At 72.4% G+C, this 55438-nt stretch carries 58 protein-coding genes and 1 tRNA gene (1 of these 59 only partly in view); 38 read left to right on the top strand and 21 right to left on the bottom strand.

Going from position 1 to position 55438, the window contains the following annotated elements:
• The 4 genes from rsfS to ISU07_RS00570 all read left to right on the top strand — a co-directional run.
• Nucleotides 1–140: the 3' portion of a ribosome silencing factor gene (rsfS, locus tag ISU07_RS00585; RefSeq protein ID WP_194704814.1), read on the top strand. It extends 238 nt beyond the left edge of the window; the window shows 140 of its 378 coding nt (coding positions 239–378); the start codon falls outside the window, past its left edge; the stop codon is at nt 138–140.
• Complete coding sequence (locus ISU07_RS00580; RefSeq protein WP_194704813.1) at nt 137–811, top strand: histidine phosphatase family protein; 675 nt, start codon at nt 137–139, stop codon at nt 809–811. Before rsfS ends, ISU07_RS00580 begins: the two co-directional genes overlap by 4 nt.
• Before the next feature lie 30 nt (nt 812–841).
• Nucleotides 842–914: transfer RNA gene (locus ISU07_RS00575), tRNA-Ala, on the top strand.
• 426 nt (nt 915–1340) lie between these two features.
• Nucleotides 1341–2669, top strand: coding sequence for a helix-turn-helix domain-containing protein (locus ISU07_RS00570; RefSeq protein WP_194704812.1), 1329 nt, complete (start codon nt 1341–1343; stop codon nt 2667–2669).
• Between the two features lie 28 nt (nt 2670–2697).
• Here the strand turns inward: ISU07_RS00570 and ISU07_RS00565 are convergent, their stop codons facing one another.
• On the bottom strand, nt 2698–2838 hold the full coding sequence (locus ISU07_RS00565; RefSeq protein ID WP_194704811.1) for a hypothetical protein: 141 nt from the start codon (nt 2836–2838) through the stop codon (nt 2698–2700).
• 153 nt (nt 2839–2991) lie between these two features.
• Between ISU07_RS00565 and ISU07_RS00560 the strand changes: the two genes are divergently transcribed.
• Both ISU07_RS00560 and ISU07_RS00555 read left to right on the top strand, forming a co-directional pair.
• Nucleotides 2992–4077 carry a hypothetical protein gene (locus ISU07_RS00560; RefSeq protein ID WP_194704810.1) on the top strand — a complete coding sequence of 362 codons (1086 nt, stop codon included), beginning with the start codon at nt 2992–2994 and terminating at the stop codon, nt 4075–4077.
• Nucleotides 4078–4255: 178 nt separating this feature from the next.
• Entirely contained in the window at nt 4256–4639 is a 384-nt protein-coding gene (locus tag ISU07_RS00555; RefSeq protein ID WP_194704809.1) for a hypothetical protein, read from the top strand.
• A gap of 359 nt (nt 4640–4998) precedes the next feature.
• Here the strand turns inward: ISU07_RS00555 and ISU07_RS00550 are convergent, their stop codons facing one another.
• Together ISU07_RS00550 and ISU07_RS00545 are read right to left on the bottom strand one after the other, a co-directional pair.
• Nucleotides 4999–5403 (bottom strand): DUF6855 family protein, encoded by a 405-nt coding sequence (locus ISU07_RS00550; RefSeq protein ID WP_194704808.1) that lies wholly within the window; start codon nt 5401–5403, stop codon nt 4999–5001.
• A 119-nt stretch (nt 5404–5522) separates the two neighbouring features.
• Entirely contained in the window at nt 5523–7526 is a 2004-nt protein-coding gene (locus ISU07_RS00545) for an acyltransferase family protein (protein WP_194704807.1), read from the bottom strand.
• A 105-nt stretch (nt 7527–7631) separates the two neighbouring features.
• On the opposite strand from ISU07_RS00545, the gene ISU07_RS00540 reads away from it, so the two are divergent.
• Nucleotides 7632–9110 (top strand): hypothetical protein, encoded by a 1479-nt coding sequence (locus tag ISU07_RS00540; protein ID WP_194704806.1) that lies wholly within the window; start codon nt 7632–7634, stop codon nt 9108–9110.
• On the opposite strand, the gene ISU07_RS00535 is transcribed toward ISU07_RS00540, so the two are convergent.
• Both ISU07_RS00535 and ISU07_RS00530 read right to left on the bottom strand, forming a co-directional pair.
• Complete coding sequence (locus ISU07_RS00535) at nt 9107–9778, bottom strand: NADPH-dependent F420 reductase (protein WP_194704805.1); 672 nt, start codon at nt 9776–9778, stop codon at nt 9107–9109. The genes ISU07_RS00540 and ISU07_RS00535 overlap by 4 nt on opposite strands.
• Nucleotides 9779–9826: 48 nt before the next feature.
• Entirely contained in the window at nt 9827–10588 is a 762-nt protein-coding gene (locus tag ISU07_RS00530; RefSeq protein ID WP_194704804.1) for an SDR family NAD(P)-dependent oxidoreductase, read from the bottom strand.
• A gap of 97 nt (nt 10589–10685) precedes the next feature.
• On the opposite strand from ISU07_RS00530, the gene ISU07_RS00525 reads away from it, so the two are divergent.
• The 6 genes from ISU07_RS00525 to holA all read left to right on the top strand — a co-directional run bounded on the left by ISU07_RS00525 (nt 10686) and on the right by holA (nt 19173).
• The gene (locus tag ISU07_RS00525; RefSeq protein WP_194704803.1) at nt 10686–11312 is read left to right on the top strand and encodes a TetR/AcrR family transcriptional regulator; all 627 of its coding nucleotides are present in this window, start codon (nt 10686–10688) and stop codon (nt 11310–11312) included.
• A gap of 200 nt (nt 11313–11512) precedes the next feature.
• Nucleotides 11513–14029, top strand: coding sequence for a leucine--tRNA ligase (gene leuS / locus ISU07_RS00520; protein WP_194704802.1), 2517 nt, complete (start codon nt 11513–11515; stop codon nt 14027–14029).
• A 9-nt stretch (nt 14030–14038) separates the two neighbouring features.
• Nucleotides 14039–14923: a DegV family protein gene (locus ISU07_RS00515; RefSeq protein ID WP_194704801.1), complete on the top strand. Its 885-nt coding sequence runs from the start codon at nt 14039–14041 to the stop codon at nt 14921–14923.
• A 66-nt stretch (nt 14924–14989) separates the two neighbouring features.
• Nucleotides 14990–15817 carry a ComEA family DNA-binding protein gene (locus tag ISU07_RS00510; protein ID WP_194704800.1) on the top strand — a complete coding sequence of 276 codons (828 nt, stop codon included), beginning with the start codon at nt 14990–14992 and terminating at the stop codon, nt 15815–15817.
• Nucleotides 15814–18060 (top strand): ComEC/Rec2 family competence protein, encoded by a 2247-nt coding sequence (locus tag ISU07_RS00505; protein WP_323742341.1) that lies wholly within the window; start codon nt 15814–15816, stop codon nt 18058–18060. The genes ISU07_RS00510 and ISU07_RS00505 overlap by 4 nt, the downstream gene beginning before the upstream one ends.
• 108 nt (nt 18061–18168) lie before the next feature.
• On the top strand, nt 18169–19173 hold the full coding sequence (gene holA, locus ISU07_RS00500) for a DNA polymerase III subunit delta (protein WP_194704799.1): 1005 nt from the start codon (nt 18169–18171) through the stop codon (nt 19171–19173).
• A 98-nt stretch (nt 19174–19271) separates the two neighbouring features.
• On the opposite strand, the gene rpsT is transcribed toward holA, so the two are convergent.
• The 5 genes from rpsT to ISU07_RS00475 all read right to left on the bottom strand — a co-directional run bounded on the left by rpsT (nt 19272) and on the right by ISU07_RS00475 (nt 22946).
• Nucleotides 19272–19532, bottom strand: a complete 261-nt coding sequence (gene rpsT / locus ISU07_RS00495; protein ID WP_194704798.1) for a 30S ribosomal protein S20 — start codon at nt 19530–19532, stop codon at nt 19272–19274.
• 131 nt (nt 19533–19663) lie between these two features.
• Complete coding sequence (locus ISU07_RS00490) at nt 19664–20650, bottom strand: hypothetical protein (RefSeq protein WP_194704797.1); 987 nt, start codon at nt 20648–20650, stop codon at nt 19664–19666.
• The gene (locus ISU07_RS00485) at nt 20617–21561 is read right to left on the bottom strand and encodes a phosphotransferase (protein ID WP_194704796.1); all 945 of its coding nucleotides are present in this window, start codon (nt 21559–21561) and stop codon (nt 20617–20619) included. The genes ISU07_RS00490 and ISU07_RS00485 overlap by 34 nt, the downstream gene beginning before the upstream one ends.
• Before the next feature lie 91 nt (nt 21562–21652).
• The gene (locus ISU07_RS00480) at nt 21653–22180 is read right to left on the bottom strand and encodes a hypothetical protein (RefSeq protein WP_228521068.1); all 528 of its coding nucleotides are present in this window, start codon (nt 22178–22180) and stop codon (nt 21653–21655) included.
• A gap of 112 nt (nt 22181–22292) precedes the next feature.
• A complete protein-coding gene (locus ISU07_RS00475; RefSeq protein WP_228521143.1) occupies nt 22293–22946 on the bottom strand; it encodes a Crp/Fnr family transcriptional regulator in 654 nt (217 codons plus the stop codon).
• Between the two features lie 97 nt (nt 22947–23043).
• On the opposite strand from ISU07_RS00475, the gene ISU07_RS00470 reads away from it, so the two are divergent.
• The 10 genes from ISU07_RS00470 to ISU07_RS00420 all read left to right on the top strand — a co-directional run bounded on the left by ISU07_RS00470 (nt 23044) and on the right by ISU07_RS00420 (nt 31481).
• Nucleotides 23044–23571, top strand: a complete 528-nt coding sequence (locus ISU07_RS00470) for a GAF domain-containing protein (protein ID WP_194704794.1) — start codon at nt 23044–23046, stop codon at nt 23569–23571.
• On the top strand, nt 23568–24383 hold the full coding sequence (locus tag ISU07_RS00465) for a S8 family serine peptidase (RefSeq protein WP_323742340.1): 816 nt from the start codon (nt 23568–23570) through the stop codon (nt 24381–24383). The genes ISU07_RS00470 and ISU07_RS00465 overlap by 4 nt, the downstream gene beginning before the upstream one ends.
• Before the next feature lie 121 nt (nt 24384–24504).
• Nucleotides 24505–24780 (top strand): hypothetical protein, encoded by a 276-nt coding sequence (locus ISU07_RS00460; RefSeq protein WP_194704792.1) that lies wholly within the window; start codon nt 24505–24507, stop codon nt 24778–24780.
• Between the two features lie 198 nt (nt 24781–24978).
• Complete coding sequence (lepA, locus tag ISU07_RS00455) at nt 24979–26865, top strand: translation elongation factor 4 (protein WP_194704791.1); 1887 nt, start codon at nt 24979–24981, stop codon at nt 26863–26865.
• Nucleotides 26866–26970: 105 nt separating this feature from the next.
• Entirely contained in the window at nt 26971–27492 is a 522-nt protein-coding gene (locus ISU07_RS00450) for a SigE family RNA polymerase sigma factor (RefSeq protein ID WP_194704790.1), read from the top strand.
• The gene (locus ISU07_RS00445; protein WP_194704789.1) at nt 27489–28205 is read left to right on the top strand and encodes a hypothetical protein; all 717 of its coding nucleotides are present in this window, start codon (nt 27489–27491) and stop codon (nt 28203–28205) included. The genes ISU07_RS00450 and ISU07_RS00445 overlap by 4 nt, the downstream gene beginning before the upstream one ends.
• Before the next feature lie 10 nt (nt 28206–28215).
• A complete protein-coding gene (locus tag ISU07_RS24605; RefSeq protein WP_323742339.1) occupies nt 28216–29121 on the top strand; it encodes a GNAT family N-acetyltransferase in 906 nt (301 codons plus the stop codon).
• Nucleotides 29118–30020, top strand: coding sequence for an aminoglycoside phosphotransferase family protein (locus tag ISU07_RS00430; protein WP_323742338.1), 903 nt, complete (start codon nt 29118–29120; stop codon nt 30018–30020). Before ISU07_RS24605 ends, ISU07_RS00430 begins: the two co-directional genes overlap by 4 nt.
• 208 nt (nt 30021–30228) lie before the next feature.
• Nucleotides 30229–30756: a sigma-70 family RNA polymerase sigma factor gene (locus tag ISU07_RS00425; protein ID WP_323742337.1), complete on the top strand. Its 528-nt coding sequence runs from the start codon at nt 30229–30231 to the stop codon at nt 30754–30756.
• Nucleotides 30753–31481, top strand: coding sequence for an anti-sigma factor family protein (locus tag ISU07_RS00420; RefSeq protein ID WP_194704788.1), 729 nt, complete (start codon nt 30753–30755; stop codon nt 31479–31481). Before ISU07_RS00425 ends, ISU07_RS00420 begins: the two co-directional genes overlap by 4 nt.
• 9 nt (nt 31482–31490) lie before the next feature.
• Here ISU07_RS00420 and ISU07_RS00415 read toward each other — a convergent pair whose 3' ends face one another.
• Nucleotides 31491–33629, bottom strand: coding sequence for a CDP-alcohol phosphatidyltransferase family protein (locus ISU07_RS00415; RefSeq protein WP_194704787.1), 2139 nt, complete (start codon nt 33627–33629; stop codon nt 31491–31493).
• Nucleotides 33630–33724: 95 nt separating this feature from the next.
• Between ISU07_RS00415 and ISU07_RS00410 the strand changes: the two genes are divergently transcribed.
• The 8 genes from ISU07_RS00410 (at nt 33725) to ISU07_RS00375 (ending at nt 41262) form a co-directional block, all read left to right on the top strand.
• A complete protein-coding gene (locus tag ISU07_RS00410; protein WP_194704786.1) occupies nt 33725–34708 on the top strand; it encodes a zinc-dependent alcohol dehydrogenase in 984 nt (327 codons plus the stop codon).
• Nucleotides 34708–35118 (top strand): 6-pyruvoyl trahydropterin synthase family protein, encoded by a 411-nt coding sequence (locus ISU07_RS00405; protein ID WP_194704785.1) that lies wholly within the window; start codon nt 34708–34710, stop codon nt 35116–35118. Before ISU07_RS00410 ends, ISU07_RS00405 begins: the two co-directional genes overlap by 1 nt.
• 7 nt (nt 35119–35125) lie before the next feature.
• A complete protein-coding gene (locus tag ISU07_RS00400) occupies nt 35126–36148 on the top strand; it encodes a glycosyltransferase family 4 protein (protein ID WP_194704784.1) in 1023 nt (340 codons plus the stop codon).
• A gap of 43 nt (nt 36149–36191) precedes the next feature.
• Complete coding sequence (locus tag ISU07_RS00395) at nt 36192–37061, top strand: lysylphosphatidylglycerol synthase domain-containing protein (protein ID WP_194704783.1); 870 nt, start codon at nt 36192–36194, stop codon at nt 37059–37061.
• Nucleotides 37054–37743 carry a RibD family protein gene (locus ISU07_RS00390; RefSeq protein ID WP_194704782.1) on the top strand — a complete coding sequence of 230 codons (690 nt, stop codon included), beginning with the start codon at nt 37054–37056 and terminating at the stop codon, nt 37741–37743. The genes ISU07_RS00395 and ISU07_RS00390 overlap by 8 nt, the downstream gene beginning before the upstream one ends.
• A complete protein-coding gene (locus tag ISU07_RS00385) occupies nt 37744–38373 on the top strand; it encodes a GTP cyclohydrolase II (protein WP_194704781.1) in 630 nt (209 codons plus the stop codon). It abuts the gene before it with no gap.
• 111 nt (nt 38374–38484) lie between these two features.
• Nucleotides 38485–40302, top strand: a complete 1818-nt coding sequence (locus ISU07_RS00380; RefSeq protein WP_194704780.1) for an AMP-dependent synthetase/ligase — start codon at nt 38485–38487, stop codon at nt 40300–40302.
• A gap of 90 nt (nt 40303–40392) precedes the next feature.
• Nucleotides 40393–41262 (top strand): intradiol ring-cleavage dioxygenase, encoded by an 870-nt coding sequence (locus ISU07_RS00375; protein WP_194704779.1) that lies wholly within the window; start codon nt 40393–40395, stop codon nt 41260–41262.
• On the opposite strand, the gene ISU07_RS00370 is transcribed toward ISU07_RS00375, so the two are convergent.
• Nucleotides 41259–41978 (bottom strand): nucleotidyltransferase domain-containing protein, encoded by a 720-nt coding sequence (locus tag ISU07_RS00370; RefSeq protein WP_194704778.1) that lies wholly within the window; start codon nt 41976–41978, stop codon nt 41259–41261. The two genes, ISU07_RS00375 and ISU07_RS00370, sit on opposite strands and share 4 nt — an antisense overlap.
• 27 nt (nt 41979–42005) lie before the next feature.
• On the opposite strand from ISU07_RS00370, the gene ISU07_RS00365 reads away from it, so the two are divergent.
• A complete protein-coding gene (locus tag ISU07_RS00365) occupies nt 42006–42386 on the top strand; it encodes a VOC family protein (protein ID WP_194704777.1) in 381 nt (126 codons plus the stop codon).
• A gap of 3 nt (nt 42387–42389) precedes the next feature.
• On the opposite strand, the gene ISU07_RS00360 is transcribed toward ISU07_RS00365, so the two are convergent.
• Complete coding sequence (locus ISU07_RS00360) at nt 42390–43322, bottom strand: S1C family serine protease (protein ID WP_194704776.1); 933 nt, start codon at nt 43320–43322, stop codon at nt 42390–42392.
• Between the two features lie 88 nt (nt 43323–43410).
• Here ISU07_RS00360 and hemW point away from each other — a divergent pair, with 88 nt between their 5' ends.
• The gene (gene hemW / locus ISU07_RS00355; protein WP_194704775.1) at nt 43411–44640 is read left to right on the top strand and encodes a radical SAM family heme chaperone HemW; all 1230 of its coding nucleotides are present in this window, start codon (nt 43411–43413) and stop codon (nt 44638–44640) included.
• A gap of 5 nt (nt 44641–44645) precedes the next feature.
• Here hemW and ISU07_RS00350 read toward each other — a convergent pair whose 3' ends face one another.
• The 4 genes from ISU07_RS00350 to ISU07_RS00335 all read right to left on the bottom strand — a co-directional run bounded on the left by ISU07_RS00350 (nt 44646) and on the right by ISU07_RS00335 (nt 47312).
• On the bottom strand, nt 44646–45041 hold the full coding sequence (locus ISU07_RS00350; protein ID WP_194704774.1) for a DUF4870 domain-containing protein: 396 nt from the start codon (nt 45039–45041) through the stop codon (nt 44646–44648).
• A 137-nt stretch (nt 45042–45178) separates the two neighbouring features.
• Nucleotides 45179–46030, bottom strand: a complete 852-nt coding sequence (locus ISU07_RS00345; RefSeq protein WP_194704773.1) for a DUF3097 domain-containing protein — start codon at nt 46028–46030, stop codon at nt 45179–45181.
• 35 nt (nt 46031–46065) lie between these two features.
• Nucleotides 46066–46323 carry a hypothetical protein gene (locus ISU07_RS00340; protein ID WP_194704772.1) on the bottom strand — a complete coding sequence of 86 codons (258 nt, stop codon included), beginning with the start codon at nt 46321–46323 and terminating at the stop codon, nt 46066–46068.
• 146 nt (nt 46324–46469) lie between these two features.
• Nucleotides 46470–47312 (bottom strand): MBL fold metallo-hydrolase, encoded by an 843-nt coding sequence (locus ISU07_RS00335; protein WP_194704771.1) that lies wholly within the window; start codon nt 47310–47312, stop codon nt 46470–46472.
• 61 nt (nt 47313–47373) lie between these two features.
• Here ISU07_RS00335 and hrcA point away from each other — a divergent pair, with 61 nt between their 5' ends.
• The 3 genes from hrcA to ISU07_RS00320 are packed head-to-tail and all read left to right on the top strand — an operon-like array spanning nt 47374 to nt 50337.
• The gene (gene hrcA / locus ISU07_RS00330) at nt 47374–48378 is read left to right on the top strand and encodes a heat-inducible transcriptional repressor HrcA (RefSeq protein WP_194705661.1); all 1005 of its coding nucleotides are present in this window, start codon (nt 47374–47376) and stop codon (nt 48376–48378) included.
• Nucleotides 48379–48398: 20 nt separating this feature from the next.
• Nucleotides 48399–49586 (top strand): molecular chaperone DnaJ, encoded by a 1188-nt coding sequence (gene dnaJ, locus ISU07_RS00325; protein WP_194704770.1) that lies wholly within the window; start codon nt 48399–48401, stop codon nt 49584–49586.
• A 10-nt stretch (nt 49587–49596) separates the two neighbouring features.
• Nucleotides 49597–50337 (top strand): 16S rRNA (uracil(1498)-N(3))-methyltransferase, encoded by a 741-nt coding sequence (locus ISU07_RS00320; RefSeq protein WP_194704769.1) that lies wholly within the window; start codon nt 49597–49599, stop codon nt 50335–50337.
• Here the strand turns inward: ISU07_RS00320 and ISU07_RS00315 are convergent.
• The 3 genes from ISU07_RS00315 to ISU07_RS00305 form a co-directional block, all read right to left on the bottom strand.
• Nucleotides 50334–51380: a winged helix DNA-binding domain-containing protein gene (locus ISU07_RS00315; RefSeq protein ID WP_194704768.1), complete on the bottom strand. Its 1047-nt coding sequence runs from the start codon at nt 51378–51380 to the stop codon at nt 50334–50336. The genes ISU07_RS00320 and ISU07_RS00315 overlap by 4 nt on opposite strands.
• Nucleotides 51381–51527: 147 nt before the next feature.
• On the bottom strand, nt 51528–52622 hold the full coding sequence (locus ISU07_RS00310; protein ID WP_194704767.1) for a Gmad2 immunoglobulin-like domain-containing protein: 1095 nt from the start codon (nt 52620–52622) through the stop codon (nt 51528–51530).
• Nucleotides 52615–53166 carry a SigE family RNA polymerase sigma factor gene (locus ISU07_RS00305; RefSeq protein WP_323742336.1) on the bottom strand — a complete coding sequence of 184 codons (552 nt, stop codon included), beginning with the start codon at nt 53164–53166 and terminating at the stop codon, nt 52615–52617. Before ISU07_RS00305 ends, ISU07_RS00310 begins: the two co-directional genes overlap by 8 nt.
• Before the next feature lie 82 nt (nt 53167–53248).
• On the opposite strand from ISU07_RS00305, the gene ISU07_RS00300 reads away from it, so the two are divergent.
• A complete protein-coding gene (locus ISU07_RS00300) occupies nt 53249–53599 on the top strand; it encodes a histidine triad nucleotide-binding protein (protein WP_194704765.1) in 351 nt (116 codons plus the stop codon).
• Nucleotides 53584–54813, top strand: coding sequence for a hypothetical protein (locus ISU07_RS00295; protein ID WP_323742335.1), 1230 nt, complete (start codon nt 53584–53586; stop codon nt 54811–54813). The genes ISU07_RS00300 and ISU07_RS00295 overlap by 16 nt, the downstream gene beginning before the upstream one ends.
• A gap of 15 nt (nt 54814–54828) precedes the next feature.
• On the opposite strand, the gene ISU07_RS00290 is transcribed toward ISU07_RS00295, so the two are convergent.
• Nucleotides 54829–55290, bottom strand: coding sequence for a group II truncated hemoglobin (locus tag ISU07_RS00290; RefSeq protein ID WP_194704764.1), 462 nt, complete (start codon nt 55288–55290; stop codon nt 54829–54831).
• Nucleotides 55291–55438: the final 148 nt, after the last annotated feature.

Below are 55438 nucleotides of genomic sequence, written 5' to 3'. Positions count from 1 at the left end.
GCTGGGTGCTCATCGACTACGGCGAGGTCGTGGTGCACATCCAGCACGAGGAGGAGCGGCAGTTCTACGCCCTCGAGCGGCTGTGGCGCGACTGCCCGTCGATCCCGCTGCCGGCCGACGTGGTCTCGCACAGCCGGTGACCCGGAGACTGGTCCTGGTCCGGCACGGCCAGACCGCCTGGAACGCCCTCTGGAAGGCCCAGGGCCACGCCGACATCTCGCTGGACGACACCGGCCGCGCCCAGGCGCGTGCCGCCGCGCCGTACCTCGCCGACATGAAGCCCGCCGTCATCTGGTCCAGCGACCTCTCCCGCGCGCGGGAGACCGCCGAGATCGTCGCCGCGGTCGCGGGTGTGCCGGTCCGGTACGACGCGCGGCTGCGCGAGTACGACGTCGGCGTACGGTCCGGGCTCACCACGGCGGAGTTCGCCGAGAAGTACCCCGCCGAGCACGCGGCCTGGCTCGTCAACGACGAGTCGCTGCTGGTGGAGGGGGAGGAGTCCAGCAGCCAGGTACGTGCGCGCGTGCTGCCCGCGCTCCAGGAGATCCTGGCCGGCCTCGACGCCGAGCAGACCGCCCTCGTGGTGATGCACGGCGCGTGCCTCAAGGTCGGGCTGTCGGCGCTCCTCGGCTGGCCGCGCGAGGTCTCGGCAACCGTGCGGGGCATGGAGAACTGCGCGTGGGCCGTGCTCGGCGAGCACCCCGAGAAGGGCGACCTGCGACTGGTCTCCTACAACGAGACCGCCGCCGTCGGGCTGCACCCCGACCGGGCGTCGGGTGGCGATTTCCCGGCCGGGGAGGCCGTTGGCTAAGATTCCGCGAGTTGCCCGCAAGGCGACCTCGGGGCTGTGGCGCAGCTGGTAGCGCACCTGCATGGCATGCAGGGGGTCAGGGGTTCGAGTCCCCTCAGCTCCACTCGAGCACCTCGTCACTGCGTGACGAGGTGTTGTTCTTGTCGGGCATGGCACCGGCGCCGCTGGTAGCGGCTCTGCTGGATGGGCATGCAGGGGGTCAGGGGTTCGAGTCCCCTCAGCTCCACTCGAGCACCTCGTCACCCGCTGTCACTGCGGTGACGAGGTGTTGTCCATCTCGGGGCCCGATGTCGGCCCGTCCCGCGCCCCGCGCGCGGCCTCTGAGCGGGCGGTCCGTGTCGCCCCGTTGACACGCAGATGTCTAGTCCGGTGCCATGCTCACGCGCTGAAACTACGAAATCTCGACCAATCCGATGGTCAGAAGGCACCGAAACCCCAGTGATCGGACGTTATTCTCCGGTTTCGTGCGTCCAGCGCCACATCGGTTGTGGTGACTGCCACACTCTTCGGGACATCAGGAGGGCGTTCGTTGAGCAACGGAGTCGGAGAGCGCGTCCGCGCCTTGAGGACCGCCCGCGGCATCGGCCAGACCGAGCTGGCCGCGGCCGTCGGGGTGTCCAAGAGCTACCTCTCCCACATCGAGGCCGGACGGCGTCCTGTGAGCGCGTCCCTCCTCCAGCAGATCGCCGGCGCCCTCGAGGTCGAGGTCGAGCAGCTGGAGTCCGGCGTGCCGGCGGACGCGAACGAGGACATGCAGCTGCGGCTGGCCTTCGCCGAGATGTCGTTGCGCAACGGCGAGTGGGACCTCGCCCTGACCGAGTACGCCGCGATCGCCGAGCGGGCCCGCGAGCTGCCGCTCCACCGGTACCTCGACGAGGCCACCTTCGGCCTGGCCCGTGCCCAGGCGGCCACCGGTCAGCTCGAGCAGGCGATCCTCGTCTACGAGCAGCTGCTCGAGCAGCCGCAGCTGAGTCCCGCCATCCCGCGTGAGCTCGTCGCGGGCAAGCTGACCATGGCCTACGCCGAGTGCGGCGACCTCGGTCGCGCGGTCGACGTGGGCGAGGCCGCCGTCGCCGCCATGGAGTCCAGCGACCCACCCGCCGACGTCAGCGACCAGGTCGAGCTGGTCTCGACCCTCGCCGGCTGCTACCTCGAGCGCGGCGACCTCACCCGCGCCCAGATGCTCATCCAGCGCGCGCTCGACCGGGCCACCCGGGACGGAGCGCCGCGGGCTCGCGCCGCAGCGGCGTGGAACGCCGCGGTGATCAGCCAGGCGCGGCACGACTCCGTCGGAGCGCGTCGGCACGCCGACCGCGCGGGTGCCCTGTACGCCGAGATCGACGACCTGCGGCGCCGCGCGGTGCTGCGCACCGTGTCCGCCCACGTGCAGCTGCGCGGTCCGGAGCCCGACCCGGCCGACGCCCTGGCCCAGGTGGAGCGGGCGATCGAGGAGCTGAGCGACGTCGGCACCCGGCTCGACCTCGGCTACGCGCGGACCGAGCAGGCGCGCGCCTACCTCGCGGCCGGCGACGTCGCCGCCGCGGGTGAGGCCGGCCGTCAGGCGCTGCGCGACCTCGCGAACGGCGACCGGCTGCAGACCGGCCGCGTCCTGCTGATGCTCGGGCGCGTCGCGATGGCCGAGCACGACCAGGACCTGGCCGTCGCGCTGTACCGGCAGGCCGCGGACGCGCTCGCAGACCTCGGCGCGACGCGTCAGTCCGGGAACGTGTGGCGCGAGCTCGGCGAGGCCTACATCGACCTCGGTCGGCAGGAGGAGGCGATCGAGGCCCTGCGCCGGGCGAGCGATGCCGCCGGCGCGACCTACAACCCGCTGCGCGCGAACGCCCGGGTCTCGTAGTCAGGTCCACGGTTCTGCCCTGATGGGGTCAGTGGCAGCAGCGGGGCGGCCCGTCGGCCGCCTGAGCGGTGGTGATCCCGGCGGAGAGCGCTCCGCCGGTCGCGATCATGGTGGCGAGCAGGACCGCAGCGCCGACTCGACGGGACAGGGACTTCTTGTTCGATGTCATGCGCAAGGTTTGACCTGCGTGGCATCATGTTGTCAACCCGTTGACGATGAGTTGACGAGGTGTGGACGCACCTAGCGGCTCGGTCGCCTGGGGAGGGAGCTGCGGCGCTGCCCTCGCGGGACCGCACTACTCGATGCACCGATGGAGACGGCGATGATCGACAGGTCCCTCCGGGTCCGCGACGACCTCGTGGCGGACTCGGCGTCGTACAACATGCTGATGACCACCGGCCTGCGCGCCGACCTGGGCCCGGCGGCCTGGGGCAACTGGACGCTGGACCCCACCGTGGAGCCCGGCATGGTCGGCGTCCTCGACCCGGTGACGGGTGCGTTCGAGCTGCACAAGTACGGCGCGATCCCGCTCGACGTCGAGGTCGCGGAGGACGTCCGGCCGCGGACCTGGCGGCACCAGAGTGCCAGCGTGGTGAGCGTCTCGGAGTCCGGGGGCGGGTTCCGCCGGGAGCGGTGGACGTTCCCGGAGTCGCACACGATCGTCTCGGCCGGCACCCAGTACAGCCGCCGGGCCGTCGTCGACCCGGTGTGCGCGGCCGGCCGGCACCTCGACCTGCTGGAGCGGTACGCCGACGCGCGTGGCTACGCGACCCCCGAGGGCATCGTCCAGGGCTTCGGCGTGGTCACCGCGACGTACCAGGCCGTCGGGGTCGTCAACCTGGCCGCGCACAAGCCGCACCAGACGTTCTCCGTGGAAGGCCCGGACGACGGCGTCGCGGCGCTGGTGGGCGACATCGACCCGTACCTCGCCGGTGACGCGAGCTACCGGGCCACCAGCGCGCGCCCCTCGAGCAACGTGGAGGCGTTCCTCTACCCGTCCGAGCCCGACCACGCGGGGCCGGGCACGGTGGCCTACGCCTTCGAGTTCCTGTCCTTCGACGGACGGACCGCCCTGCCCGGGTGGGTCGGTCACGTGCCGACGATCAGCGTCAGCTTCCGCAACAGTGGCTCGTACGTCGTGCAGTGCACGGTCACCTACGACACCGCGACGGAGGCGGACCTGCGCAAGCGCGTCCAGGTGGGGTGCGGGATCCCGGGCTGGGTCTACCTGCCCGTCGACGCGACGAACGTGCGGGTCTCGTGCCGGTTCTGGCACGCGGACGACTGGGGCCCGCGGCACGACCTGGCCACCGTGGCCAGCCCGATGCAGGAGTGGCGTCAGGGCCAGGGCGCGGTGGAGATCCAGGGCTGGTGGCCCGGTGACTACGAGGCGGTCTGGGTGACCTGACCGATCGCACCGGGCCACCGTGGGGGTCGGCTCGCGGCTGGGACGTCGGCGGACGGGGGCCGACGTCCGGGCCGTGGGCCGACCCCCTCGCCGGGGTGGCCGGGCACGACTCGTGGCGACTCGCCACGTCTGGACCGGGTCGTGACGGGAGTCGGCACCCGGGGTTACCGTCCTGCGCATGAGGCGTGCCCCGCACGAGAACGTCGCGACCGTCCTGGTCGAGCCGTGTGCCCTGGCCGACCTCGAGCTCGAGCTGATGGTGCTCGACCTGCGGGTGTGGCCGATCCGCACCGCGCCCAACTGCCTCGACGGCGCACGCACCGAGTTCCAGGTGCGCCGCCGCCTGGTCGAGGCGCAACGCGGCCGCTGGGACTGCGCCGCCGCCTGGACGCCGGTGTGGATCGGCTTCGGCCCCCGCTGGCGCACCCGTGACGAGCCCCTGCCCTGGGAGGCGCACAAGGCCCTGTGGCAGGTGCTCGACGCCTACGCCGACCACGTCCGCTTCCACCGCCGCCTGGGCGGGGTGACCCCGCTGCTGGTCCAGGAGGACCTGGCCCGCTGAGCCGGCTCAGGACTGGTCGACCACGCTGGCGACGCTGATGGCGGTCAGCTGGATGCGACTGTGTGCCTCGGTCTGCTTGCGACGAGGGGCGGAAGGTTGCCGGGCGAGGGACCAAAGGCCCTGGAGGCCGACCATCCCTGACGGATGTACTCCATCCAGGGGGCGAGCCCTCGGAAAGTTCGCCGAAAAAAACTTCGAACCGGGTGAACCAACCCCCCGTCCCAGGCATCAGACCCAGTGCAGGGCGCTCCGTGCGCCCGGCCCCAGGACCCTGGCCGCGATCGACGGCGGCCAGCGCACGAGACCCCCGGCAGACACCGTCTGCCGGGGGCTCGGATCATTTCGAGGGTCGTGCCCTCTCAGACGGCGCGGACCTGGTTGTTGCGCTTGTCGTGGGTCAGCTCGGCCAGGCCGAGCTCTTCGAGCAGTGGCGGCAGGTACATGCCGAACCGGCCCCGGTAGCCCTTGCGCAACCCGTACCACCCGCCGACCGGGTTGCCCTCGTCGCGGCCCCACGCCTCGACCGTGCCGGCGGCCGCGTCCTTCTGCTCGTCGGCCGCACCGAGCGGCACCCAGTCGCCCTGGTCGCGCAGCCAGGCGTGCAGGTCGTCGACCGCGCTGAGGTGGTACTTCAGCGTGGTCGAGCCGACCTGGCAGACCAGCGTGGGCGGGTCGGCCGCCTCGTCGCGGTACATCGTGTAGCTGCTCGAGCCCGGCGCCGTGGTCAGCCGCCAGGGGTCGTCCTTCGTGCCCGATCCGCTCATGGGCCCAGCATCCTCGGCCCGTGGTCGACCGCCAAGGAGCGGTGCGTGAGTGTCGGTCCTCCTCGCAGAACCGACACTCACGCACCGCCGGCCCGCGGGAACCGACCCCTCACTCACGCCTAGGACAGGAAGCCCGTCGCGGTCAGCCGTGCCCAGATCTTCTCGCGCTGGTCGTCCAGGAACGTCCCGGTGACGTGGTCGGGGTCCTTCCAGACGACCGTGTCGTCGATGACCGGCCGGCAGATCGGGAAGTCCGGGCAGAACACCGGGTCGAGGTCGACGGTGGCCGTGCCGTCCGGCGACTGGGCGGCGAGGGTGTCGAAGATGCCGTCGGTGAACGGCTTCTCCAGCGGTGGCACCAGCGCGCAGTCGCCGAGCTGCGACGCCCGGGCCAGGCAGTCGAGCGGGTCCGGGCCCTCCTTGTCGTAGCCGTTGGTGCCGAGCAGCGCCTTGACGATGATGATCTTCGCGCCGGCCTGGTGGACCAGGTCGACGGTCGCGCTCGCGGTGCGCAGGTGCAGCTGGGCCAAGGTCTCGCCGGGGGGCCGGTCGGGCGAGGCGTAGGTGTCCTGCCACATCGGCTCGGCCCGGCTCAGGCTGACCGCCACCACGACGTCGACGTCCAGGGCGGGCAGCACGTCCTGGTAGAACTCGTCCTGCTCGGCGGTGCAGCGCGGCGAGAGCCCGGACTCCCAGCTGCAGCCGCGCAGGACGTTGGTGACGAGCGTGAAGTCGTGCTCGCGGGCCAGCGACTCGAACGCCGTCACGAACATCGCCGACTGGCTGTCGCCGACCAGCAGGACCCGAGGCCCGTCGCCGGTCACCCGCACGCACACGTCGAGGTCGTCGGGCGTGCACGGCGAGCCGGCGTCGGGGACGTCGTCCAGCGCGGCGGACAGGTCGAGGTCCGCGGGGATCGGGTCGTCGACCCAGTCGGCGTCCGCGGCGATCGCGGACAGGTCGCCGGCTGAGGGGTTCGCGATCGCGGGACGCGTCGTCGAGTGCAGCACGGGCGGCAGCACCAGCAGCGCGGCCAGGACGCTCGCCGTGAGGCCGGCCCCGACGACCGGCCAGCGGAACCGGTCGAGCGGCTCGGCCCGCCGGATCGGACGCTCCAGCACCTCGTAGGACAGCGCGGCCAGCCCGGTCGCGACCGGAGCCACGATCGCGGCCACCAGGACCGGCCCGACGTCGAAGACCTGCCGGGTCACCAGGATCACCGGCCAGTGCCACAGGTACGTGCCGTAGGAGATCTGGCCGAGGTACCTCAGCGCGGGCAGCGCCAGCACGCGGGCCACTGGCCCGGACGGGGCGGCGTACAGGCCGCCGATCGCCAGGACCGACACCGCCACCGCGAGCAGTCCGCGCGTGGACGGCGTGACGTGGACCAGGCCCGAGCCGACCACGACCACCCCGGCGACACCGACGAACGCCATCGGGTGGCCCGCCCAGGGGCGGAAGACGAACAGCCGCGAGAGCAGGGCGAGCAGCACGCCGGCAGCCAGCTGGTAGACCCGCGTCTCGGTGGCGTAGTAGGCGTACGTCGGGTCGCTCGACGCGTGCCAGACCTGGAGCGCGACCGAGCCGGCGACCACGCCGGTCAGCAGCAGCAGGACCACGACGGCGTGCCGGCGCAGCCGCAGCAGGACCAGCAGCAGGAGCGGCAGGACGACGTAGAACTGCTCCTCGATCGACAGCGACCAGAAGTGCAGGAACGGGCTGGCGTTCACCGAGTCGGCGGCGAAGTAGTCGCGCGCGTCGGCGATGAACTGCCAGTTCGACAGGTACACCAGCGCCGCCTGGCCGTCGCGCACCATGGCGACCCGCTGCGGCTGCGACGCCACGAGCAGCTGGACGGCGGCCGTCACCACGATCACCACGACGGCGGCCGGCAGCAGGCGGCGGACGCGCCGGGCGTAGAACCACCCGAGCCGGAACGAGCCCTCCTTGTCGACCTGCGCCCAGATCACGTGCGAGACGAGGAACCCCGAGAGCACGAAGAACAGGTCGACCCCGACGAACCCGCCGGTGAACGCCGCCAGCCCGCAGTGGAACAGCAGCACGAGGTACACCGCCACCGACCTGAGCCCGTCCAGCTCGGGGCGGTAGGTCCAGCGGTCCACGCCGGGAAGGCTAGCGACGGGTCCGGCAACGGTTGCACAACGGCTCGGCGTCGGTTCGGGTCGTTCGGGGGACGGATCACCGGGTCACTTGCGACGATCCGCCGCATGAAGACTCTCGGGGGCCTCGTCGCTGCGCTGTTCCTGCTCACCGCGTGCGGTGACAAGTCCGACCAGGTGCCGCTCGACGACCTGGTGCCGGACGCGACCGTCGCGCCTGAGTCGGCCCTGGCGTTCGAGGACGCCGACTGGGACGGATGGGCGCCGGTGTACGGCGAGATGCGACCGGCCGACGAGGCTGCCGTCGCCGAGATCGCTGCGCGGGTGACCGCCCTGAACGCCTCGTCGTGGACGGCTCACGAGTCGACCACGGACGCCGAGATCTCCTACACGCCCGAGCACGTGCGGTTGAGGTCCGACCACCTGGACCTGCACTTCACCCCCGCCGAGGACCTGCGCCTCTCGGAGATGACGGCCTGCCTCGAGGACGGGTGCTCCGAGCTCGACCCGTCCGACGACAACGACACCAAGGCAGAAGGACTCGTGGAGTCCGTCCGAGGGGCGGACTTCGTCTTCCCCGTGCAGCTGGGTCTGCTGGAGGAGATCGAGGAACCGCTCGACGAGGGCATGTCGGCCATCAGCACGGTGGACAGTCCGGCCGGCCCGGTGGACTGCCTGGTGGTCGCCCAGACGCAGCGCGACCTCGACGGGCTGGTGGGCCGCCCCATGGAGCGGCACGCCGACGGCGACACGTTCGTGGGCTGGTGCGTCGACCAGCGCGGCCTGGTGCTGGTCGGCACCAGCACCAGCTGGCCGGTGCCGCTGTACGACGCGTGGCGGCCCGACGTCGACGGGGACGTCACCGAGCTGGTGGCGGCCCCCGAGGTGACCGAGGCCCCCGTCGACCCCACAGGGGACTTCGAGGACGTGCTGTGGGCCGTCTGGGAGGAGGAGTTCCGCGATGCGCACACGGCCACCGACGCCGAGGTGCAGGCGCTCGAGGACCGGGTGAGCGCGTTCAACGAGACATCGTGGACGGGCGTCCTCGGTGGCTACGGCGCCACGATGTCGGTCACGCCCCGCCACGTCCGCGTGGGCATGGGCTTCGGGGAGTGGCACTTCGACACCGTGGGCTCGCCGTTCAAGACGCCGTACGTGCTGTGCCTGCACGACGAGGAGCAGTGCGTCCGGGTCGGCAAGGACGCGGAGGTCCCCGAGGGCTCACCCCACCTGTTCAACAACGACCTCGACTCGATGACGTTCACGTGGCTGATGGCCCTCGGCACGCAGCGAGCCGGCCTCGCCTCCCCGACCGGCGACCCGCCGGTGCTGGCCACGATCGACTCACCGGTGGGTCCGCTGGACTGCCTGGTCGACGGGCTGGACGCCGCGGAGCTGGACGTCGACGCGCTGGCGTCGCTGATGACGTCCACCCAGGAGTCGGTGATCTGCGTCGACCAGCGCGGTCTGGTGCAGCTCAGCACCGGCGGGATGCTGGGGGCGCAGGGGCAGTACACGAGCTGGCACGCGGGCGTGGACGACGGCTTCGACGAGATCCCCTACAAGGTCCGCGCCTACAACGACTAGCGACGGGCGTCCGCGAGCGCCGCCGCCAGCGTCTGCGCAGGGACCGTCGCGCCGGGTTCGGTGAAGCCGTCCGGTGCGTACGGCGTGCCGTACGCCGGCATGCCCGGCTGGTAGCGCCAGCCCTCGGCGAGCGGGCCCGCGTCGTGGGCGTCGTACCCGACCGAGTCGAGGAACGCGGCCACCGCCGCCTTGGCGCCGGCGTCGTCGCCGGCGATGGCCAGCGCCGATCGGTCGGGGTCGCCGGCGGGGCGCCCGAGCTCGGCGAGCTGCCGGAAGTTGACGTTGTTGAAGACCTTGACCACGTGCGCGTCCGGCAGGTGCGCCTGGAGCAGCTCGCTGCTCGTGGTCGAGCCGTCCTCGAGCTCGGCGACGTGGCCGTCGCGCTGCGGGTAGTAGTTGATGGTGTCGAGCACGGTCTTCCCGGCGAGCAGGCGCGCCGGCACGTCGCGGTACGCCTTCTGAGGGATCGTCACGACCACCAGGTCGCCCGCCGTCGCGGCCTCGTCGACGGTGCCGGCGCGGGCGTTCGGGCCCAGCCCGGCCACGAGGTCGGCGAGCGTCTCCGGCCCGCGGCTGTTGCTGAGCACGACGTCGTGGCCGGCGTCCACCGCCAACCGTGCCACCGTCGATCCGATCATGCCGCTGCCGATGAAGCCGATCGTCGTCATGCCGGTCCCAACTTCGAGGACGCCGACTCTCTTCCGCGCCAGCGGTCGTCAGGTGATCGTGAGCCCGCCGTCGACGGCGATGGTCTGGCCGACGACGTACGCGCCGGCGGGGGAGACGAGCCAGATCAGCGTGGCGGCGAGCTCCTGACCCTCGCCCATCCGGCCGGCGGGGACGCGCATCATCGCCAGGTCCAGGTAGCCGTCGGGGTACTCGTCGGTCATCTCGCTGGCGAAGAAGCCCGGGGCGAGGGCGTTGACCCGGATGCCCTTGCGGCCGGTCCACTGCTGGGCCAGGTCGCGGGTCAGGCCGATGAGGCCGGCCTTGGAGGCGGAGTACGCCGCCTGCGGGAGCCCGCCGGTCGTGATGCCGAGGACCGAGGAGATGTTCACGATCGAGGACCCGGGCTCCATCACGCGACCGCAGGCCTGGGCCATCCAGTAGGCGCCGTTCAGGTTCACGTCGATGACCCGGCGAAACTGCTCCGGCGTCTCGCGGGTGGCGGGCACGGCCGTGCCGAGCCCGGCGTTGTTGACGAGGATGTCGACGCGGCCGAGCTCGGCGACGGTGGACTCGACCAGCGCCGTGCAGGACGCCGGGTCCGAGACGTCGGTCGCCACGACGTGCGCCCGCTGTCCGGCCGCCCGCACCAGCCCCGCGGTGTCCTCGAGCCGCTCGGCCCGGCGCGCACCGAGGGCGACGTCCGCGCCCGCTTCGGCCAGGGCCTGGGCGAACGCCACGCCGAGGCCGCTGGAGGCGCCGGTCACCACCGCGACCTTGCCGTCGAGCCGGAACAGGTCGGAGATCGTCATGCCGGGAGGCTATCGAGGGCGGGCCGGGCCGGAATGCCTAGGAAGTATGTCCGAAAGTAGGATCCGGGTGAGGAAGGTCACCCTTACCTTGGGCGACATGACCAGCATCCCCCTGCGGTCACGCACCAGTAGTGAGAAGCGCTTCGAGGAGCGTCGCACCCAGCTCGCCCAGTCCGCACTGGCGACCCTCGGCGAGCTCGGCTATGCCCGCACGTCGCTGCGCGACATCGCGCAGAACTCCGAGTTCACCCACGGGGTGGTGCACTACTACTTCGCCGACAAGGTCGCGCTGATCACCCACTGCGTCCGGCTCTACAAGACCCAGTGCATCAACCGGTTCGACGAGATCGTGCTGATCTCCCGCAACGCCCCCGAGCTGCTCGAGCGGTTCGCCCAACGTCTCGGCGAGTCGATCCTCACCGAGGCGCCGCTGCACCGGCTGTGGTACGACCTGCGCACCCAGAGCATGTTCGAGGACGCCTTCCGTGCCGACGTGCTCGAGATCGACGAGACGATCCAGGGGCTGACCTGGCGGGTCGTGACGCGCTATGCCGCGCTGAGCGGCGGCACGACGCTGCTCGACGAGCGGGCGACGTACGCCTTGTTCGACGGCCTGTTCGAGAAGGCCCTCCTGCACCACCTGGCGGGCCACGAGGACGCGCCCGTCGAGCTGGCCGCGCGCGTGCGCTGGCTGCTGCCGCGGCTGGTCGCGGTCGAGCCGTGACGCAAGTGCTTCGCGGTGCGGCCGGCGATCGCGGTACCCTGGCGCCATGACGAGTCGTTCGCTCCTTCTTGGACAGCCGCGCTGATCGCTCCCTGATCGCGCGGCCACCCCTCTCTGTGAGGGGTTTTTTCATGTCCAGACCCAGGCGAAGGAGCCGACCGATGAACGAGATCACCCAGGACGTTGAGAGAGTGACCCCCATGAGCGAGGCCGCTGACGCGCAGGAGGCCGCGACGTACGACGTCACGGCCGTCGAGGAGAAGTGGCTGCGGGTCTGGAAGGACCTGGACCCGTTCCGCGCGGACGACGACTCCCCGCGCGAGAAGCGCTACGCGCTGACGATGTTCCCCTACCCCAGCGGCGACCTGCACATGGGCCACGCCGAGGTCTTCGCGCTGCACGACGTGGTCGCGCGGTACTGGTGGCTGAAGGGCTACGAGGTGCTGAACCCGATGGGGTTCGACTCCTTCGGCCTGAACGCCGAGAACGCCGCGATCCGCGACAACGAGCACCCGGCGACGTTCACCTACGAGAACATCGCGATCTCGACCGAGTCGTGCAAGAAGTTCGGCACCAGCTTCGACTGGAGCCGCACCCTGAACACCTCCGACCCGGAGTACTACCGCTGGACGCAGTGGCTGTTCCTGCGCTTCTACGAGCGGGGCCTGGCCTACCGCAAGGAGAGCCCGGTCAACTGGTGCCCGGTCGACCAGACCGTGCTGGCCAACGAGCAGGTCATCGACGGGCACTGCGAGCGCTGCGGCGCCGAGGTCACCAAGCGCGAGCTGACCCAGTGGTACTTCAAGATCACCGACTACGCCCAGGAGCTGCTGGACAACCTGGACGAGCTGGAGAAGACCTGGCCGGACCGGGTCATCACCGCGCAGCGCAACTGGATCGGCCGCTCCGAGGGCGCCCACGTCACCTTCGACGTCGTGGGGTCTTCGGTGGTCGAGCCCGGCGAGGAACGAGCCGGTGTCGAGACCATGACGGTCTACACGACGCGCCCCGACACGCTGTTCGGCGCGACGTTCATGGTCGTGGCGGCCGACGCCAAGCTGGCCCGCGACCTGGTCACCGACGACCAGCGGCCGGCGTACGAGGAGTACCTGGAGGAGGTCCGCAAGGCCTCCGACATCGAGCGGCTGTCGACCGAGCGGCCGAAGACCGGTGTGTTCCTGGGGCGGTACGCCGTCAACCCGGTCAACGGTCAGCGGATCCCGATCTGGGCCGCGGACTACGTGCTGGCCGACTACGGCACCGGCGCGATCATGGCCGTGCCCGGGCAGGACCAGCGCGACTGGGACTTCGCGAAGAGGTTCGACCTGCCGATCATCCGCACGGTGCAGGTGCCCGAGGGCTTCCCGGACGACGAGGCGTACGTCGGGCAGGGCGCGGCCATCAACTCCGCCAACGACGAGATCTCGCTGAACGGCCTGGGCATCCCCGAGGCCAAGCGCGCGATCATCGACTGGCTGGAGTCGAAGGGCTACGGCAAGGGCGCGGTGAACTTCCGGCTGCGCGACTGGCTGCTGTCGCGGCAGCGGTACTGGGGCGCGCCGATCCCGATCATCCACTGCCCGGTCGACGGCGAGGTACCGGTCGCCGACGACCAGCTGCCCGTCGTGCTGCCCGAGCTGCGCGGCGCCGACCTGACCCCGCGCGGCGTCTCGCCGCTGGCGGCGGCCGAGGACTGGGTCAACGTCGAGTGCCCGACGTGCGGCGGCCCGGCCAAGCGGGACAGCGACACCATGGACACGTTCGTGGACTCGTCGTGGTACTTCCTGCGCTACTGCTCGCCGCAGGACGACACCCAGGCGTTCGACACCGACCTGGTCAACGCGTGGGGTCCGTGCGACGTGTACATCGGCGGCGTGGAGCACGCGGTGCTGCACCTGCTGTACGCCCGCTTCTTCACCATGGTCCTGAACGACATGGGCCTGGTGGGCTTCCGCGAGCCGTTCTCGGCCCAGCTGAACCAGGGCACGGTCATCAACCAGGGCGCCAAGATGTCGAAGTCCAAGGGCAACGGCGTCAGATTGGGGGAGCAACTATCGGCTTTCGGGGTCGATGCGGTGCGCCTGACGCTGGTCTTCGCCGGCCCGCCCGAGGACGACATCGACTGGGCGGAGATGTCGCCGTCCGGGTCGCTGCGGTTCCTGCAGCGCGCGTGGCGGCTGAGCGGGGACGTGACGTCCGCGCCCGGTGCCGACGCCTCCGCGGGTGACGTCGCGCTGCGGCGCATCACCGCGCGCACGGTCCACGACGCGGAGGGGCTGGTCGACGGCTTCAAGTTCAACGTGCTGGTCGCGCGCGTGATGGAGCTGGTCAACGCCACCCGCAAGGCCATCGACACCGGCGTCGGTGGATCCGACCCGGCGGTGCGCGAGGCCGTGGAGGCCGTGACGATCCTGCTGTCGCTGGTGGCGCCGTACGTCGCCGAGGAGATGTGGGAGCGGCTGGGCCACCAGCCCACGGTGGCCCGCACCTCCTGGCCGACCGTCGAGGAGTCCCTGCTGGTCGAGGACACCGTGACGTGCGTGGTGCAGGTGCGCGGCAAGGTACGGGCGCGGCTGGAGGTTGCCCCCGACATCTCCGAGGCCGACCTGGAGGCCGCGGCGATGACCGACCCCGACGTCGTCCGCGCGATCGACGGTGCCGAGGTGCGCAAGGTCATCGTGCGCGCGCCCAAGCTGGTCAACGTCGTCGTCTCGTAGCATCCGTCCATGCCGGTCGCCGTGGTCACCGACTCGACGGCCAGCCTGCCCGCGGCGGTCGTCGCCGAGCGCGGCATCCTCGTGGTGCCGCTGCAGGTGGTGATCGGCGCGCAGGTGTACGACGAGGTGCTGGCCGACGGCGCCACCGACGGGTCATCTCCTGGGGCAACCCCGGCGATGGTGGCCGAGGCGCTGCGCGAGTTCCGGCCCGTGTCGACCTCCCGGCCGACGCCGAGCGCGCTGCTCGAGGTGTACGAGCGGGCCGCGGCCGACGGTGCGACCGAGGTCGTCTCGATCCACCTGTCCGGCCAGATGAGCGGGACGTTCGAGTCCGCGCAGCTCGCCGCGAAGGACGCGCCGGTGGCCGTGCACGCGGTCGACAGCCGGCAGGTGGGCGTCGCGACCGGGTACGCCGCGCTCTCGGCCGCCGACGTCGTGGCCGCGGGCGGCTCGGCGCTGGAGGCCGTGGAGGCCGCGCACGCTCGCGCGGACTCGGCGACGTCGCTGTTCTACGTCGACACGCTGGAGTACCTGCGGCGTGGGGGGCGCATCGGTGCGGCGGCCGCGCTGTTCGGCGGCGCCCTGTCCGTGAAGCCGTTGCTCAAGATCGAGGACGGCCGCGTGGCCAACCTCGAGAAGGTACGAACCGCCGGCAAGGCCCTGAACCGGCTCGAGGCGCTGGTCCTGGAGGCCGCCGGGGACCGGCAGGTCGACGTCTGCGTCGCGCACCTGGCCAGCCACGACCGTGCCGGGCAGCTGGCCGAGCGCCTGGGTGAGGAGCTGGCCGACAACCTCGGTGGGCGCGAGGTCTGGTGCACCGAGGTCGGCGCGGTCCTCGGCGCCCACGTCGGCCCCGGCATGGTCGCCGTCTGCGTCGCGCCGCTGCTGCCGTAGGCGGTTGTCCACAGGTCCCGACGAGGGCGGTGGCGAGAGGCCCGCGCGCTGCCTAGCGTCGCGGGCATGGGGTCTCGTCCGTCGCGCCGCAGCGCCGCGCACGAGCAGGCCGTCGCGCGCCGGCTGGAGCTCCTGGGAGCGGAGCTGTCCGGCTTCCGGGTGGACGCCGACCCGACGCGGGACCCCGACGAGCCGACGCACACCCGAGTACGTCCGGGCCGCGTGGTGGCCGCACCTGCCCTGGTCCCCGTGGCGCCCCCCGGGCGGCACGCGTCACGGGGACGGCTGGCGCTGGGGCCGGCGCAGCTCACGGTCGTCGCCCTCGTCGCGCTCACGGGGCTCCTCGCTGCGGGGTGGTGGCTGTTGGGCGGTCGGTCCTCGGAGGTGGCCGTGCCCGACGCGTCCACCCCCGCGCACGGCCTGGTCAGCCTCGAGGCCACCTCCTCGGCGTCGCCCGCGGCCGCGGATGGCACCGTCACCGTGGACGTCGCGGGGAAGGTACGGCGGCCGGGGATCGCCGTGCTCGACGCCGGCTCGCGCGTGGTCGACGCACTGAAGGCCGCGGGAGGCGCCCGCGTGGGCGTGGACCTGACGGCACTCAACCTGGCCCGCGTGCTGGTCGACGGCGAGCAGATCGTCGTCGGCGTCGACCCGCCGCCCGGGGTGGCCGCCGGGGCCGCGGGCTCGACGGCACCGTCGGCCTCGATGGTCAACCTCAACACGGCCGACCAGGTGGCTCTCGAGTCGCTGCCCGAGGTCGGGCCCGTGACGGCGCAGGCGATCCTGGCCTACCGCACCGAGCACGGCGCCTTCACCTCCGTCGACCAGCTGCTCGACGTGGACGGCATCGGCGAGAAGACCCTGGCCCAGCTGACCCCTTACCTCACGCTGTGAGACCCACCGACCTGCGCATGCCGCTGCTGGGGCTCGCGGCGTGGGCGGGCTCGCTGCTGGCCGGAGCCCCGTGGGCGGTTGCGGCGACGGTCCTGGCCTCGCTGGTCGTGGTCGCGATCGCGTGGCGGCGGGCGGCGTGGACGGCGATCGGGATGGTGGTCGTCTGCTCGGCCGTGCTGGGCGTGGCCCTGGCCCGGGCGCAGGCAGTCCGGGACGGGCCGGTCGCGGAAGCGGCCCGGGCACGCGCGGTGGCGACCTTGACCGGCACGGTCGCGGGCGACCCGCGCGTCGTGGAGGGGAGGTTCGGGCCGCAGGTCCTGGTCCGGGTAGCGGTGGGGCGGCACCAGCCGGTGCTGGTGTTCGGTGACGCCGACTGGCGCCGGGTCGCCGTGGGCGAGCGGGTCCGGCTCACCGGCCGTCTCGGGACCTCCGACGACGGTGACGTGGCGGCGCTGGTCACGCCGCGCGGACCTCCCGAGGTGCTCGGACGCGCCGGCGTCGGCTGGCGGGCGACCGAGGCGCTGCGGGCGTCGATCCGCGACTCGGTGGCCCAGCGGCCCGAGGCCCAGCGCGCCCTGGTGCCCGCCCTGGTCGACGGGGACGACGCCGGGATGCCGGAGGAGCTGACGGAGGACTTCCGGACGACCGGCCTCACCCACCTGACGGCCGTGTCGGGCACGAACCTCACCCTTGTCGTCGGGTTCCTGCTCGTCGTGGCCCGCTGGTCCGGCGTGCGCGGCCGGTGGCTGGGTCTGGTCGGCGTGGCCGGGATCGTCGGCTTCGTGCTGCTCGCACGCACCGAACCGAGCGTGCTGAGGGCCGCGGCGATGGGCGCGGTCGCCCTGGTCGGGCTCGGTCGCGGTGGCTGGCACCGCGGCGTCCGCGGTCTCGGGGTGGCCGTGGTCGGGCTGCTGCTGCTCGATCCGCCGCTGGGGATGACGGCCGGGTTCGCGTTGTCCGTGCTGGCGACCGCGGGGATCCTGCTGGTCGCTCCGGCATGGCGGGACGCCCTGGCGCGGTGGCTCCCGCGGTGGCTGGCCGAGGCCGTGGCGGTGCCGGCCGCGGCCCAGCTCGCCTGTACACCGCTGGTCGCCGCACTCTCGGGCCAGGTCAGCCTGGTCGCCGTGCTGGCGAACCTGCTGGTGGCCCCGGTGGTCGGGCCGGCGACGGTGCTCGGGCTGCTGGGTGGTCTGGTCGGTCTGCTGGTCCCGCCGCTCGGGCGGCTCGTCGGGACGTCTGCCGCCTGGTGCGTGGCCTGGATCGTCGAGGTGGCCGAGCGCGGCGCCGGGCTTCCGGGTGCGGCGTTGGACTGGGGCACGTCCGCGTGGTCGCTGACGCTGGTGGTGGCGGTGACGGCCGTGGTGCTCTGGGCGGGTCCGTGGGTGCTGCGCCGGCGCACGACCGGGGCCGCGGCCTGCGTGCTGCTGCTCGCCGTGACGGTGCTCGGGCCGCCGACGCCCGGGTGGCCGCCGGACGGCTGGGTGTTCGCTGCCTGCGACGTCGGCCAGGGTGACGCCCTGGCCCTGCGTGCCGGACCGGGTGCGGCCGTGGTCGTGGACTCCGGCCCCGACCCGCGGCTGGTGGACGCCTGTCTGCGGCGGCTCGGGGTCGGGCAGGTGCCGCTGCTCGTGCTCACCCACTTCCACGCCGACCACGTCGACGGCATCGCCGGAGTGTTGTCGCACCGCGACGTCCACGAGGTCGAGGTGACGCGGTTGGCGGACCCTCCGGGCGGCGTCGCGGAGGTGGCGGGGGCGGCCCGGTCGGCCGGGCTGACCCCGGAACCGGCGACGTACGGACGGACCCTGACCGTCGGCGACGTCACGCTGCAGGTGCTGTGGCCGACGCCGGACTCGCCGACCACCGGGCCGGGCGACGGCAGCACGGCCAACGAGGCGAGCGTGGTGCTGCTGGCCGAGGTGGGCGGCGTACGCCTGCTGCTCACCGGGGACGTCGAGCCCGAGGGCCAGCAGGCTCTGGCGCGGCTGCTCCCGGGACTGCGCGTCGACGTGCTGAAGGTGCCGCACCACGGCAGCCGCTACCAGGACCTCGACTGGCTCGACTCGTTGCACGCCCGGCTGGCCGTCGTGTCGGTCGGTGCCGACAACGACTACGGTCACCCGGCCGCCGGGACGCTCGACGACCTGACGGCTCACGGCACGACCGTCCTGCGGACCGACCGCGACGGCGACGTCGTGGTGGCCGTGCGGGACGGGCGCCTGGTCGCCGTGACGACCGACTGAGGACGTCGGTGAGCTGTGGCAGGCTTGCGGCGACATGAACACCCCACGAAGCCGCTCGCTCCCCCGCTTCGCTCCTGCGCTCACGCCTCCGCGGGGACCCCGAGAAGCATGAGCGGGCGAGCGACGCGGGCCCCGAAGGCCGAGGACGTGCTGGGCCGGGTCACGCTGGTGACCGGCAAGGAGGAGTTCCTCAACGAGCGCACCATCGCCGCCGTGCGCGACGCGGTCCGCCGGCACGACGCCGAGGCCGAGGTCTCCGAGACGGACGCGTCGGGGCTGACGCTGGCCGAGCTGGGGGAGATGTCGGCTCCGTCGCTCTTCTCGAGCACGCGGTGCGTGGTGGTGCGCGGGCTGGAGAACCTCCCCGACGAGTCGGTGGACGGCCTCCTGGAGTACGCCGCGGAGCCGGTCGAGGACGTGGCCCTGGTGCTCGCCCACGGCGGCGGCCCGAAGGGCTCCGGCGTGCTCACCAAGCTGCGCAAGCTGTCCGCGGTGACGGAGGTGAAGTCCGAGGAGCTGCGGGGGTCGGACTTCCCCGGGTTCGTGGCCGAGGAGGTGCGGCACCACGGCTCGAGCATCGACAAGGACGCGACCGCGTTCCTCGTCTCCGCGGTCGGGCAGGACCTGCGGTCGCTGGCGGCGGCGGCCGACCAGCTCACCAACGACTTCCCGGGCGAGCCGCTGACGGTGGAGAAGGTCCGCAGGTACTTCGGGGGCCGCGCCGAGGCGAAGTCCTTCGCCGTGGCGGACGCGGCGTTCTGGGGCCGGCGTCGGATGGCCCTGGAGGAGCTGCGGTGGGCCATCGACGGCGGGACGGCCCCGGTGCTGGTCACCTCGGCGTTCGCCGGGTCCGCCCGTGGGGTGGCCCGCTACAAGTCGGCACCGCGCGGCATGCGTGAGGCCGACCTGGCTCGCGAGGTGGGCGTGCCGCCGTGGAAGCTGCGCACCATCCGGGACCAGTCCCGCGGCTGGTCCGACCCCGCGATCGCCCGGGCGATCCGCGCCGTCGCCGAGGCGGACGCCGACATCAAGGGCAAGGCCAGCGACGCGTCGTACACCCTCGAGCGGCTGGTGCTGACCATCACCGGCCTGCGGGAGCCGGCGCCCGAGTAGGACAAGACAAAGCCGCCCGGGGTGACCGGGCGGCTTGGACTGAGGAGCCGAGGGACGAGGCGTCTCGAAGGCTCAGGGAAGTGCTGGAGCGAGCGGCGTCAGAGCGACGCGGAGCGCTTGGCGATGGCCGACTTGCGGTTCGCGGCCTGGTTCTTGTGGATGACGCCCTTGGAGGCGGCCTTGTCGAGCTTCTTCGCAGCGTCCTGGCCGAGGGTGACGGCCTGGTCCTTCTCACCGGCGTCAGCGGCCTCGCGGAACTTGCGCACCGCGGTCTTCAGGCCGGACTTGACGGCCTTGTTGCGCTGGTGACGCTTCTCGTTCTGCTTGATCCGCTTGATCTGGGACTTGATGTTCGCCACTGAATGAGCCTCGTTCGGTCGTGACTGGACAGGATGTGAAGACGATGGGCGGCGCCGCACCGGAGGGCGCACACGCGAAGGGCCACGATACCGGAGGTCCTCCGAGCGGCAAAAATCGGCAAAGCCGCAGGTCAGGAGAGGCCCAGCCGGCGCTCGGCGCCGACCAGCAGGCTACGGGACACGCTGATGCGGAAGTCGTTGAGGGTCGGCAGGTTCACGTCCACGGCCGTCGACGCCCTCCAGGCGAGGAAGGTCGCGAACCCCACCAGCCAGGCGTCGACCGCCAGGTCGCCGGCCGCGGACAGCTCGGGGGAGGACGCCAGGGAGGCGTCGAACCAGGGGTCCTCGATCCGCTCGAGGCGGGCCAGCAGCGGGTCCACCCAGCCCGGCCCGACCGACGTACCTCCCCAGTCGAGGAAGACCAGCTCACCGGTGGGCCGCTCGAGGAGGTTGTCGTTGCGGATGTCGAAGTTGACCAGGCGCACGTCGTGCTCGGCCAGGCCGCGGACCAGGGGCTCCCAGGTCGTGGTGTCGCGGCGGACCCAGTCGGGCAGCAGCTCGGGCGGGACCTCCTCCGCCCGGCCGACGGCGTCGGCCCAGGCGTGGAACTGCCGGCGCAGGTCGGCCAGGCCGCCGTTGTCCGGATCCGGGGCGGGCGGGTCCGGCACCCGCTCGGACAGCACCTGGCCCAGCCGTTCGGTCTCGTGGAGGAGCAGGTCCATGGTCGCGTCGTCGTCGAGGTCGGGGTGCCGGCCCTCCACGTCCTCGAGCAGGATCGCGACCCACGTGCCGTCGTCGTATGACGCGAGCAGGTCGGCCCACAGCTCGTGCGACCCGATGAGCGAGAGGACCGTGGCCTCGCGGCGGAAGAGGATCGGCGTCACCGGGTTCAGCTCGAGGCCCACGGCCTTGACGAACGCCCGGGTGCCGTCCGCGCACACCAGCCGGGTGGCGCAGCCGGGCGACATGCCGCCGAGCTGGTCGCGGGCCTCGACGACCGGCGAGCCGAGTGCGTCGGCCACCCAGGACCGGACCTGGTCGGGCATCGCGACCCAGGGCGCCCGGACGCCGACCGCGTGCGGGCTCACCAGCCGCGCCGCTCGCAGAGCCACTGCCACACCACGTCACCCTGCCAGCGCTGGTGGTCCCGGATGTGCGGCGAGGTCGCCGGCACCGGGTCGTCGCAGACCTTGTAGAAGTACCCCGTCACCAGCGCAAGCACGACGTCGATGTCGTCTCGTGGGACGTCCCGGGTCAGCGGTCGCTCGGACAGGACCTGCTCGACGTCGAGGCCGTCGCCGCGGGGGCCGATCAGGGCGATGAGGGAGTCGATCCACGAAGCGCCGCGGATCGGCCAGTTCCAGTCGCACAGGACGGCGGTGCCGTCCGGACGGACGAGGACGTTGTCGTCGCGGACGTCCATGTGGATGAGCGTGTCGCCCGCCATCACCTCGGCGTAGCGCCCCGCCAGCGCCGCCGCCTCCTCGAGGTGGCCGAGCTCCGGCCGAGTGGTCGCAACGTGCTCCCAGTACGACGGCCAACCGTCGAACTCCTGGGCCGTGGTGTCCAGGTCCAGTGTGGCCGGCACGGGGGTCAGCACCTCGGCCACGACCTCGAGGGCGTCCAGTGCCGCGTCGAGCTCCGAGCGTCGCCAGGGTCGGTGGGGCGTGTGCGCCTCGACGTACTCGAGCCCGAGCACCACCCAGTCGCCGTCCTCGAGCCACAGGAGGCGGGCGGCCGGGATCCCGGACGGGAGGGCCAGCAGCTTGCGTGCCTCCTCGCGGTAGGACTCGGCGAACTGCCGCTGGGCCTTGGCGGACGCGGCCTTCACGAAGTGCCGGGTGCCGTCCTCGCAGGTCAGCACCGACGCGAAGCCGGGCGTGAACCCGGCACCCTGCGACCGGGCGTCCACGACCGGGGAGCCGCACCGCTGCTCGACGAGGTCGCGCACGGCGGGCGGCAGGTGCGGCCAGGTCAGCCGCCGGGCGGTGCGCCCGTGCGGGATCGTCGTGGGGATGGCGGTCGGCACGGGGTCGATCCTCCCTCAAGGGAGGACTTTCACCTCACCGGATGTCGAGACGGCGCCGAGCCTGCTCGATCGTTCGCTTCTTCTCGAGCGCTCAACAGCCGCACGTGTAGTAGGTGATGTCCCAGTGGCTGCCCTCGTTGACGTAGACGTTGCCGGAGGCGGCCTGGTACTGCGGGTACCCGTCGCCACGCAGCCCGATGTAGCTGTAGTGGCCGGTGATCCAGCTGTCGTTGCACGTCGAGCGCGAGATGTCGACCTTGTAGCCGTTGTAGTGGCTGTAGGTGCCGGACGCGTGGCCCACCTCGGTACCGCCGGTGATGTTCACCGCGCAGCCGCTGGCGTTCTTGTAGGTGATGATCCCGCTCACCGTGGACTGGTTGATCTGCTCGTACGACGTGCAGGTGCTGACGTTGCGGTTCGTGCAGCCGCCGCTGGACGTGCGGGTGATGCCCGCGGCCGACAGCTGCGACGCGGCCTGCGCATCGGTGAGCTTGGTGACCGCGCTGGCCGGCGACGCGGGGCCGAGCAGCGTGGCCGCCAGGGCGGCCAGGACGGCGAGCAGCACCGCCCAGGAGAGGCGCGAGTGCGCGCGGGTACGACGGGTGGAGGCGTGGTCCATGGAACCGTTCCTTGCTCCAGCACAGACGGCTGGCTAGCGGAACCCCGAGAAGGGTCGGCCGGAAGGCCGCCGTCCTTCCTAGCAGGACCGGCCGAGAACGCGCCAGCCGTGCCTAGGGCGCCTGTCGCCGCAGCGAGGCGATGTCGTTGACGATGATCCGTCCGCGACCGACCTGGAGCAGGCCCTGGTCGACCAGCCGGCGCAGCACCTGGTTGACCGACGGGCGGGTGCCGCCGACCAGCTCCGCGAGCTCGTCCTGGGTGAGCGGGATGGTCACGTGGCCGTTGCGGGTGGGGTACGTCTCGGCGAGGCGCACCACGCGGCGTACGACGCGGACCTCGAGCGAGTCGTACATCGCCTCGACCAGCAGGCCGGACAGCTCGTCCACGCGCTGGACCAGGATCTGGGTGACCAGGCGCTCCATCCGCGGGTTGCGGTCGCGCAGCTCGTGGAAGACGTCGGCCGGGATGCTGAGGGTCCGCACCGCCTCGAGCGCCACGACGGTCGCGGTGCGCTCGCCGGCGTTGACGTTCAGCAGCGACACCTCGCCGAAGTGCGAGTCCGGACCGAGGATGTTGACGATCGCGGTCTCGCCCGAGGGCTTGGTCAGCCGGACCGCGACGTGGCCGTCGAGCACGATGTGGAAGCTGTCGGACGGGTCACCCTCGTTGACCAGCGTCTCGCGGCGCTTGTAGGTGTTGACCCGGCTGGCCTTGAGCAGCCGCTTCGCGTCGGCGTCAGGCAAGGAGCGCAGCAGGGCGGGCATCTCCACGCTCGCAGTCAAACACCCCGCTGGGCGCTGCGGGAAACACGACACGGCGGGTAGCGTGTCGGCGACATCGACGCGTGGGGGAAGCAGGGGCGTGGCGGGACTCGAGGATGTGCTCGGACGGTCCGTGCAGGCGACGCGCGCACTGTTCGCCGCGGCGGCCTGCTCGGTGGCCCTGGTCGACGACGAGGGCGAGACGCTGACCTACGTCGTCGCCGACGGGGCCGGTGCGGCGGAGATCGTCGGCGTGACCATCCCGGTCGGCCGCGGCATCGGAGGCTGGGCCGCGATGTCCGGGCAGCCCATCGCCGTCCGCGACGTGCAGAGCGACGCCCGCTTCGCCCGCGACGTGGCCGAGGCTACCAACTACGTGCCGTCGGCGATCCTCGCGGCCCCGCTGGTGACGCCCGAGGGCGAGGTCATCGGCGTGACGTCGGTGCTCGACCCCTCCGTCGACGAGGCCAGCGACTGGACGCTGCACGTGCTCGGCACCCTCGCCAGCCACATGGCCCTCCTCGTCGTCGGTGCGAGGGTCGCCGACCCCGGCGCCGACGGGTACGCCGACCTCGGCCACGACGTGCTCCGCGTCGTCCGCGAGTGGCTGGCGGCTCGTCCGACGTGACCACCACTCCTGCCTGGTCCGGCGCCTTCGACCGCGGGAGCCTGCAGTCCGTCCTCACCCTCCCGCTCGAGCAGGTCCGCAGCTGGGCCTTCGAGGGCAGCACGGGCGCCGGGGTGAAGGTCGCGGTCGTGGACAGCGGGGTCGACGGCGACCACCCGCGGGTGGGCGGGGTCGCGGGCGGAGTGGCGTTCGTGCTCGACGACCAGGCCGAGCACGGCTATGTCGAGGTGCCCGGCCCCCACGAGGACCTGGTCGGCCACGGCACGGCCTGCGCGGCGATCATCCGGTCCATCGCGCCGGACGTCGAGATCTACAGCGCGCGGGTGCTGGGCGCGAACCTGAAGGGCCGTGGCGCCCTGCTGCACGCGGGCATCGAGTGGAGCGTCGAGCAGGGCATGCACGTCACCAACCTGTCGCTCTCCAGCAAGGCGGAGGCGATGTTCGCGCCGTTGCACGCGGTCGCCGACCAGGCGTACTTCTCCGGCACCGTGCTGGTGTGCGCGGCCAACAACCTGCCCGGCCCGACGTACCCCTCCCAGTACTCCTCCGTGGTCTCCGTGGCCGCCCGTCCCGGTGCGGACCAGCTCGCCCTGGCCTACAACGCGCACCCGCCGGTCGAGTTCGGGGCCCGGGGGATCGACGTCGACGTCGCCTGGACCGGTCGGGGGTCGATCACGGCGACCGGAAACAGCTTCGCAGCGCCGCACGTCAGTGGGATGGTGGCGCTGATGCGCAGCAAGCACCCGTGGCTGACGCCGTTCCAGGTCAAGGCGGTGCTGCACGCCGCCAGCGACAACAGTGTGCGGGGGTGATCGATTCGTCGTTGTGTCAGGTAGATGACAGACCGAGCGCGGCAGCAGGAGCAGTGTCCACACCAACAACCGGAGTAACCGGAACAGCCGGACCACCGGACCAGAGCGAAGGAGCAGGTCGATGAACGAGCAGCAGGCCGACAACCAGGCCATCGAGACCGACGACGTCGAGGCTCACCGTCTCTCGGTCCACCTCGACGACGAGAAGATGATGCTCCGGCAGATCGAGGACGTCGAAGCCCCCAAGAAGTCCGACAAGGCCGGCCTCCTCGAGGACGACGTCGAGGGCCACGTCCGGTACCAGATCCAGCCTCCGCGTGACGCCGACGGCGAGGGCCAGCACGGGATGTCGGTCCAGCCGCCTCGCGACGCCGACAACAGCGGCACCCAGTTCTGAGCGCGCTCGACTCGAGCTTGCGAGAGTCGAGATGAAGCGCCAGGTCGAGGAGCGCTCGGCGTAGCCCGGAGCCTGCGACGGGCTGCGCGACGCGTCTCGAGACCCGGTGAGGTTCACGACCACCCTGAGCACTGACGGCGGGGACCCCAGGGTCCCCGCCGTTTCACGTCTGCCGGGCGTGGTTTGGGAGAATGGCTCGTGCCCTCGCCCACCACGCCGTCCGCGCCTGCGCCGGGCAGCACCGACCCCGCGCTGATCCGCAACTTCTGCATCATCGCCCACATCGACCACGGCAAGTCGACGCTGGCCGACCGGATGCTGCAGCTGACCGGTGTCGTGGACGAGCGCAGCGCCCGGGCGCAGTACCTCGACCGCATGGACATCGAGCGTGAGCGCGGCATCACGATCAAGAGCCAGGCCGTCCGCATGCCGTGGACCGTCCCGGCCGGCAACGAGCAGGGCGCCGAGCCCGGCACGTACGTGCTGAACATGATCGACACCCCGGGGCACGTGGACTTCACCTACGAGGTGTCCCGCAGCCTCGAGGCCTGCGAGGCCGCCGTCCTGCTCGTCGACGCGGCCCAGGGCATCGAGGCGCAGACCCTCGCCAACCTGTACCTCGCCCTCGGCGCCGACCTGCACATCATCCCGGTGCTGAACAAGATCGACCTGCCCTCGGCGAACCCCGAGAAGTACGCCGCGGAGCTCGCGGGCATCATCGGCTGCGACGTCTCCGACGTGCTGCTCACCTCCGCCAAGACGGGGGACGGTGTCGTCCAGCTCCTCAACGAGATCGTCAAGCAGACGCCCGCCCCCGTCGGCGCCGCCGACGCGCCCGCGCGGGCCCTGATCTTCGACTCGGTGTACGACACCTACCGCGGCGTGGTCACCTACGTGCGGGTCATCGACGGCCACCTCAGCCACCGCGACCGGATCAAGATGATGTCGACCGGCGCGGTCCACGAGATGCTCGAGGTCGGCGTGATCAGCCCGGAGCCCATCAAGGCCACTCGTATCGGCGTCGGCGAGGTCGGCTACCTGATCACCGGCGTGAAGGACGTCCGTCAGTCCCGCGTCGGTGACACCGTCACCAGCCAGCACCACGGGGCGACCGAGGCGCTCGGCGGCTACAAGCACCCGAACCCGATGGTCTACTCCGGCCTCTACCCGATCGACGGCGACGACTACTCCGACCTGCGCGACGCGCTCGAGCGCCTGCAGCTCAACGACGCGGCCCTGGCCTACGAGCCGGAGACGTCCGGCGCCCTGGGCTTCGGCTTCCGCTGCGGCTTCCTCGGCCTGCTGCACATGGAGATCGTCCGCGAGCGGCTCGAGCGCGAGTTCGACCTCGACCTCATCTCGACGGCCCCCAACGTCGTCTACGAGGTGGTGATGGAGGACGGCAAGGTCATCGAGGTGACCAACCCGAGCGAGTACCCGAGCGACGGCAAGATCGCCGAGGTCCGGGAGCCGGTCGTCAAGGCGACGATCCTCAGCCCGGCCGAGTACATCGGCACGATCATGGAGCTCTGCCAGTCCAAGCGCGGCCAGCTCGGCGGCATGGACTACCTCTCCGAGGACCGCGTCGAGATGCGCTACACGCTGCCCATGGGCGAGATCGTCTTCGACTTCTTCGACCAGCTGAAGTCGCGCACCAAGGGGTACGCCTCGCTGGACTACGAGCGCTCCGGCGACCAGGCGGCCGACCTGGTGAAGGTCGACATCCTGCTGCAGGGCGAGCCCGTCGACGCCTTCTCCGCGATCGTGCACCGCGACGCGGCGTACTCCTACGGGGTGATGCTGGCCGGCAAGCTCAAGGACCTCATCCCGCGCCAGCAGTTCGAGGTGCCGATCCAGGCCGCGGTCGGCGCCCGCGTGATCGCCCGCGAGACGATCCGGGCGATGCGCAAGGACGTGCTCGCCAAGTGCTACGGCGGCGACATCACCCGCAAGCGCAAGCTGCTGGAGAAGCAGAAGGAGGGCAAGAAGCGGATGAAGATGGTCGGCCGCGTCGAGGTCCCCCAGGAAGCCTTCATCGCCGCGCTCTCCACCAGCCCCGCCACGGACAAGTCCGGCAAGAAGTAGACCACCCGCCCGACCAGGCATGGATTTCCTGGACGAGCGTGGAACCGATCACCCCGCTGCCGACTCTGGACGGGTGACAGCAGCTCTCGAGGAGAGGTCTCACGGATGGCGCGGCTGACGGGTGGGGCACCCGCGTGGGAGGCGGAGTACGTCGAGTACGTCACCGCGCGGCAGCGCTCGTTCATGCGGGCGGCGTACGCCATGCTCGGCAGCTGGCCGGCGGCGGAGGACGCCGTGCAGACCACGCTGACCGAGCTGTACGCACGCTGGCCGCGGATCCGGGGCGGACACCCCGACGCCTACGGGCGGCGGGCCCTGGTGAACACCTGCATCGGCATCTCGCGCAAGCGGCGACGCGAGGTGGTCACCGACCGGGTGCCGGAGGGTGCGACGGGCGACGGACAGGAGTCCGTGGACCTGATGGACGCCCTGGCTCGACTCTCGGTCCGCGACCGTGCGGTGCTCGCCCTGCGCTACCTCGAGGACCTGCCGGTGCGCGAGGTGGCCGCGGCGCTCGACCTCCCCGAGGGGACGGTCAAGAGCCAGGCGTCCCGCGCGCTGGTGCGCCTGGAGGCCCTGCTGTCGCCGGCCCAGCAAGCAGGGGAGACCGCAGGAGGGAACCCATGACGATCGAGCAGCAGGTGCGAGACCGGTTCGACCGCGCGACCACCACCGTCCCCGAGGCCGACGTGGCCGCCGCGATCGCCGGTGGGCGCCGGGTGCGCCGTCGGCGTCGCGTCACGGCGTACGCCGTGGGCTCGCTCGCCGTGGCCGCCGTCGCGGCCTCGGCGGTCGCGCTGCCCCGCCTCGGCGACGACGAGCCGCGCACCGTGGCGCCGGCCCACCACGGCCCGGCCGACGACGGCACCTTCGTCCCCGGCACGACCGTCGACACCGACCTGGCGGCGGCCGTGGCGGCCGCGGACCCGTCGCTGCCGGCGCCGCGGGACGTGTACCCGAGCGACTGGTCGCGCGACACCCCGCTGCCCGACGCCGACGTCGCGAACGCGACCGAGTGGCAGCTGGTCTACGACCTCGCGCCGAAGGTCGAGCTCCTCGTCTACGTGAGCGTGCCGATCCCGGGTGAGTCGAGCGGGCTCACCAGCGGGCAGGTCGTCACCGACCACCACGGGATCGGTGACCCGACCGACGAGATCTGGTTCCAGAGCATGCTGCAGCGAGCGGACGGCCGTTTCGTCGACGTGATCGAGCAGGTCACCGCGACAGAGGTCCGGGACGGGCAGCGGCTGCGCGTCCTGACCGACGCCCAGACCGAGGCGATCGCCCAGGCACCCGGCCTGGACTTCCCCGACCCGATCACCCCACCGCCCGCGCCGTAGCATCCGACGGGTGCCTCGCGAGCCTCTCTCGAGCCCCGTCCCGCGGGCCGTCGCCGTCGTCGAGCGCAGCGGCAAGGTCCTGGTGATCCGCCGCCACCTCGACGGCCGCGACTACGCCGTGCTGCCCGGCGGTGGCGTCGAGGACGGGGAGACGCCCGAGCAGGCCGTCGTACGCGAGCTGAAGGAGGAGTGCTCACTCGACGGCAGGGTCGTCGAGCTGCTGCTCGAGGGTGACCACGGAGGACGGCCCGCCTGGTACTTCCGGATGGAAGGGGTCGAGGGCGAGCCGGTGCTCGGCGGCGAGGAGGCCGAGCACCAGGACGACTCGAACCAGCACCACCCGATGTGGGCGAGCCCGCAGGACCTCGACCTGATGGGGCTGCTGCCCGAGGGGCTCGCGGACCTGGTCGTCGGCTGGCTGTGGCCGTTCCACGTCGACGTCGCGGCCGACGACGCCGACTGGCAGGTGGTCGAGCGCCTCTGGCAGCCGTACGTCCACGACCTGTCCGAGTTCCGCGGTACGACGCCCGGGCCGGACGGCACGTACCGGCGCGGTCACCTCGGGTGGTACGACCGCGACGACGAGGACCGGATCGGCTACCTCGCGCGGCTGGGTGACCGGCCCATCGGCTTCGCGCTCGTGCGCGGACTCAGGGGCGACACCCGGCTGATGGGCGAGTTCTTCGTCGTGCGCGCAGCCCGGGGCGCCGGGCACGCGCGCGCGTTCGCCGAGCACGTGGTGCGGGCCCACCCCGGGCCCTGGGAGATCGCCTTCCAGAACGACAACGTGCGGGCGGCGAAGTTCTGGCGACGGCTCGGCGACGAGGTGCTGCGCGACGCGACCGAGGAGGCCCGGCCGGTCCCCGGCAAGCCGCACATCCCGCCGGACCGCTGGCTCCTGGGCACGGCGCCGTGACGCTGCGGCTGCCCCAGGCCGTGCTGGACATGCGCGACCGCGGCGAGGACTGGGCCGCCTGGGTGGATGGGCTCCCGGCTCTGGCCACGGGGCTGCTCGACGAGTGGGACCTGACCGTCGACGGCGCCCTGATGAACGGCTTCTGCTCGCTGGTGGTCCCGGTGGTCACGGCGGACGGCGAGCGGGCCGCGCTCAAGCTGCACACCGACGCCGACGCCGACGAGTCCGAGTTCGAGGCGCTGGCCCTCCAGCGCTGGCACGGCGACGGCACCGTGCTCCTGCTCCGGGCCGACCCACGCCGCTGGGCACTGCTCCTGGAGCGGCTGCACACGCGCGACCTGCTGACGGTCGGCGACACCGAGGCCTGCGAGATCGTCGCCGGGCTGTACGGACGGATCCACGTCCCGGCGCTTCCGCAGCTGCGCACGTTGACGTCGTACGTCGAGCGGTGGACCGACGACCTCGTCGCCCTGCCGAACGACGTGCCGATCCCGCGACGGATGCGCGAGCAGTGCGTGTCGCTGGCCCGTGACCTGGTGGCGGACCCGGCCTCGGTCGGCCGCATCATCCACGGCGACCTCCACCACATGAACGTGCTGGCCGGGGACCGCGAGCCGTGGCTGGTGATCGACCCGAAGCCGATGAGCGGCGACCCGCACTACGAGCCCGCGCCGATGCTGTGGAACCGCTGGGAGGACATCGTGGCGGGGGACGCCCGCTCGAACCTGCGCCGCCGGTTCCACACCCTGGTCGACGTCGCGGGTCTCGACGAGGACCGGGCGCGGGACTGGGTCGTCGTCCGGATGATCCACAACGCGTCGTGGGCCGTCATCGACGGGGATCCGGACGACGACTACCTGACCATGTGCTTCACCGTCGCCAAGGCGGTGCAGGACTGAGCCCATTGCCCTCGCTCCGCTCGGGCTGTCCGCCGCGGCTACGGCATCGCGTCTTTCGCGCCTCCGCTCGGTCGCTGGCCCCAGTCGTCTCCAGGCTGTGCCCCGGCTCCCTCGCTCCCTCGTTCCAAGACGCGATGGCCGCGGCGGACGCTTCATCAGCTCTGAACCAAATCCTTCCTGTCATCGTGTTGTGGGACGAGGAGGTGACGTGGCCGAGACACCCGGTGCCGTGGCGTTGATGCAGCAGCTGCACGACGAGCACGCGGGCGCGCTCTGGGGCTACTGCCTCCGGCTCACCGGCCACGACCGGCCGCGCGCCGAGGACCTCCTCCAGGAGACGTTGCTGCGGGCGTGGCGGAGCTCGCGGCTGCTCGACGAGTCGCGGGGGTCGGTGCGCTCGTGGCTGTTCACCGTCGCGCGCAACCTGGCCATCGACGAGTGGCGCACCAAGCGGGGCCGGACCGAGCTCACCGTCGCCGAGCCGCCCGAGCCGGACGGCTCCCAGGGCGCCCGCGACCACACCGACCAGCTGCTGCTCTCCTGGGTGGTCGCCGACGCCATCGCCAGGCTCAGCGAGGACCACCGCGCCGTGCTGCTGCGCTGCTACTACCGCGGCATGTCGGTCGCCGACGCCGCCCGTGACCTCGACATCCCCGAAGGAACCGTGAAGTCCCGCACGCACTACGCCCTGCGAGCCCTGCGCCTGGCCCTCGAGGAGATGGGGGTGACCGCATGAGCCCCGGCGAGCGTCCCGAGCAGACCGCGTGCCTGCTGGCGCACTCCGACGCGGCGTACGTCCTCGGCGCCCTCTCGCCCATGGAGCGGCTCGAGTACGAGCGCCACCTGCCCACCTGCGAGCCCTGCCGTCGGTCGGTCGCGCAGCTCGCCGGCGTTCCCGGCCTGCTGGGCCGGGTGCCGGTCTCGGCCGTCGAGGACCCCGCACCGGAGGACCCGGTCCCGCCGGCCGTGCTGCCCGCCCTCGTGGCGCGGGTGAGGAGGGAGCAGCGCCGTCGCACGGTCCTGCTGTCCCTCGGCGCCGCGGCCGCCGTCGCGGCCGTGGCGGTCGGCGCGGCAGCGTTCCAGGCGAACCAGGACGACGGACGGTCTCCCGAGGCCGTGCCGACGACCGCCTCACCCAGCGTCGCGCCGTTCCGGGAGATGAAGGTCGTCGAGGACTGGGGCATGGCCGCCCAGGTGTCGCTCACCTCCGAGGACGGCGGGACCAACGTCCAGGTGAACTGCACCTACCCGGACGAGAGCGCGAGCACCGGGCACGCCTACCACTACGTGCTCGTCGCCTTCACCCGCGACGGGGGGTCGCGCTGGGTGACGGACTGGTGGGCGGCTCCCGGCGATCCGCCCAAGCTGATCCCGGGATTCACGGGGATCCAGCTCGCCGACATGACCAAGGTCGAGGTCCAGAGCGACCACGGCACGCCGATCCTGCGGCTGAAGCTCTGACGAGGCGTCCTACCCGCTGAACGCACCCAGGAACCGGTCGCGGAAGCTGTCCATCCGCCACTCGGGTGCGGCGTCGGTGGGACGCAGGCCGTGGTCCCAGTGCCAGCCGTCGATGGCGCGCAGCACCTTCGGGTCGCGGGCGATGACGCTGATGGGGACGGCGTGGCCGCCGGTGGTGCCGGAGACGGTCGTGACGGGCCAGTGGTCGCCGAGGGTGATGACGACCAGGTCGTCGTCCTGGTTCTGCTCGACGAACGAGGTGAGCGCGTCGAGGGAGTACTGCAGGGAGCGGACGTACGCCGCCTTGACCAGGTCCGCCGAACGCCAGGTCTCCTCGCGCTGGGGGCCCTCGTCCTGCATGCCGTCGAACGCCGAGCCGTCGCCGAGGTCGGCCGGGTCGATCATCCGGGGCAGCGGGACCCACGGGTTGTGGCTGGACTCGAGGTCGATCTCCGCCATCAGCGGGCCGCGGCCGGGCCGGTCGAGCTCGAGGTCGTCGAACGCGTGGAGGGCGAACTGGTCGGGCATCCGCCCGTAGCCGAAGCGTGGACCCTCGTAGCTCATGTTGGTGGAGTCCCAGAGGTGCTGCCACCGGTAGAAGTCGACGCCCTCGGGCCACGGCTCGGTGTCGGCGGGGATCACGCCCACCGACCGCCAGCCGGCCTTCAGGAACGCGCTGCTCAGCGTGAGCCGGTCGCGCTGGATCAGCAGGTCGTAGGTGCTCTGGTTGTCGATCCAGAGCCCCGACTGAAGCGTCGAGTGCGCGAACCAGCTCATCGCCCCGAACGTCGGCGACGTCAGCCAGCCGCTGCGCGAGCCGAACCCGGCGCGGTCGAGCCGGCGGGAGTACCCGTCCACGCTGTCGCGCAGCTGCGGCGAGGTCGGCAGCCCGTCGAGCGCCACCTTGCCGTAGCTCTCGACGAAGACCAGCAGCACGTCCTTGCCCCGCAGCGCCCGCAAGAGACGCGAGCCCGGCACGTCCGCGTACCTGTCGACGGCGATCGCCCGCGACAGCTCGGCGCGCTCACGGAGGTTGGCGCGGACCAGCTCGACGTGGTGGGCGGCGAGGTGGACGTCGGTCGCGGCGGCGAGCCGCTCGCCGGCACCGACGCGGACGCCGGCGACGGCGCCGACGGCCCAGACGAGGGCGAGCACGAGCACCACCCGCCCGGCGACCGGGCGGTGGCGGCGGGTGAAGCGGGCCGCGCGGTCAACGGCGTACGGCACGAGCACCAGGACGCCGGCCATCAGCAGGATCGCGAGGGCCGAGACGGTGTAGGCGTTGGGCGTGCCGAGGGCGTCGCGCAGGAAGCTGATGCCGGCGCCGGCGTAGACCGGGTCGCCGATCAGGTCGAACGGCCGAGCAAAGGCCACCGAGATGCCGATGTCGAGGACCTTGAGCAGGGTCAGGACGCCCAGGACGACGCCCGCCGCGCCGACCACCCAGGTCGCGAGCCGAGGGGGGAGGACGAGCACCAGCCCGATCAGGACCAGCCCCTCGAGCGGGATGCGCAGGAACGCCGCCGGGGAGAGCGTGCCGATGCTGGTCGGGGCCACCAGGACCGCCCAGACGACGAGGACGGACAGCAGGCCGGTGAGCGCGGCGACGCGGGGTACGGACCGGTGCGGCTGCCGCGTGCGCCACAGGTCCCAGGCCTCGTGGGCGAAGGACTCGGTCAGCAGCGCGAGGGCGCCCAGCAGGGCGGCGGTGGCCACGCGGTCGGGGAGGAGGCCGCTCGCCGCGACGAGCAGCGCGATGCCCTGGATCGCGGCCACCCACTTGCACCACGCCCGGTACGGCGCCTGTCCGCGCAGCCAGGGCAGCGGCAGCTTGGCGGCCACGAACACGTACCTCGCCAGCCCGATCGCCAGCACCCACAGGCCGAGGTCCCGCGCGACGTACCCGCTGAGCACGAGCAGCAGGGCGGCGTCGGTCTCCATGTCGAAGCGCGCCCCGAACCCGGACACCGTGCCGGTACGACGAGCGACCCGCCCGTCGACCGCGTCGGTGGCCAGGGCGACGGCCGCCAGCGCCGTCACGAGCGTCGGCGAGGCACTGCGGACGACGAGGACCGCCAGCACGACCGTCAGCAGGGCGCGCACGGCGGTGACCGCGTTGGCGGGGCCCCACCGATGAACGTCGGTCACGTCACCTCCGTAGTGCTGGACGACCGGACATCGCTACGTTCGGACTTACGAGCGTGTGCGTGGCCGGGTTCACGGCCGGGTTCAGGAGGTGACGGGTGGCCGAGGAGCGGGCCAGCGCCTTCTGGGTCGTCGAGCCGGGCCGGGGCGAGATCCGGCCGGCGCCGCTGCCGCCCCGCAGGCCCGAGGACGTGCGGGTCCGCTCGCTGGTCTCCGGCGTCAGCCGGGGGACGGAGCTCCTGGTCTTCCGGGGCGGTGTGCCCGAGAGCCAGTACGCCGCGATGCGGGCGCCCTTCCAGGAGGGGGAGTTCCCCGGTCCGGTGAAGTACGGCTACCTCAACGTGGGCGTCGTCGAGGAGGGGCCGGCGTCGCTGGTCGGCCGGACCGTGTTCTGCCTCCACCCGCACCAGACGGAGTACGTCGTGCCGGCCGCGGCGGTCACCGTCGTCCCCGAGGGCGTGCCGGCCGCGCGAGCCGTGCTGGCCGGGACCGTCGAGACCGCGGTCAACGCGCTGTGGGACGCCCGGCCGTTCGTGGGCGACCGGGTGGCCGTGGTCGGCGCCGGGATGGTCGGCTGCTGTGTCGCGCGGCTGCTCGCCCGGATGCCCGGCGTCGAGGTGACCCTGGTCGACGTGGACGCCTCACGGGCCCCGGTGGCGACGGCGCTGGGAGCGTCGTTCGCGTCCCCGGCCGGCGCCGTCGGGGACCTGGACCTGGTCGTGCACGCCTCGGCGACCTCCGCGGGCCTGCAGACGGCGCTGGACCTGCTGGCGCCGGACGGCGAGGTGCTGGAGCTGAGCTGGTACGGCGACAGCCCCGTGACCGTGTCGCTCGGCGGCTCGTTCCACGCGCGGCGGCTCGGGCTGCGGGCCAGCCAGGTCGGCGCGGTGGCCGCCGGTCGCCGGGGCCGCCGCACGACGGCCGATCGCTTGGCACTCGCCCTCGACCTGCTGGATGATCCGGCCTTCGACGTGCTGCTGACCGGGGAGTCGCCCTTCGGGGAGCTGCCCGACCTGTTGCCGAAGCTGGCCGACGGCTCCGTGCCGGCGCTGTGCCACACGATCACCTACGAGGGGTGCTGATGTTCACCGTCACCGTGCGCGACCACATGATGGTGGCCCACTCGTTCCGGGGCGAGGTGTTCGGCCCGGCGCAGCGGCTGCACGGTGCGACGTACGTCGTCGACGCGTCGTTCAGCGGTCCGCGCCTGGACGACGACGGGCTGCTCGTCGACATCGGCAGGGCCACGACGCTGCTGGCCGACGTGCTGGCGCGGCTGAACTACCGCAACCTCGACGACGAGGACGACTTCGCCGGCCAGAACACCTCGACCGAGATGCTCGCGCGCGTGGTGGCCGACCGGCTGGCCGAGCGGGTGCGGTCGGGAGAGCTCGGACCCGCCGCGGTCGGCGGCCTGGAGAAGATCGTGGTCACGCTGCACGAGTCCCACGTCGCGTGGGCGAGCTTCGAACGGACCCTCGCGCCCCGATGAGCGGCACGTGAGCGTTCTGCACCTGGTCGGCCCGACCGGGCTCTCGGACCCCGCTCGACCGAGCGGAGGCAACGTGTACGACGTCCGGGTGGCCGCCGCGCTGCAGGCGCTGGGCCGCGAGGTCAGCGTCCACGAGACGAGCGCTGAGTCGCTCGACGACGTCCTGACGGGCCTTCCTGCGGGGTCGACCGTGGTGGTGGACGGGATGGTCGGGTCGGTGGCCCCGGACGCGCTGACGGCGGCCGAGGACCGGCTGCGGCTCGTCGTGCTCGTGCACCTGCCCGTCGGGCTGCCCCTGCCGGGCTCGCCCGGACCCGAGGCGGAGGTCCCGGAGGCGCGGGCGCTGGCGGCGGCCGCGGCGGTGGTGTGCACCAGCCGGTGGACGCGCGACTGGCTGGCGTCCGCCTACGACCTGCCGGGCGACCGGCTCCACATCGTCACGCCGGGCACGGACAAGGGCACCCTGGCCGAGGGATCCCGGTCGGGGCACCGACTGCTCTCGGTCGGCTCGATCACGCCGGTCAAGGGGCACGACGTGCTGGTGGCCGCGCTCACGTCGCTGGCCGACCTGACCTGGACCTGGACCCTCGTCGGCGCGTCCGTGGACCCCGACCACGCCACCGCGCTCTGGTCGACCCTGCACGGCGCCGGCCTCGACGACCGGGTCACCCTGGCCGGCGCGCTCACCGGGCCGGCGCTCTCCGCGGCGTACGCCGCCGCCGACCTGGTCGTCCTGCCCTCGCGGCACGAGACCTACGGGATGGTCGCCTCTGAGGCCCTCGCCCGCGGTGTCCCGGTCTTCGCCTCCGACGTGGGCGGGGTACGGGAGGCGCTGGGGACCCCGCTCCCCGGCCTGCTGGTCCCCGCCGACGACCCGGGCGCGCTCGCCGCCGCGCTGCGGTCGTGGCTCACCGATGCGGCCGTACGCCGGGCGCTGCGGGCTCGCGCCGTCGACCGCCGGGGCTCGCTGGACGGGTGGGACCGCACCGCCACCGAGCTGGCCGCCGTGCTGGAGTCGGTCGGCCGCTGAACCGGTCCGGACCTCGCGCCGTAGGGCAGGGCAGGGAGGTGCCATGACCGGACGGATCTGGCCCCTGGTGCGCGTCGCCGGAGGTGCGGCCGTGCTGGGTGTACTCGTGTGGCGCGTGGGTACCCATCCCTTCGTGGAGGGACTGAGGGCGGTCGGGCCGGGGTCCATCGCGGCGGCGCTCGTGCTGGTCGCCGGGACGACGCTCTGCTCGGCCGAGCGCTGGCGGCTGGTCGCCCGTTCGTCCGGGACCGACCTCACGACGCGGCAGGCCGTGGCGGCGTACTACCGCTCGCAGCTGATCAACTCCGTACTCCCCGGCGGCATCGTCGGCGACGTGCACCGGGCCGTGGCGCACCGCGCCGTCCGGTCGGTCGTGGTCGAGCGGGTCGTCGGGCAGGCGGTCCAGGTCGCGGTCGGGGTGCTGGTCGTGCTGGTCGCCTGGCCCGCCAACCTCGCGCCGTCCACGTTCGTGCTCGCCGCCGGTGCGGCCGCTGCGATCCTGGTGCTGGCGGTCCTCGTGCTCGTGATGACCGAGAGGGGCTGGCTGGAGGTCGAGGTCGTGCCCACCGTCCTCGGGCTGTCGGCCCTGGCGGCGGTCGGCCACGCGGCGGTCTTCTTCGTCGCCGCGCACGCGGTCGGGGTGGACGCGGTCGACGGCCTGCTCGCGGCCCTGGCGTTCGTGGTGCTGGTCGCGGCGGCCATCCCCGCGAACGTCGCCGGCTGGGGTCCGCGCGAGGGCGCGGCCGCCTGGGTCTTCGCGCTCGTGGGGCTCGGTGCCGCGACGGGGACGGCCGTCGCGACGGCGTACGGCGTCCTCTCGCTCGCCGCGATGCTGCCCGGCGTCGTGCTGCTGCTGGCCCGCCGTGCCCCGGCCGCGGAGCCCGCGCGTGAGGAGGTGGGCGCCCGTGGCTGACCGCCCCTACATCCTGCTGAGCTGCGGCATCTCGATCGACGGCTACCTCGACAACGCCTCGAGCAAGCGGCTCCTGCTGTCCAACGACGCCGACCTCGAGCGGGTCGACAGCGTGCGCGCGGCGAGCGACGCGATCCTGGTGGGGGCGCGGACGGTCCGCCAGGACAACCCGCGCCTGCTGGTGCGCAGCCGCGCCTGCCGCGAGGAGCGCACGTCGCGCGGCCTGCCCGCCTCGCCGGCCAAGGTGACGGTCACGGCCGGCGCCCGGCTGGACCCCGAGGCCCGGTTCTTCGCCACCGGGGACAGCGACAAGCTCGTGTACTGCGCCCGGCCGGCGTACGACGAGGCACGCCGCCGCCTGGGCGGCGTGGCCACGGTCGTCGACGGCGGCCCCAGGGTGCGGATGCGGGCGCTGGTCGAGGACCTGCACGCCCGAGGCATGCGCCGGCTGATGGTCGAGGGCGGCGGCACCATCCACACCCAGTTCCTGACCGCGGGTCTCGCGGACGAGCTGCACCTGGTCGTGGCGCCCTTCTTCGTCGGAGACTCGCGGGCGCCGAGGTTCGTCGAGGACGGCCGCTTCCCCTGGAACAAGGACCGCCGCGCCACGCTCGCCAACGTCCAGCGGATGGGCGACGTCGTGCTGCTCCGCTACGCACTCTCGGACCGATATGAGGACTGAATGAGACCCGCTGCCATCCGTACCCAGGTCGACATCCCGCTGCGCTTCGGCGACGGCTTCGCGGCGCGCGCGCGGGCGTTCACCTTCGACGGCCTCGTGGACGGCGGCGAGCACCTGGCGTTCCGGCTCGGTGAGCGCCGCCTCGCCAGCCGTCGCGACGACGCCCCGACCCTGGTGCGCGTGCACAGCGAGTGCCTGACCGGCGACGTCTTCGGATCCGACCGCTGCGACTGCGGACCCCAGCTGCGCGAGTCCGTCGAGCGGGTGGCGGCGGTCGGCGGCCTCCTCCTGTACCTCCGCCAGGAGGGCCGCGGGATCGGCCTGTACGCCAAGCTCGACGCCTACGCCCTCCAGGACGAGGGCCTGGACACCTACGACGCCAACCTGGCGCTCGGGTTCGGGGCCGACGAGCGCGACTACACGGTGGCCGCCCAGATGCTCGGCGCGCTCGGTGTGGGTCGCGTCGCGCTGCTCACCAACAACCCGGACAAGGTCGAGCAGCTGCGCGCCCTGGGCGTCGAGGTGGCGGCCCGCGTGCCGACCGGCGTGCACCTGAACGAGACCAATGCGGCGTACCTCGCCACCAAGGTGCGCCGCCAGCGTCACGACCTCGAGCTGCCCGCGATCTGAGTCCGGGTGGTCACATCCGCTACCCGCGCGTAACCCTGTGAGTTAGGTTTCCGTGCATCGGTTCGCCGGGGCGGCCCCCTGCCGCCCGACCACTGAGTGCAGGGAGCTTCCATGCCCACCACGATCGACGCCAGCTTCATCGACTCGCTGCCCGCCAACGTGGCCGTGCAGTTCCTCGAGCGGGTGGCCAAGTCGCCGCAGCGCGAGGCGTTCCGGTACCCCGTCGGCGAGGACTGGAAGTCGATCACCTGGAAGCAGGCCGGGGACGACGTCAGCCGCATCGCGGCCGGCCTGCTGTCGCTCGGCGTGCAGGCCGAGCAGCGGGTCGGGATCGCCTCCGGCACGAGGTACGAGTGGATCCTCGCCGACCTCGGCATCATGTGCGCCGGCGCCGCCACGACGACCGTGTACCCGTCCACGAACGAGGACGACACGGCGTACATCCTCAGTGACTCGGAGTGCCAGGTCGTCTTCGCCGAGGACGACGCGCAGATCGCCAAGCTGACGTCCCGCAAGGCCGAGCTCCCGGCGCTGCGGAAGGTCATCACGTTCGACGGGACCGCGGACGGCGACTGGGTCATCGGGCTGGCGGACCTGGAGAAGCTGGGCGACGCCTACCTCGCCGAGCACCCGGGCGTCATCGAGGACACCGCCAAGTCGATCCGGCCCGACCAGCTGGCCACGCTCATCTACACGTCGGGCACCACGGGCCGGCCGAAGGGCGTGCGGCTGCGGCACAGCTCGTGGGTCTACGAGGGGGAGGCGATCCGGGCGCAGGACATCCTCAGCGAGGACGACGTCGAGTTCCGCTGGCTGCCGATGGCGCACTCGTTCGGCAAGGTGCTGATGTCCACGCAGATGGCGTGCGGGTTCGCAGCCGCGATCGACGGCCGCGTGGACAAGATCATCGACAACCTGGCGATCGTGAAGCCGACGTTCATGGGTGCCGCCCCGCGGATCTTCGAGAAGGCCCACGGCCGGATCATGACGATGCAGGCGGCCGAGGGCGGCGCCAAGGAGAAGATCTTCAACCAGGCCTTCAAGGTCGGCCTCCAGGTCGAGCAGCTCAAGCGCGACGGCAAGTCCGTGCCGCTGCTGCTGTCGGTGCAGCACACGCTGTTCGACCGGCTGGTCTTCTCCAAGATCCGCGACCGGTTCGGCGGCCGGGTGCGGTTCTTCATCTCCGGCGCGGCGGCGCTCAACCGCGACATCGCGGAGTGGTTCAACGCGGCCGGCATCGTCATCCTCGAGGGGTACGGCCTGACCGAGTCCTCGGCCGGCTCGTTCGTGAACCTGCCCCGCGACTACCGCTTCGGCACCGTCGGGCCGGTCTTCCCGGCCAGCGACGTGAAGCTGGGCGAGGGCGACGAGGTGATGATCAAGGGCCCCGGCGTGATGGACGGCTACCACAACCTCCCCGAGGAGACCGCCAAGACGCTGACCGAGGACGGCTGGCTCAAGACCGGCGACAAGGGTGCCCTCGACGCCGACGGGTACCTCCGGATCACCGGCCGCATCAAGGAGCTCTTCAAGACCTCCGGCGGCAAGTACATCGCCCCACCCGCGATCGAGGCCAAGTTCAAGGCGATCTGCCCCTACGCCAGCCAGTTCATGGTCTTCGGCAACGAGCGCAACTACGTCGTCGCGCTGATCACCCTTGACCCCGACGCCCTCCCGGGCTGGGCGGCCGAGAACGGCGTCAGCGGCGACTACGCGGCCATCGTCAAGTCCGACGCCTGCCGCCAGATGGTCGCCGGGTACGTCGACGAGCTGAACAAGAACCTCAACCGCTGGGAGACCATCAAGAAGTGGGAGCTGCTCGACCACGACCTCACCGTCGAGTCCGGCGAGCTCACCCCGTCGATGAAGGTCAAGCGCAACGTGGTCGAGGACAACTACAAGAAGCTCATCGACGACTTCTACTCCTGAGCCTTCGCTGGTCGGGGAGGGACGAACTCCCGTCACGAGACCACAGCGGCCGCACAGCAACTCCACAGGCCCACCGGGTCCACTGGCGGCATGAGCGATCACCACGACCACGACGAGCTCGAGGACCACGACCTCGGCCTCTCCCACGACCTGCCGAAGATCCTCGGGCGCCGCGGGCTGCTCACCGTGTTCGGCGGCGTGGGGGTGGCCGTGGTGGCGGGGTGCGCTGCGGACGACGCGTCGAGCACCTCGACGGCGAGCGCGTCGGCGTCCTCGTCCTCCTCGTCGGCGACGTCCGCGGGCACCGGGACGACCACGGACATCGACACCAGCGGGGGCGAGATCCCCGAGGAGACCGGCGGCCCGTACCCCGCCGACGGGAGCAACGGGCCCGACGTGCTGACCGAGTCGGGCGTCGTACGGTCCGACATCAGGTCGTCCTTCGGCGACGCCAGCGGGGTGGCCGAGGGCGTGCCGGTGACGGTGAACCTCACGGTCTACGACCTCAACGGCGACGACGCGACCCCCCTGGCGGGTGCGGCGATCTACCTGTGGCACTGCGACCGCGACGGCAACTACTCGCTCTACTCCGATGCGGCCGCGAACGAGAACTACCTGCGCGGCGTCCAGGAGGCCGCCGACGACGGCACGCTGAGCTTCACCACGATCTTCCCGGCCTGCTACAGCGGCCGGTGGCCGCACATGCACTTCGAGGTCTACGAGTCGCTCGACTCCGCCACCCAGGGCACCGGCAAGCTGCGCACCTCCCAGCTCGCGCTCCCGCAGGACGTCTGCGAGAGCGTCTACGCCACCGAGGGCTACGAAGCCAGCGTGTCCAACCTGGCCGGCGTGAGCCTGGACAGCGACATGGTGTTCTCCGACGGGTACTCGCTCCAGATGGCGAAGCTGACCGGCTCGGTCGAGGACGGGTACGTCGCGACGCTCAATGTTCCGGTCTAGAGCCGGGCCTCCGCGCGGTACCCCGCCCACAGCGGGCCGCCGACCAGGCCCAACACGGCGTCGGCCTGGTCCTGCAGCGGCGCGTGGTCGCCGGAGAGGGCCGAGTGCAGGGCGTCGTGCAGCACCGCGGCGTACGCCGTGTGCTCGGCCAGGTCGAGCGCCGCGAGCTCGCGGACCAGCCACTTGCCACTCCCGGACCAGCGATGGTGTGCGGCCAGCAGCAGGTCTGCCGTCTCGCGCCAGACCTCGACCGCGACGGCGCCGACCACCTCGGCCGGCCCGCCGCCGCGCAGGTCGTCGAGCAGGTCGGTCAGCGCGTACCGGGCGTACTCCATCGCCTCGGGTGCCAGCGGGCCCGGGCCGTCCGCCAGCACCTGCTCGCAGTGCCGGCGGATGTCCGCCCCACCCTCACCGTCCACCAGCGGGACGCCCAGGGCCACCAGACGGGCCATCGTGGGCCTGCGGCGCCCGAGGTCCTGGGCCACTAAGTGCCGGATCGACGACTCCACGTGCACGAACAGCTCGACCGGCCAGCCCTCGTGCTCCAACGACTCCCGGTGCACGTCGCCCTCCGCCAGCAGCACCGTGATGTCGAGGTCGGACGTCTCCGTGGCCGTCCCGGTCGTCACCGACCCTGCCAGCCAGGCCTGGACGGCGTCCGGGAAGCGGGCCGTCACGAGGCTCCGCGCGGAGGTCACCGGGTCGGGTCGACTCATCCGGACAGTCTGGTCCACGCTGGCGGCATGATCCTCGCCTGCCACACGCTCGTGTACTCCGACGACGCCGACGCCACCCGGGCGTTCTTCCGGGACGTGCTGGGCTTCGCGAACGTCGACGCCGGCACCGGCGACCACAACTGGCTCATCTTCCGCACCGGCCCGAGTGAGCTGGGCGTGCACCCGACCGGCCCGATGCGCGACGGGACGACGTCGCCGCGGCACCACGCGATCAGCTTCGTCGTCGACGACCTCGACGCGACGATGGCCGACCTGCGCGCCAAGGGCGCCGAGTTCAGCTCGGGCCCGGACGACCACGGCTACGGCATCGTCGCCATGGTCCGGGTGCCCGGCGCCGATGACGTCCAGCTGTACCAACCGCGTCACCGGACGGCGTACGGCCTCTGAGCCTCAGTCGACCAGCTCCGTCGGCTCGGCGACCACATCGACCAGGGCGCCGTTGCGGAGGACGGTGATCTCGATGCGGGCGCCGATGGCGTCGTCCAGCATGATGCGCTGCAGGGAGCCCGCGTCGCCGAGCGGCGTGCCGTTCACGGCGAGCACCATGTCGCCGCGGTGGAGGTCGGCGACGGCGGCGGGGGAGGACTCCATCACCTCGACGACGCGCAGCGCGGTCTTCTGCCCGGTCCGCACGGCGAAGGGCGGCGGCAGGGGTGCGGGGCTGGAGACGAGGCCGAGGTACGCGCGACGGACCCGGCCGTCGTGCATCAGCTGGTAGATGATCCGGTTCGTCGTGGCGTTGACCGGGACGGCGAGGCCGAGGCCCACGCCGGCGACCGCGGTGTTGATGCCCACCACCCGGCCCGACGAGTCGGCCAGGGCGCCGCCGGAGTTGCCGGGGTTCAGCGCGGCGTCGGTCTGGATCACGTCCTCGATCATCCGGGCGGTGGTGCGGCCGCGGGCGGGCATCGACCGGCCGAGGGCCGAGACCACGCCGGCCGTCACCGAGCCGGCCAGCCCGAGCGGGTTGCCGACGGCGACGACGAGCGAGCCGACGCGGAGGGTGTCCGCGTCGCCGTACTCGGGCGGGCTGGGGACCTCACGGTCCGCACGTACGACGGCCAGGTCGGACAGCGGGTCGGCTCCGACGACCTCGAAGCGGGCCTCGGTGCCGTCGGCGAACTCCGCGGACCCGGCGGTGGCGGAGCCCACCACGTGGGCGTTGGTGACCAGGTGACCTTCGCTGCTCAGCACCACGGCCGAGCCGGCCGACTCGCCGCGCCGTCCACGGATGCGCAGGGCCGCCACACGCGGCGTCAGGGTGTCCGCGACGCCGACCACGATCCGGGAGTAGGCGTCGAGGGGCTCGGGAGCGTCGTTCATGAAGAAAGTGAACGTCCGCGCGTACCCCAGGGATCGCACCGTTCGCCCTAGGCGCAATCGGTCACCTCACGCCTGGGAGAATGGCGGCATGCCGTCCGCGCTGCCCCCGGGCGACCCCGCGCCCGCCGACGGCGCTCTCCCCGAGGACGCCCTCCAGGGTCTGGGCCACCAGCCGTTCGGGTTCTACGTGCACGTGCCGTTCTGCACGGTGCGCTGCGGCTACTGCGACTTCAACACCTACACCGTCGAGGACCTCGGACGTTCGGCGGACGCGCGCGGGGCCAGCCGGTCGACGTACGCCGAGGCCGCGATCGACGAGGTCCGGTTCGCGCGCCGCGTGCTCGGCGACGTCGACGTCCCCGTCTCGACGGTCTTCTTCGGCGGCGGTACGCCGACCCTGCTGCGCCCGGGGGAGCTCGGGTCCGTGCTGGCCGCGATCGCCGGCGAGTTCGGGCTGGCCCCCGACGTCGAGGTGACGACCGAGGCCAACCCCGACTCCGTGGCGGTCTGGGACCTCGAGGAGCTGCGTCAGGTCGGGTTCACGCGGATCTCGCTGGGCATGCAGTCCGACTTACCTCACGTGCTGCGGACCCTGGACCGCACCCACGACCCGCTGCGCGTGCCGGCCGCGGTCCAGTGGGCGCGCGGGGCGGGCTTCGAGCAGGTCAGCCTGGACCTGATCTACGGCACGCCGGAGGAGTCGCTGGCCGACTGGGAGAGCTCGCTGGAGGCGGCGCTGGCCTGCGGGCCGGACCACATCTCGGCGTACTCCCTCATCGTCGAGGAGGGCACAGCACTGGCCCGACGGATCGCCCGCGGCGAGCTGCCGATGCCGGACGACGACGACCTGGCCGACAAGTACCTGCTGGCCGACGAGCGGCTGCGCAAGGCCGGCATGGAGTGGTACGAGGTGTCCAACTGGGCCCGCGACCACCGCGGCTGGTGCATGCACAACCTGGGCTACTGGACCGGAGCAGACTGGTGGGGCGTCGGCCCGGGCGCGCACTCGCACGTCGGCGGAGTGCGGTGGTGGAACGTCAAACACCCCGCGGCGTACGCCGACCGCATCACCCAGGGGCTCAGTCCGGCGCACGCCCGCGAGGTGCTCGACGACGAGACGCGCCGGGTGGAGCGGGTCCTGCTCGAGCTGCGCCTCGTGGACGGGCTGCCGGTCAACGCCCTGGACGCCACCGGACGTGCAGCAGTCCCCGGCCTGATGGACCGGGGACTGCTGGAGAGGGTGGGGCACGAGCGGCTGGTGCTCACCATCGAGGGCCGGCTGCTCGCCGACGCCGTGGTCAGGGACCTGCTGCCCTGAGGCGGTCAGCTGACGAAGCGCAGCGTCAGCGGGTAGCGGTACTCCTCGCCGTTGGCGGCCTTGATCGAGCCCTGGATCAGGAAGACCAGCGCCGCCACGAGGAACACCAGGCCGAGCGGGATCACGACCAGGAGGCCGAGCCCGATGGTCAGGATCGAGAAGAGGACCGCGCCGGCGCCGTAGATCAGCAGCGAGATCTGGAAGTTCAGCGACTCGACCGCGTGCCGGCGGACGAACGCCGACTGCTGGCCGACCGTGAACATGATGGCCAGCGGGGCCAGGAAGCCCATCGCGAGCCACGCGGCGACGAGCGTGCCCCAGTGCGAGGCGGCCGCCCAGTTGCGGTCGGTCTGGCTGACCTGCTCCTGGTGCGGGTAGGAGTAGGCGGGGGTCTCGGTCATCATGCTTTCTTCCTTCGTGAGTGGTTACCCACGACGTTAGACGCGTACGACGTCCAGCGGGATCGGGAAAGGCCCTGACGTACCCCTGACGAAAGTCCCTACCCCGTCCCTGGTCGGGTGCCGGGTCTCGTGACGCGTCACGCGGTGACGAAGTCGATGAGCTCCTCGACGCGGCCGAGGAGGGCGGGCTCGAGGTCGGCGTACGAGGTCACCCGGCCGAGGATGTGCTTCCAGGCGCGCGCGGTGTCCTCCTGCGTCTGGTGCGGCCAGCCGAGGCGGCGGCAGACGCCCTTCTTCCACTCCTCGTCGCGAGGTACGTCCGGCCAGCGCTCGAGGCCGAGCCGCTCGGGCTTCACGGCGGCCCAGACGTCGATGAACGGGTGACCCACCACCACCACGTGCTCGCCCACGGGGGAGCGGCGTACGGAGTCGGCGATCCGGCTCTCCTTCGAGCCGGCGACCAGGTGGTCGACGAGCACGCCGACGCGTCGCCGAGGGCCCGGCCCGAAGTCGCGCAGGTGACCCGCCAGGTCGTCGACGCCGGCGAGGTACTCGACCACCACGCCCTCGATCCGCAGGTCGTCTCCCCAGACCTTCTCGACCAGCTCGGCGTCGTGGCGGCCCTCGACGAAGATCCGGCTGGCCCGGGCGACCCGGGCCCGCGCGCCGTGCACGGCCACCGACCCGGACGCGGTACGCGTCGGCCTGGCCGGTCCCTGGCGGACCGGAGGCGTGAGGATGACCGGCCGGCCCTCGAGGAGGAAGCCGGGGCCGAGCGGGAAGGTACGCCGCTTGCCGCGACGGTCCTCCAGGGTCAGCGTGTCGAGGTCCCGGTCGACCGCGACGATCGCGCCGACGAAGTCGGTCATCACCTCCTCGACCACCGCGCCGAGCTCGGCTGCGGCGGGCGCGGCGCGGCCGTTCTTCGGCGCGCGCCAGTCGGTCCGGAGGACGTCTGCGCCGTAGCGGTCGTGCGTGGGGGAAGTCACCGGTCAACGCTAGGAGCGCGCTGCCGGTTGGGCGGTCAGGACGCGCCGGGGGCGTCCGCGTCGGAGTCCTCGCCGTGGTGGGCGTCCTCGCTGGCGTCGGTGTCGGGCGCGACCGGCTCGCCGTCGTCGTCGCGGTCCAGGCCGTCGATGTGCGGGTCGCCCATGTCCTGCCGCTCCGCGTCGTCGGCCACGGGCTCGGCCAGCGGGTTGTCCTCGCCGGGCTGGAGGTCTTCCGGCAGCTCCTCGTCGGGCACGGAGACGTTGGTGTAGTCGCTGTCGGGGGTCTCGGTCATGGGTCCGGGTCTACCGCTCGTGGGGAGGTACGGGCCACACCCCTCGGGGCCGAACTTCGGCGTCGTTCCTGACGCTTCGGCGTCGTTGCAACGACGCCGAACGTCAGGGATACCCGCTCGAGCGGGTATCCCGACCCCCCACACCCTCAGACGAGCGGCAACCGCTTCTGGGCGCGAGGGAGCTGCTCGTACCCGCGGGTCACGGCGCGGGTCAGGGCACGCGGGTCGTAGGGCCAGTCGGCAGCCGCGAGGGCGTCGGCGACGGGGACGCCGCGGGTGGCCAGGTCGCGGATGGTCTCGGCGACGATGCCGATCTCGTTGCGCTGCTGCTCGACGTACTCGCGGTCGACGACGGCGCCGTGACCGGGGACCACGACGCTCGAGGAGGTCGTCAGGCTCAGGACGGTGTCCAGGGTCAGCGGCCACTCCATCGGGAAGCAGTCGTCTCCGAACCCGGGCGGGTTGCCCTCCTCGACCAGGTCGCCGGCCAGCACCACGTCGGCGTCGGGGACGCGCACGACCAGGTCGCCGGCGGTGTGGCCGCGGCCGGGGTGGACGAGCTCGACGAACCGGTCGCCGAGGTCCAGGGAGATGGCCGAGGAGAACGTGCGCTCGGGGACCACGATCTCGGTGGCCGCCACCGCGGCGTACCGCGGGTCGTCCTCCTCCGCGGCCTGGCGGCGTACGTCGGCGGCGTGCTCCGGCAGGGTCTCCGCGGTGGTCTCGTGGCACACCAGCTCGGCGCCCTCGGCCTGCAGCACGCCGTTGCCGAAGGTGTGGTCCCAGTGCTCGTGGCTGTTCACGGCGTACAGCACGGGCTGCGCGCTGACCCTGCGCAGGTCGGCCACCACCTCGCGGGCGAGCTCGGCGGAGGCCTGCGTGTCGAGGACCAGCAGACCGGTGTCTCCCGCCACCATCGAGACGTTGACGTCGAGCCACGGGTAGCGGGCGACCCAGACTCGGTCGGCGACTTCAGAGAATCCGGCCATCCCGAGGAGCCTAGTAGGCTTGGCACTCACCACAGACGAGTGCCAAGAGGAAGGGGAGCCGGTGCAGGACGACCGCAGGCTCGCCGTCCTCCGCGCGATCGTCGAGGACTACGTGGCCACCCAGGAGCCGGTCGGCTCGAAGGCCCTCGTGGAGCGGCACTCGCTCGGCGTCTCGCCGGCCACGGTGCGCAACGACATGGCGGCGCTGGAGGAGGAGGGGTTCATCACCCAGCCGCACACCAGCGCCGGGCGGATCCCGACCGACAAGGGCTACCGCCTGTTCGTGGACCGGCTGACCACGCTGAAGCCGATGACGGTGGCCGAGAAGCGCGCCATCGCGACGTTCCTCGACGGCGCCGTCGACCTCGACGACGTCGTGCACCGCTCGGTCCGGCTGCTCTCGCAGCTGACCCGGCAGGTCGCGGTCGTGCAGTACCCCACGCTCTCCCGCTCCACGGTCCGCCACGTCGAGCTGGTCGCGCTGGCCCCGAACCGCGTCCTGGTCGTGCTGATCCTCTCGACCGGACGGGTCGAGCAGCGGCTGGTCGAGCTCGAGCAGCCGATCAGCGACGACGACCTGGCCGACATCCGCACCGCCGTCCACCGCGCCGTGATCGGCGAGACCATCGCCGCGGCGCTGACCGCGCTGCGCGGCGTCGACCAGGGCGGCGCGGCGCTGTCCCCGGTCGTGGCGACCCTCGTCGACGCGATGTCGGACCACCGCTCCGACGAGCGGGTCGTCGTGGGCGGCACGGCGAACCTCGCGCGGTACGGCGACTCGTTCGACGTCGACGTACGTCCCCTGCTCGAGGCCCTCGAGGAGCACGTCGTGCTGCTCAAGCTGCTCGGCGAGGCGCACTCCGGTGGGGTGATGGTGCGCATCGGCCACGAGGGGCCCTACGAGGAGCTCGCGTCGACCAGCGTCGTCTCGACCGGCTACGGGCCGGGGGACGAGGCACTGGCCAGCCTGGGCATCGTCGGCCCGACCCGCATGGACTACCCCGGGACGATGGTCGCCGTGCGCGCCGTCGCCCGCTACGTCTCGCGCATCCTCGACGAGGCGTGAGAGAGAAGGACTGAACCTCCGTGAGCCACGACCCCTACGAGCTGCTCGGCGTGACGCGCGACGCGGACGCCGACGCGATCAAGAAGGCCTACCGCCGGCTGGCGCGTCAGCTCCACCCCGACGTGAACCCCGACCCGCAGACCCAGGAGCGCTTCAAGGAGATCAGCCGGGCCTACGAGATCTTGTCCGACCCCCAGAAGCGCGCGGCGTACGACCGCGGCGGCGACGTCTTCGGCGGCATGGGCGCGGGCTTCGGCCAGGGCCCCGGGTTCTCCTTCACCGACATCATGGACGCGTTCTTCGGCGGTACGGCGGGCGGGCCGGGCGGCGCCCAGCGCGGGCCGCGGCCGCGCACCCGGCGCGGCCAGGACGCACTGATCCGCCTGGAGATCGACCTGGCCGAGGCGGCGTTCGGCGTCGCGCGCGAGCTCAAGGTCGACACCGCGGTGGTGTGCACGACGTGTCACGGGGAAGGGACGGCGCCCGGCTCGCAGCCGGTCATTTGCGAGACCTGCCACGGCGCGGGTGAGGTCGCCCACGTCCAGCGGTCCTTCCTCGGCGAGATCCGTACCTTGCGGCCCTGCGCCGCCTGCCGCGGCTACGGCACGGTCATCCCCGACCCGTGCCGCGAGTGCTCGGGCGACGGCCGCGTCCGCTCGCGTCGCACGCTGACGGTGAAGATCCCGGCCGGTGTGGACACCGGCACGCGCGTCCAGCTCGCCGAGCAGGGCGAGGTCGGTCCGGGTGGTGGGCCGGCCGGCGACCTGTACGTCGAGATCCACGTCGCCCCGCACCCGACCTTCAGCCGGCAGGGGACCGACCTCCACACGACCGTCGCGATCCCGATGACCGCCGCCGCGCTCGGCACGACGCTGACGCTGCCCACGCTCGAGGCCGACCTGGTCGAGCGCAAGGACGGCGAGAGCGAGTCCGGGGTGGAGACGTCGTTCGAGCTCGAGATCCGGCCCGGCACCCAGTCCGGGTCCACGCAGACCTTGCGCGGCCGGGGCGTGCCCGGCCTGCGCGCCGGTCGGGGGGACCTCGTCGTCACCGTGCTCGTCGAGACGCCGACCAAGCTCGACCCGCGGCAGGAGGAGCTGCTCCGCGAGCTGGCCTCCATCCGCCACGAGGAGAAGCCGACCGGGCTCATCCGCGAGGAGAACCGCGGCATGTTCGGCCGGCTGCGCGACGTCTTCAACGGGCTCTGAGTCCGCCTCGATGAGCCTGCCCGTCCACTGGGTCGAGTCCCTGGCCGACGCGGTGGAGGGCGGGACGGTCGAGGTCACCGGTGACGAGGCGCACCACGCCGTCGCCGTACGCCGGCTGCGGGTCGGCGAGTCCGTCGTGCTGACCGACGGCCGCGGCAGGTCGGTCACGGGGCCGGTGGCGTCCACGGGGAAGCGGGTGTTCGCGGTGACCGCGGCGTCGGTCTCCGACGTACCCGAGCCGGTCCCGACGGTGACGGTGGTGCAGGCCATCCCCAAGGGCGACCGCGGCGAGCTGGCGGTCGAGGTGCTGACCGAGATCGGCGTCGCGCGGATCGTGCCGTGGGCGGCGTCGCGCTCCGTGGCGGTCTGGAAGGGCGAGCGCGGCACGAAGGCGCTGGCCCGCTGGCGGTCCACGGCCCGGGAGGCGTCGAAGCAGGCGCGACGTGCGTGGTTCGCCGAGGTCACCGAGCCGGCCGGCACCGCCGACGTGGTCGGCCTGGTCGAGGCGGCCGACCGTGCCGTGGTGCTGCACGAGGAGGCGACCTCCCCACTCTCGGGTGTCGAGCCCTCCGGCTCGCTGCTCGTGGTCGTCGGACCCGAGGGCGGGCTGAGCGACGAGGAGGTCGCGGCGTTCGAGGCGGCCGGCGCCCACGCCGTACGTCTCGGTCCCGAGGTGCTGCGGACCTCGACCGCCGGCGTGGCGGCCGTGGCTGCGCTGCTCGCCCGGACCGGGCGCTGGGGCTACCGCTAGCGGGCCAGCAGGTCGGTGACCCGGTCGAGCTCCTCGTCGAGACCGGCCCGCTCGGCCCTGGTGAGGTCGCGGAACAGCTCGACGACGACCGGCCGACCGTCCTCGACCCGCCACAGCCCCTCGAGCCAGCCGTCCACGAAGACCGTGGAGCACAGCCCGCCGTTGACGCCCATCCAGCGCTTGCGCTTCTCCGGGGCGGTCACCCGGTCGCGGCCGGCGTGGGAGAGCCAGACGTTGTCGTAGAGCCCGAGCAGCCGCACCGGTGCCGGCGACTCCTCGGGCTCGATGACACCGAAGGGCACGTCGAACAGCTTCTTGCCGCTCGCGTCGGTGTGCGGCACCAGGTCGTCCATGCCGGCGAGCACGGCCGGCATGCCGCGCACGCCGGACCAGGCGGTCACGTCGGCGGCGGAGGCGGGGCCGTACGCCGCGAGGTACCGGCGCACGATCGTCGCCACGTCCGGCTCCACGAGCGGCCGGCCGACCCAGGTGTCCACCCGGTCGTAGACCACGCCGCCGGACTGCTTCCAGCAGCCGCGCGGCGGCAGCTGGGCGATGGGCTCGTTGACCCGCGCCAGGTGGGCCAGGGCGTTGGGAGGCACGTCGGGGAAGGTCTCGGTGAGCACCTCGCCGAGCCGCTTCATCGGGAGCGGGCCGCCGGCCAGTGCCGCGCCGACCGCGGCCGAGAACTCGTCGGGGTCCAGGTGCAGGGCCGCCCTGGTGTTCTGGCTGACCTTCCGCTCCTGCTCGTGGATCGGCCGGGTGAACTGCCGCAACGCCAGCGCGTCGTCGGCGACGAGCAGGTGCACGGTGCTGCGCATCGTCAGGAACCGGACGAGCGAGCGGTCCTCGAGGCCACGCGTGACGTCGTACGGGTCGAAGCCCTCGAGGCGGGCGGCGAGGCCGAGGTACGGCGGGAGGGGGTCCTGTGCCTGCAGCCCGACGAGGTGCTCGACCGCCTCCGGGACCGTCGAGGTGGTCCGTGCCAGCAGGTGCTGGCGCGCCAGCAGCGTGCGGTTCAGGGTCCGCGCCGAGAGCTCCACGCCGCCGAACCTAGTGGCCACCACTACCGACCCAGGTACGCCGCCAGCGCCACCAGCAGGACGGCGAGGACCACCGATCCGCCGAACGTGAGCCACCAGGCGCGCTGACGGACCCGTGGCTTGCCGGGTATCCGCGGGACCATCCGCCTACTCGACCACGATCGTCCGGGTGTCGACGTCGGGGCCGCCGCCCTCGCCGCCCGACGGGTCGTCGTTCATCGCGACGAAGGTGTAGGTGCCGGGCGCCACGCCGGAGAGGTCGATCTCGGCCTTCCAGGGGAAGAGCTTGCCGACCTCACAGCAGCCGTCGGCGGTGCCGAAGCCGTTCTTGACGACCTTGCCCGTCGAGTCGCGCACCTCCCAGGTGAACGTCGCCTCGAAGGCGTTGTTGACGCCGTCGGCACCGAACGAGCCGGACACCTTCTCGCCCTCCTCGGGCGACGTGATGCTCATCAGCGAGAGCACCTTGGTGGCCTCGTCGTTGGTGATCGGCTCGGACGCGGGCTGGCCGAGGACCTGGTCGGTGTGCTGCCCGCCGAGCAGCAGCTGCACCCCGGCGCGGGCCTGTGCCGCACCCTGCACGGAGTACACCAGCTGCTGGATGGCCAGGTTCGCGTCCTTCTTGGACATCCCGGCCGGCCGGTCGTGCAGGTCGCCCGAGAGGTCGACGGTGATCACGTCACCGTCGTACGACGCGGTCGCCTGCGTCCCGCTGGGCCAGAGCGTCCGGTAGTCGGGGTCGCGGGCCGGGCCGGCCACCGCGGCCTGCGCCGCCTGGGCCACCGGGTCCATGCCGATGCCCGGCTGGAACTCGCGGAACAGCACCGTGCCGCGCGGCCCGTCGCCGGCGAAGTACACGGGGACGGCGGCCTCGATCGGCGTGCCGGTCGACTCCGAGGGGCCCGACGACGTGGGGGTGTCGCTGGCCGACTCGCTCGGCGTCGGCGTGGACTGCTGGGTCTGGCTCTGGGAGGCCGTGGGGGTCGAGCCGTTGTCGTCGTTGAGCTGCGAGACGACGGCGATGGCGATGATCACGGCGGCGGTGCCGACCATCGCCCCGCTGACGGCGTAGAGCCAGTTGCGCGAGCTGTTCCTGCTCATAGGGGTCTCCTTGGGGTCGGGGCGGGTCCGGGATCGGATGGCGGTGAGGCCCTCGCGGGGCTCGACGCCGTCGGCGGCGTCGGAGATCAGCTCCGAGAGCCGGGCGTCGAAGTGCGGGTCGAGGCGCGGGTCGTCAGTCATGGAGTGCCTCCCCTGGGTCGGTCAGGTGATGGGCCAGTGCCTCGCGCAGCGAAGCGGCGCCGCGCGAGGCGTGGCTCTTCACCGCCCCGCGGCTGATGCCGAGGGTCTCGGCGATCTCGGCCTCGGACAGGTCGACGTAGTAGCGCAGGGCGATCACCTCGCGCTGGCGGCGGGGGAGCCGGGCGAGCGCCTCCAGCACGGACGCCCGGCGGGCGGACTCGAGCACCGCCTCGTCGGCGCCGCGGACGGCATCCGGCACCGGCTGCCGCTCCGCGTGGGTCCGCACGACCTTCAGGTGGCGCAGGCGGGAGCGGGAGCCGTTGACGACGGCGCGGCGCAAGTACGCCAGGGCGCTCTGAGGGTCGCGGATGCCGTTCCAGCGGCCGTGCACGGCGACGAAGGCGTCCTGGACGACCTCCTCGGCGGTCCCCAGGTCGCGGACGAGCAGGTAGCTGAGACGTACCAGCGAGCGCCAGTGGGCGGCGTACAGCTGCTCGACCGCGCCGTCGGCGTCGGCCTCGTGCCACGCGGGGGCCGGGCTCACCGCACCCGCCATCGCATGAACAGTCACGCTAGACCGACGCACGACCTCCTCCGGGGGTTTACACGCCGTGTGAGGATGGCTCATGGCTTCCACCGACCCGGACTGCCTGTTCTGCCGGATCGTCGCGGGCGAGATCCCGGCCGACGTCGTGGCGCGGACGGACACGGCGGTCGCCTTCCGCGACGTCAGCCCGCAGGCGCCCACGCACGCGCTCGTGGTGCCGCTCAGCCACCACGCCGACGTGGCGTCCCTGGCCGACGCCGAGCCCGCCACCGTCGCCGACCTGGTGCGGGTGGCCCGCGACGTGGCGAGGACCGATGGTCTGGACGAGTACCGGCTGGTTTTCAACACCGGCGCGGACGCCGGTCAGACTGTCTTCCACACCCACCTGCACGTGCTGGGCGGAAGGACGATGACGTGGCCACCCGGATGAGGCGCACGGCCGCGGCTCCGTTGTTCGGGGCGGCGGCCGTCCTCGCGCTGCTGCTCGCGGCCTGCGGGTCGGGCGGCGGCAGCGAGGCGGACGGGCCGAGCGTGCCGGCGCCCTCGACGACGTCGGCGCCCAGCGCCTCCGACTCGGCGACCGACGGGGCCGACCACGCGCACGCCTCGAAGCCGGTGAAGCTGCAACCGCTGCGCGCGGGTGAGAAGCGCATGACCCTGGCCATGCCCGCGGCGTACACCCCGTCGGCCCCCAACGGCACCGGCACCGACGACTACCGCTGCTTCCTGCTCGATCCTCACCTGTCGAAGAAGGTGTTTCTGACCGGGACGTCGGTGCAGCCGGGCAACCCCGGCGTGGTGCACCACGTCATCCTGTTCAGCGTCCCGCCGGACAAGGTCGACGACGCGCAGGGGCTCGACGACGCGACGCCGGGCGAGGGCTGGACGTGCTTCGGCGGCAGCGGGCTGCGCGACGACGACTTCGGGCTCGACAGTGCGCCGTGGCTGGGCGCCTGGGCGCCGGGCGGCACGGAGTCGATGAGCGCCCGGGGGTTCGGCAAGCCGCTCGCGCCCGGGAGCCGGATCGTCATGCAGGTCCACTACAACCTGCTGGCCGGCACCTCGCCCGACACCTCCGCCACCGTGCTGCGGTACCTGCCCGGCACCGCTGACGTCACGCCGCTGGAGACGATGCTCCTGCCGGCGCCGGTCGAGATGCCGTGCCGCGCGAAGTACGCCGACGGGCCGCTCTGCGACCGCGACGCCTCCATCGCCGACGTCATCCAGCGCTTCGGTGGCGCCGGCAACACCAACAACGCCCTGTACTTCCTGTGCGGCGGTGAGCCGAAGCCCAGCAACACCACCTCCTGCGACCGCCACATCGCCGAGCCGACCACGATCCGTGGGGTGGCCGGCCACATGCACCTCCTGGGCAGGTCCATCACGATCGAGGTGAACCCGGGGACCCCGGAGGCCAAGACGATCCTGGACATCCCCGTCTGGGACTTCGACAACCAGGCCAGCAAGCCCATCCAGCCCGTCCACGTCGACTTCGGCGACGTCGTCCGCGTGACCTGCAAGCACGTCCAGTGGCTGCGCGACAAGCTGCCGGCGTTCCAGGGGGTCCCGGACAAGTACGTCGTGTGGGGCGAGGGCACCACCGACGAGATGTGCCTCGGGATCCTGACGGTCACGCGTCCCTGACGTCCGGGACTCTCGCTACGGCTGGTACGGCGGCGCGACGCCCCAGCCCCACCGCGGCACCGGGGCGTCCTCCGCGACCTCGGCGCCGGGCTGGGAGTTGTGGAGGGCCAGGCGGGTGCCCCACTCGACGTACCCGACGAACGCGGCGCGGAACTCGGGGTCGTCCGGCAGACCCGCGTCGTCGGCGGCCAGGCTCATCAGCGAGGCGAACCGGAACCGCTGGTCGGCGGTGATGCCCAGGTCCCGGTGGTGGGCGAGCATGGTGGCGTACCCGCCCCGGTCCTCGGTGTAGCGCGGGGCGCCGCCCATCACCTCGACCCACCACAGCGTCACGTGGGCGCGGTGGTCCTCGGACACGCCGCCCGGGAACAGCGGTGCCAGCAGGTCGTCGCGCTCGACCCGGTCGTAGAAGGCGTCGATCAGTCGGCGGAAGGCGTCGGGGCCACCGGCCCACTCGACCAGTGTCGGATCGGTCATGGTCCCAAGGTAATCAAGTAATCATGGGTCCGCGCCGCTCATCGGCCGGGAGCCGGCCCGGCGGCCAAACGGGTGGGGCCGTCGCGAGCGCTCCCGTAGCATGGAACCTCTTCCCATCGCCGACGAGAGAGGCCGCCCGCCCGGGCAT

Source organism: Nocardioides islandensis (genome assembly GCF_015352455.1).
Lineage (GTDB): Bacteria > Actinomycetota > Actinomycetes > Propionibacteriales > Nocardioidaceae > Nocardioides > Nocardioides islandensis.
The sequence above is the reverse complement of the archived record's forward strand: the minus strand, read 5'-3'. Positions and strand labels throughout refer to the sequence as shown.

Coding starts and splice junctions, on each gene's coding strand:
- ISU07_RS00420 (WP_194704788.1), top strand. CDS start 30,753: ATGAGCCCCGGCGAGCGTCCCGAGCAGACCGCGTGCCTGCTGGCGCAC.
- hemW (WP_194704775.1), top strand. CDS start 43,411: ATGCCGTCCGCGCTGCCCCCGGGCGACCCCGCGCCCGCCGACGGCGCT.
- leuS (WP_194704802.1), top strand. CDS start 11,513: ATGAGCGAGGCCGCTGACGCGCAGGAGGCCGCGACGTACGACGTCACG.
- ISU07_RS00445 (WP_194704789.1), top strand. CDS start 27,489: ATGACGATCGAGCAGCAGGTGCGAGACCGGTTCGACCGCGCGACCACC.
- ISU07_RS00565 (WP_194704811.1), bottom strand. CDS start 2,838: ATGACATCGAACAAGAAGTCCCTGTCCCGTCGAGTCGGCGCTGCGGTC.
- ISU07_RS00535 (WP_194704805.1), bottom strand. CDS start 9,778: ATGACGACGATCGGCTTCATCGGCAGCGGCATGATCGGATCGACGGTG.
- ISU07_RS00510 (WP_194704800.1), top strand. CDS start 14,990: ATGGGGTCTCGTCCGTCGCGCCGCAGCGCCGCGCACGAGCAGGCCGTC.
- ISU07_RS00480 (WP_228521068.1), bottom strand. CDS start 22,180: ATGGACCACGCCTCCACCCGTCGTACCCGCGCGCACTCGCGCCTCTCC.
- ISU07_RS00300 (WP_194704765.1), top strand. CDS start 53,249: ATGGCTTCCACCGACCCGGACTGCCTGTTCTGCCGGATCGTCGCGGGC.
- ISU07_RS00540 (WP_194704806.1), top strand. CDS start 7,632: ATGAAGACTCTCGGGGGCCTCGTCGCTGCGCTGTTCCTGCTCACCGCG.
- ISU07_RS00360 (WP_194704776.1), bottom strand. CDS start 43,322: ATGAACGACGCTCCCGAGCCCCTCGACGCCTACTCCCGGATCGTGGTC.
- ISU07_RS00475 (WP_228521143.1), bottom strand. CDS start 22,946: ATGCCCGCCCTGCTGCGCTCCTTGCCTGACGCCGACGCGAAGCGGCTG.
- ISU07_RS00525 (WP_194704803.1), top strand. CDS start 10,686: ATGACCAGCATCCCCCTGCGGTCACGCACCAGTAGTGAGAAGCGCTTC.
- ISU07_RS00340 (WP_194704772.1), bottom strand. CDS start 46,323: ATGACCGAGACCCCCGACAGCGACTACACCAACGTCTCCGTGCCCGAC.
- ISU07_RS00365 (WP_194704777.1), top strand. CDS start 42,006: ATGATCCTCGCCTGCCACACGCTCGTGTACTCCGACGACGCCGACGCC.
- ISU07_RS00530 (WP_194704804.1), bottom strand. CDS start 10,588: ATGACGATCTCCGACCTGTTCCGGCTCGACGGCAAGGTCGCGGTGGTG.
- ISU07_RS00380 (WP_194704780.1), top strand. CDS start 38,485: ATGCCCACCACGATCGACGCCAGCTTCATCGACTCGCTGCCCGCCAAC.
- ISU07_RS00290 (WP_194704764.1), bottom strand. CDS start 55,290: ATGACCGATCCGACACTGGTCGAGTGGGCCGGTGGCCCCGACGCCTTC.
- ISU07_RS00460 (WP_194704792.1), top strand. CDS start 24,505: ATGAACGAGCAGCAGGCCGACAACCAGGCCATCGAGACCGACGACGTC.
- ISU07_RS00310 (WP_194704767.1), bottom strand. CDS start 52,622: ATGACTGACGACCCGCGCCTCGACCCGCACTTCGACGCCCGGCTCTCG.
- ISU07_RS00515 (WP_194704801.1), top strand. CDS start 14,039: ATGCCGGTCGCCGTGGTCACCGACTCGACGGCCAGCCTGCCCGCGGCG.
- ISU07_RS00335 (WP_194704771.1), bottom strand. CDS start 47,312: ATGGCCGGATTCTCTGAAGTCGCCGACCGAGTCTGGGTCGCCCGCTAC.
- ISU07_RS00555 (WP_194704809.1), top strand. CDS start 4,256: ATGAGGCGTGCCCCGCACGAGAACGTCGCGACCGTCCTGGTCGAGCCG.
- holA (WP_194704799.1), top strand. CDS start 18,169: ATGAGCGGGCGAGCGACGCGGGCCCCGAAGGCCGAGGACGTGCTGGGC.
- ISU07_RS00320 (WP_194704769.1), top strand. CDS start 49,597: ATGAGCCTGCCCGTCCACTGGGTCGAGTCCCTGGCCGACGCGGTGGAG.
- ISU07_RS00550 (WP_194704808.1), bottom strand. CDS start 5,403: ATGAGCGGATCGGGCACGAAGGACGACCCCTGGCGGCTGACCACGGCG.
- ISU07_RS00405 (WP_194704785.1), top strand. CDS start 34,708: ATGTTCACCGTCACCGTGCGCGACCACATGATGGTGGCCCACTCGTTC.
- ISU07_RS00375 (WP_194704779.1), top strand. CDS start 40,393: ATGAGCGATCACCACGACCACGACGAGCTCGAGGACCACGACCTCGGC.
- ISU07_RS00370 (WP_194704778.1), bottom strand. CDS start 41,978: ATGAGTCGACCCGACCCGGTGACCTCCGCGCGGAGCCTCGTGACGGCC.
- ISU07_RS00395 (WP_194704783.1), top strand. CDS start 36,192: ATGACCGGACGGATCTGGCCCCTGGTGCGCGTCGCCGGAGGTGCGGCC.
- ISU07_RS00450 (WP_194704790.1), top strand. CDS start 26,971: ATGGCGCGGCTGACGGGTGGGGCACCCGCGTGGGAGGCGGAGTACGTC.
- ISU07_RS00560 (WP_194704810.1), top strand. CDS start 2,992: ATGATCGACAGGTCCCTCCGGGTCCGCGACGACCTCGTGGCGGACTCG.
- ISU07_RS00350 (WP_194704774.1), bottom strand. CDS start 45,041: ATGACCGAGACCCCCGCCTACTCCTACCCGCACCAGGAGCAGGTCAGC.
- ISU07_RS00385 (WP_194704781.1), top strand. CDS start 37,744: ATGAGACCCGCTGCCATCCGTACCCAGGTCGACATCCCGCTGCGCTTC.